Here is a 57671-nt window from a genome sequence, read left to right on the forward strand (position 1 = left end):
GATCCCCTTTCTATGTCGACACCAACCTCCACGCCAATTAGCTGTAACGGAGGAAATGATGGAACTGCCACCGCAGGAGATGTTTCAGGCGGCAACAGTGGGTACCTGTATAAACTAGATGCAGGTACTTATGGAACATCAAATACTTTTAGTGGATTAACTTCGGGAACTTATACCATTACAGTAAAAGACTCAAAAAATTGTGAGACTTTCCAAACTGTAACTGTTACTCAACCAGATCCCCTTACATCCACCAGTCCTTCATCAACGCCCGTTAGCTGTAACGGCGGAAACGACGGAACTATTACCGCAGGAACACCCTCTGGAGGAAACGGGGATTATCAATACAAACTGAATGGAGGCACCTACGGAACATCAAATTCCTTAAGTGGATTAGCGGCTGGAACATATACCATTATGGTTAGAGATTCCAAAGGATGTGAAATTTCCCAGTCTGTAACTGTTGCACAACCAGATGCACTTACTATGGTAACGCCCACCTCTACTCCTGTAAGCTGTAATGGAGGAAATGACGGAACAGTTACTGCCGGAACCGTAACCGGAGGAAACGGCGATTACTTATATTCTATTGACAACGTAACTTATGGAATAGGAACCACTTTTTCCGGATTAACCGCAGGGACCCACACCATTTTTGTAAAGGACAGCAAAGGCTGTGCCCTTCAAAAAAGCGTTACAGTAAGCGAACCTGCAGTGCTTAGTGCCACGGTAGACCACACTAATATCAGCTGCTTTGAAGGCAATGACGGAACTATTTCTCTCAGCAGTCCTGGCGGTGGAAGTGGCAGTTACGAATACAGCATAGACGCAATCAACTGGCAAACCGGTCAAACTTTCAGCGGTTTAAAAAGCGGTTCGTACAAAGTATATATCAGAGATGCGGCACAAACTGCTTGTGTTATCATACTTAAAGACAATCTGCAACTTACTCAGCCGGAAGCTGCTCTTACTGCAGATTTAACCACTACCAGAACCACAACCTATGGAACTTCCACGGGATCGGCTACGGTCAATGCTTCCGGAGGAACCCCAGGTTATACCTACGAATGGAGAAAGGCTGGAGAAACTGCTATTTTACAATCTACAAAAACTGTTAATAATTTTGCAGCTGGAAATTATACACTCACTGTCATAGATTCAAAGGGATGTCGTGACGAAAAAGATTTCACTATAATTGATGGCCTTGAAGCCTTTATTGTTTCTAGAAGTATTTGCGAAAGTATTGAAGGAGCCACTGACATGCGAACGTCATATTTTGAAGTTGAAAACCTAACTGCTTTTGGCGGAGTGGCGCCGTATGAGTACTCCTGGGATTTTGGGGCAGATGCTGCTAATCCATTGAGAAAAGGTGTAGGGGAACATCAGGTATTTTTTTCTGAAATAGGGAATAAAATCATAACATTAACTATAACGGATTCAACCGGTATTGAATTAATTGTTACTCAATCATTGTATGTAGGGAAATGTTATGAGCCTTGTGGAAAATCTGAAAACATAGTTTTTGATCCTAATAATTTTTATGTTGGAGATAGCAACGGAACAGCTATAGATCTTCAGAATAATTGTAATGATCAACAAAATAAATACATTTATTTAAAAGTAGATAAAAGTGCAAACGCCTACAACCCTTACGTAGAATTGGTATATATTGTTCGAAATGACATCAATGAAATAATTGATACTAATTTCATAAAAGGTTGTAGGAATGGAGATGACATCGACGATGACCCCAATGATAGCAAAGATAATAAGATTGGTGAGTACATACGCTTTACGAAAAATCCAATAGATTTTAAATGCGGTGACAATCTGGACATTGATAACTTTTATATAACCTGGACGAATGTATCCAAGAAGGATTGTGGACAAAACAATAATGCATTTTGTTATTCTATAGATGATCCATTAGTACTACCTACAGCCTTAGATGCTAAGGCTACTGCTAATGAAATCTTATGTAAAGGCGAGGCTTCGGGGATTATTAATGTGAAAGTTTCAGGCGGGTTTGCACCTTATACCTATAGCCTAACAGAGGACAACCCCGAATATCAAACAAATAGCCAATTTATTAATAATGAAGCCGGAGATTATATTATTTACATTAAAGACGCAAGAGGAAATACAACTACAGCCAGCGTTAGTATTATTGAGCCTACTTATGCAATTTCTGCTGAAGTAGTCACCACTCCGCCACTCTGTTTCGGAGAAACCGGAGAAGCTACTGTCACAGCCACAGGAGGCACTCCTTTTACTACCGGTGTTGCATACCAATATCTATGGAATGACGCCGGCCAGCAAACTACTGCAACAGCTACAGGATTAACTGCAGGTAATTATACCGTAACGGTAATTGATGCCAATGGTTGCCAGATTCTTAAAGAAGTTACAATTATTGAGCCGGTACAACCAAGCCCTGCAGAGGCAGGCATAAACCAATCTTTCAGTTGCGGATTTAACAGCACTCTTCTTGAGGCAAATACTCCGGTAACAGGAACTGGCACCTGGTCCATCATTTCGGGAACGGGAGGAACAATTGCAAATGTTAATGATCCAAATTCTGGGTTTACCGCTACTGCCGGCACCCATATTCTAAGATGGACAATTGCCCATGCCGATGGTTCTTGTGCAAACTATGATGAAGTCCAAATCACCTTTGTTGGAGATTGCAGCACCCTGGATTTTGACGGGGTTGATGATCACATTATCTTCGGCAATAAATACGGGCTTACCTCCGGCACCTTCAGTATGGAGGCCTGGGTTAAATTAAAATCTATCAATGGAGTTAAGACCATCCTTTCCAAGAGAAATATGAGGAATCCCGGGGAGGGAGGTTATGACCTGGTCATCAACCAGGGAGCACCAACCTTTAGATGGGGAAACAGTTCTGTTTCATCATCCTCACAGTTAGGTACTCAAAGATGGTATCATATTGCGGTAATATTTAAAGATTCAAGAGCTCACTTATATGTTGATGGAATAAGAGTGGGAAATGCCGCTGCCACTAATCCCGCAATAAATTCATCCCCTTTCCTAATTGGCGCCGAATTCGATAAGAACAACCCGGAAATTCCCCAAAACTATTTCCACGGTTGGATCGAGGAAGTGCGTGTCTGGAATACTGCTCTAACAGAGGAACAATTAAGGTTTATGATGAACCAGAGGCTTGAAGTAAATGTAACCCCGGTTAAAGGGGAAGTCTTACCTATGAGCGTTCCCGGCAACCTTGCCTGGACCAGCCTTGAAGGTTACTACCAGTTACTTGTAAATGAAATAGCCAATGGAATAACCAAGGATAAGGCTGCCAATAAAGTTGAAGGGCTTCTAAAAAATATTACAACTCCACAGGATAACACCGCCCCCCTGCCTTATATTGCAGCAATCAATGGCTCCTGGTGGGACACAAATACCTGGAAGGAACCCTTAGTTTGGGATCCGCCCAGCAGCCCTGGAATAACCGGAGATACCATCGCCTGGAATATCGTCAGATTAGACAATAAACTGATCCATAATCCTGCCAGCACCAATAATTCTAAAAGCATAGACCTGCTTGCCCTTCTGGATGAAGGAGGTACATTGGATATGCAGGGAGCGAATAACGTTTCCGGAAATGGACTAACCATTACCCGCTATTTCAAGTTAGATGGGGTGCTGGACCTCAATGGGGAATCACAGCTGATTCAGTCGAAAGGCAGTGAAGTCTTAGGTTCCGGGCATATTGAACGAGACCAGCAGGGTACCGCCAGTAGCTTTAATTACAATTACTGGAGCTCTCCGGTTTTACCTTCAAGTTCTTCAACTTACACTGTTGCAGAAGTTATGTTTGATGGTACTATACCGGGCACTGATACATATGAAGTTATCAACTTTGGAGATCGCTATGCCCATGCCGATGGACCATTAAGTTCTCCGATTAAGATCAGTAATTTCTGGATTAATGTCTTTAGAAAAAAAGAAGCGAACCAATACAGCCAGTGGGAAAGAATTGGCAGCAACCCAACAGATCCACAATACTTCCTCAAACCTGGAGAAGGCTACACCATGAAAGGAACACATTGGGTTTCGGTTAAACAGAATAAACTTCAGAATTACACCTTTAAAGGCTTCCCAAATAACGGAGATATCGAATTGACCGGAATTACTGCAGATCAGAATTATTTGATCGGAAACCCCTACCCATCCGCTGTAAATGCTATTAAATTTATCGAAGGACATCTTCAAAACAGCAATCCTTCCCTTAGCGGAAATGTTTTCAACGGAACCATTTATTACTGGGATCATTACTCTGGCCAAACCCACTATCTCGAGAAATATGTTGGAGGTTATGCCGCTTTTAATCTTTCAGGTGGGCTTAAGGCAATTTCCAACGACGACCGGATAAATGATGATACAAACGAAACGGGAACAAAAACACCTGGACCATATATTCCAGTTGGACAGGGATTCTTCATCAATACCGCCTCGGGGGATTCAGGTGCAGAAACCAATACCAATATTTCCGGTGGAACCATAAAATTCAAAAATGAATACAGGGTTTTTGCTTCCGAAGCCAATAAAGCTCAAAGTCTTTTCTTGAGTCATGAAAGTCCCTCAAAGCAAAAAGTTACAGTGCAGGCTAATAAAATGCAAAAAGATACCCGATACAAAATACGTCTTCAGTTTAATTCTCCGAAGGGATATCTTCGGGAAATCCTGGTTACAGCAGACCGGAATGCCACTAATGGCATAGATTTGGGTTATGATGCCCCACTCCTTGATAATTCTGAAGAAGATATGTACTGGATGATTAATGATAATGAATTTGTAATCCAGGGAGTACCAAATTTTTATCTGGACCAGGTCCTGCCAATTGGGTTGAAAATCGCAGAAGAAAGTGAGTTTGGTATAAAGATAAGTAAACTGGAAAATCTTCCTGAACACGTAAATATCTACCTCCACGATAAAATTGATGACTCCTATTTTGATCTAACCAAAGCTGATTTCAAAGCTAGTCTTAGCCCGGAAATTTATAACAACAGGTACGAGATTGTTTTTTACAATGGAGAGGAACCGGAGGAAGATGTGGATGATGAAGATTTGGCTCTGCTGGAAATGGGATACTCCTACAACAGCCGGGAATTACATATCAAAAACCCGGAAATGCTTGAAATAAACAAACTGGTTATTTATAGTATTTCTGGTCAGGAGGTACATAGCTTTCTCGAAGTTCCAAAAGCGAAACTAATAACCCTGGAACTGGACAAACCGCTTAGTTCTGCTGTTTATGTAGTAAGAGCTTACACCAACAAAGGGGAAATAGCCACCCAAGTGATCATAAAACAGTAGCTTATTTTTTATATTTCAAAGGAAGGTGAACTACTTTTTTGGTGAGGAAAAATTCCTCCTCGAAATAATCGGGGAGTTCGTAGATGGTGGCTTTTGGAAATTCGCGAAGTTCAACGGTGAGATCTCCGCCTTTCAGGTAGAGAATTCCGTTCTTTAACTCGTGATTGCTCTTTTTGGCTATTTTTCCTTTCACCCAATGAACAAAAGTAGGCATAGCAGCAACAGCTCTACTTACAATAAAATCGTATTCCCCTGAAATTTCCTCTACTCTCGCATTAGTAACCTTCACATTTTTGAGATCGAGACCGGCCACTACCTCCTCCACTACTTTTATCTTTTTTCCGATAGAATCTACCAGGTGGAACTGGGTTTCTGGAAATAATATTGCTAACGGAATTCCGGGAAAACCACCACCTGTTCCTACATCCAGAATTTTTGAACCGGGTTTAAAGCTTTGTACTTTTGCAATACTCAGCGAATGTAAAACGTGCCGCAAGTAAAGCTCGTCTATATCTTTTCGGGAAACAACGTTTATTTTCAGGTTCCAGTCCTTGTATAGTTCCTCTATTTTCTCGAATTTTAAAAGCTGGTCTTCGGTTAAATTGGGGAAGTATTTCTTTATTAATTCCAAAGTTTTCAAATTTGCCACAAAAATACATAATTTGGTGCTGAAATTGCAGCGTATATTAATACGGTATTGATTATAGATTAACTATATAAAAATTTTACCTTTACCGTTTACAAAAAATTACATGGAAAACGTTCAAAATCAAATAAAATTCTCCCGGGTAGATTCTGCAAAATTCTTCAGAATTCTAAACAAAAGGGTGAATAATTATTTCAAAGAAAATAATCTAAAAAAAACCGGGAACTGGAAGCTTCATCTGAAGGCCATAGCTATGTTCTCCTTGTTTTTAACGCCTTACTTTTTAATCCTTACTTTAGATATATCCCAGTGGTGGATGCTATTACTAACCGTAGTAATGGGTGCCGGAATGGCCGGTGTGGGCATGAATATTATGCACGACGGAAATCACGGTTCATATTCAACTAAGAAATGGGTAAATCAATTCATGGGAGGCACTATTTATGTGCTTGCCGGAAACGTTTACAACTGGCAGGTACAACATAATGTGCTTCACCATACTTACACCAACATACACGGCCATGATGAAGACCTTGATGCAGGACGTATCATCCGTTTTTCTGAGCATGCCGAGTGGCGATGGTTTCATAAATTTCAGCATTATTATTCCATATTTCTTTATGGATTATTAACCTTCAACTGGGCTCTCACCACCGATTTTAAACAAACGAAAAACTACCTGAAAAGGAAACTTTCCTACGGGAAAATGCCAAATCCGGTTACCCAATGGAGCATAGTGGCAATAACAAAAATTATCTACGTTGCTATCTGGATTGTTATTCCAATGCTCATTCTTTCTATTTCCTGGTGGAAAATTCTAATTGGATTCTTCGTCATGCATTATACCGCCGGATTGATCTTAAGCATAGTTTTTCAGCTGGCCCATGTGGTCAAAGAAACTCAAATGCCACTGCCTGATAAAACCGGAACTATGAAAAATACCTGGGCCATTCATCAGCTCTTTACCACGGTGAATTTTTCTACAAAAAACAAGGTAGTGAACTGGTTCACAGGTGGCCTTAACCACCAGGTGGAGCACCACATTTTTCCGAATATAAGTCATATTCACTATTCAAAAATTTCTAAAATAGTACAAGAAACCGCTAAGGAGTGTAACCTTCCTTACAACGAATACAAAACCACACGCGCAGCAATAATTGCCCATTTCAAACATCTTAAAGAAATGGGAGCAAAACCTGCAATTTCATAAGTATAATTAATTTTTAACCTTTTAAAAATGCAAGAACAACTTTCTGACAGGATTAATAACCTGGCAACCTCTCAAACTTTGGCTATGGCTGCAAAAGCGCGTGAACTTAAGGCCGAAGGAAAAGACATCATTGGACTAAGCCTGGGGGAACCAGATTTCAACACCCCCGATTTCATTAAAGAAGCGGCCATTCAGGCTATTAACGATAATTACAACAGCTACACGCCGGTAGATGGTTATGTAGAACTGAAGGATGCAATTATCAATAAATTTAAAAGGGATAACGATCTTACTTATGACAGGTCTCAGATCGTGGTTTCAACCGGTGCAAAACAATCGCTAGCCAATGCAGCGATGGTGATCCTTAATCCCGGAGATGAAGTTATTCTGCCCTGCCCTTATTGGGTGAGCTATGCGGAAATAGTAAAATTGGCTGAAGGAGTACCGGTAGAAGTTCCTACTACCGTAGACACCGATTTCAAAATGACCCCGGAACAACTTGAGGCAGCTATTACTCCTAAAACAAAAATGATCTGGTACAGCTCCCCTTGTAATCCAAGTGGGATGGTGTACAGTAAAGAAGAATTAAGAGCTCTTGCCGATGTTCTAGTGAAATATCCTAACATAATTGTGGTTAGTGATGAAATATACGAGCACATTAATTTTGTAGGAGACCACGCCTCAATGGCACAATTCGAAGATATGTATGATCGCGTGATCACTGTTAACGGAGTGTCCAAAGCCTTCGCTATGACTGGTTGGAGAATTGGTTACATAGGTGCTCCGGCCTGGATAGCCCGTGCCTGTAATAAAATGCAGGGCCAGATAACCAGCGGCGCAAACTGTATTGCTCAACGTGCGGTAATCACTGCGCTGGAAGCTCCAGTGAGCAAAATTGATTATATGGTAGACACCTTTAAGAAAAGAAGGAAACTCATCATCGATTTGCTAAATGAGATAGAAGGTTTTAAAACCACCGAACCGGAAGGAGCTTTTTATGTCTTCCCAAATGTTTCTTATTTCTTCGGAAAAACAATCAAAGGACATAAAATTGAAAATGCCACAGATTTTTCCTTGTTCTTACTGGAAGAAGCCCTGGTAGCTACTGTAACCGGTGATGCTTTTGGAAATCCTGATTGTATAAGAATTTCTTACGCAGCCAGCGAAGCTCAGATCGAAGAAGCTTTAAAACGCATCAAAAAAGTTTTAGCAGAAGCATAAATTACTGCTGATTAAAATTTTCAGAATAGATTAAAACCGGTTTGAAATTTCAGATCGGTTTTTTATTAGTGGTTCCTCCAGAAATACGGGGTTAAGATTATTAGAACTGTAAAGAGTTCCAATCGCCCAATCAACATCAAAAAGGCACTCCAGTACTTTCCAAAGACCGGTAGGATATCATAATTATTAACAGGGCCGAGGGCCCCCAATGCTGGTCCAATATTCCCAAGGGAAGAAGCTGCACCGCCAATGGCAGTCTCAAAATCCAGGCCCATCCCTCCAAAAACAACCGACCCTATAATAAACGCCAGCATATAAAGAATAAAGAAGCCCAGAATATTAAAAACGATATCATGGCTAACGGATTTTCCATTGAAGCGTACAGGCAAGATGGCATTGGGATGCAGGCTGCGTCTAAATTCTGTCATCCCATTTCTAATCATAATGATGTGACGCATAACTTTTACCCCTCCCGAAGTAGAACCTGCTGAACCTCCGAGAAAGAACAAGCCAAAAAAGACTAGTGTTAAAAACGGAGTCCACATCGTATAATCGGCAGTAACAAAACCTGTGGTAGTAATTATCGATATCACCTGAAACAGGGCATGCCTAAAAGCACTTTCGGCTTCTCCCCATACCATTGGATGGTCTATTTGAGAAAGAGTTATATCGGCTTCAAAATATATTAAAACAGAAGCTAGGACCGTAAATACTGCAATAAACAGGATATACCATTTAAACTCGTCATCATGCAGAACCTTTTGAATTCGACCTTTGAAACTAAAATAGCTGAGTACAAAATTACTACCCGCCAGGACCATGAATAAAATTATAATATACTGAATTAGCGGTTGATCATTCCAATAAGCAACGCTAATGTTCTTGGTTGAAAACCCTCCGGTAGACAGCGTACTTAAAGAATGATTAATCGCATCAAAGAAACTCATCCCGGCAATTCTAAGCAGGATAGTTTCAGCTACGGTATAAGATACATAGATTAACCAGAGGCGTTTGGCTGTATCGGTAATTCGGGGTTTAAGCTTATCGGCATTTGGACCGGGAGCTTCAGCAGCAAAAAGCTGCATGCCTCCAATTCCTAAAAGAGGAAGGATGGCGATAGCCAGAACAATAATTCCCATCCCGCCTATCCAATGTGTTAAACTCCTCCAGAATAAAATCCCATCGGGGATAGATTCAATGTCATTCAAAATGGAGGCTCCGGTTGTGGTGTAACCAGACATGGTCTCAAAAAAAGCATTATGAAACTGAGGAATTGATTCACTTATAATATAAGGCAGGGTTCCACTAAGGGCCATAAAGATCCATCCGAAGGTTACAATTATATAACCCTCACGTTTTTTGACTTCCTTACGGTGTCCTCTTGTACTAAACATTAAAAGAATCCCGATAAACAAGGTGATTAAAGCTGCTGAAGAAATTTCGAGGGTAACGCCATCCTGGTAAAACCAACTTATTAAAACGGCTAATAACATAAAGGCTCCGTTACACAAAAGCAACAGCCCCATCACGTGAAAGATGATCTGGTAGTTAAGCCTTGGCATTACAAAAAGAGTTTTTCAACTTTTTTAATAGATCGTGGAAGACAGCACACAACAATCCGGTCTCCGGCCTTGATCATAAAATCACCCAAAGCGATAATCCCTTCACCATTTCTAATAATCCCTCCAATAATCGCTGAACGTGGAAAGTCGAGGTTTTTAATTCTTTTATCGCAAACCTGGGAATTAGGCTTAACAATGAACTCGAGCAACTCGGCGTTCATGTTGTTTATTTTAGTCATAGCAACCACTTCCCCTTTTCTTATATAACGGAAAATATTATTAGCGGCCAGGAGTTTTTTATTGATAAGGGTATCGATACCTATGGAGTGGCTTAACTGGTAGTAATCCATGTTTTCCACCAGTGATATCGTTTTCTTAACCATTTTGGATTTCGCTACCAGGCAGGACATAATATTGGTTTCAGAATTACCGGTTACGGCGATAAAAGCATCCATATCATGAATATTTTCTTCCTCCAGTAATTCTACATTGCGACCGTCTCCGTAGATAACAAGGGCTTTCGGGAGTTCGTCGGCCAGGTCATAAGCCTTGGTTTTGTTTTGTTCAATCAGCTTAACATTAAAATTGTGACTGCAGAGGTCACGGGCAGTCTTCATCCCGATCCTACTCCCTCCAAGGATCATCACATTTTTGATATCCTGTTTTACCTTTCCTGCTAACTTATAAAGGTTCTCCACCCCTTCTTTTAGCGTGATAAAATTCACCTGGTCTCCCTCTCTAAACTCTGTATCTCCACGAGGAATCAAGGTGTATTGAGTACCTAAGCGCTGGATGGCGATAGGCACAAAATTTAATTCGGGAAATATGGCCGCCGCTTCCTTTACAGTTTTACCTACAAAAAGCGCCTGGCGTGACAGGCTAAGCCCAATCATGGTAAGCAAACCACCTTCAAATTCATAGCTATCGTTAAAAGCAGACTGGTTTAAGAGTAATTCAATCTCTCGTGCTGCAATGGCTTCAGGAGAAATGAGTTCATCTATTCCCAGTTTAGCAAAACCTATCTCCTCTTTATTATGAAGGAATTCTGTATTAGAAATACGGGCTATAGTTCGTTTTGCACCTAACTGTTTTGCCAGAACACAAGCCGTTATATTAGTTGCTTCACTGGAGGTAACCCCAATTAACATATCTACATGCTTAACATGAGCCTCTTTTAAAATAGCAATAGAAGTTGCATCCCCTTTTATGGTTCTAATATCAAGATGAGTATCAGCATAAATTAAATTATCCCGGTTGGTATCAATTAATGTAATATCCTGGGATTCAAAGGAAAGTAATTTTGCCAAATGAAAGCCTACTTCTCCCGCTCCGGCGATAATTATCTTCATATAACTGCTTGAAATTGTAAGGAAAAGCAAATGTACGTTATTTTCCACAATCCAAAAATCTCTACCGCTTCAACAAATTAAGAATCTGTGAGACGCAGTTTGCCGATAAGACTTATCTTTGGAAAAAATTATTTGCATGGGCAAAAAGGTTACTCCATACCACGATTCAAAACTCAACAAGAAAAAGCAGGTTGAACAGATGTTCGACAATATCTCCGGAAATTACGATGATCTAAACCGAGTGATCTCGTTTGGAACCGATGTAAAGTGGAGAAAGAAGGTAATAGCCCTTGTTGCAGCTCAAAACCCTAAAGCCATTCTGGATATTGCCACCGGAACGGGAGATCTCGCTATACAAATGGCCCCAATAAAAGCTGAAAGAATTATAGGATTAGACATCTCTGAAGGAATGCTGAATGTGGGCAGAAAGAAAATTGCAGCAAAAAACCTGGATAAAAGAGTAGAAATGATCCAGGGAGATTCTGAAGCTCTTCCCTTCGATGACAATTCTTTTGATGCTATTACAGTCGCTTTTGGAGTAAGAAATTTTGAAACCCTTGAAAAAGGTCTGGCCGAAATATACAGAGTCTTAAAGCCGGGAGGTATTTTTATAGTACTTGAAACCTCTGTACCCACAAAATTTCCATTTAAACAAGGCTACAAATTTTATTCAGGTTACGTTCTTCCATTAATAGGAAAAGCCTTTTCTAAAGACAAAGATGCCTATTCCTATCTAAGCGAAAGCGCCGCATCTTTCCCATATGGAGAAAACTTCAACAATATTTTGAAGAAAACAGGGTTTACTAATGTAGAACACCAACCTCAAACTTTTGGGGTGGCAACCATTTATAAGGGTTCAAAATAAAACTATGAGAAGATTTTTTCTGCTAGCCTTTTTCATGCTGTCTTTTTCATTTTCCCACGCACAGTTGTTTTCCGGGGAAAAGATTATGAACAATGAAAATTTCGACCGGCAACGTTGGTCCTGGGGCTATTTCCTGGGCCTGAATTCCTACGATTTCAAATTTAAATATGAAGAATACGATCCCAGTCCCACTACCGGTAAAGACAGAATCGTTGAAACCAATATGGGCTTTAACGTAGGTTTGGTTGGAAATCTTAGACTTTCCAACAACCTCGACCTACGGCTCGAACCGGGAGTTAGTTTTAACACCAGGGGTTTTCAGGTTACTAAGGCCGATCCCGACACCTACCGTGAAATCAATTCAACTTACGTTCACATTCCCCTTCTGCTTAAATTTTCTACCGACAGGCTTAACAATTTTAAACCCTTTGTGGTAGGAGGAGTCTCTACTTCAATTAATCTTTCGAGTAACGAAAACAACCCTGATGATAATTATGCAGGGCAATTCAGGATGACAACAAATTCCTATTATTATGAAATAGGATTTGGGGTAGACCTGTACCTGTATTACTTTAAGTTTTCACCGTCCATTAGAGGGGTATTTGCTATTAATGACGAACTGATAAGAGATAATACCTCCAACAGTCTTTACACAGGCAATATCGAAAAAATGTCTACCAGGGCAGTTTTTCTAAACTTTACTTTTCAGTAGATCATCTGCGCTTAAACTCACTTAAAAGGATGGCAGTTGCGGTAGCCACATTAAGACTTTCTGTTTGGTTAGTATCGCCAAACCGGGGAATTCCTATTTTCTGGGTGATTAGCTTCTCTATCTTTTCTGAAATTCCGTTGGCTTCATTACCCATTACCAGGATCCCTTCAGCCGGGAGGGTTTTGGTATAAATATTTTCTCCTTCCATAAATGCCCCAAAAACCGGAAGCTTATCAGTATTTTTAATAAATTCAGCCAGATCGCTGTAAACCACTTCCACCCGGGTTAACGAGCCCATACTTGCCTGCACTACTTTTGGGTTAAAAATATCGGCAGTATCTGAAGAACAGATCAGATTTTGAATTCCGAACCAATCACATAACCGAATTATCGTTCCCAGGTTACCGGGATCTCTCACTCCATCCAGGGCAACTACCAGGCCTTGGGGCCGGAAAGATTCCTGCTTCGGAATTTTAAAAACCGCCAGTGCGATTTGAGGGGTTTTAAGTTGACTTATTTTCTTCAGGTCTGCTTCAGAAATAATTTCAATTTTGGATGCAGCGATCTCAAAACAATCTTCAGTAGTATAAAGTTTTTCCAGTACAAACCGGGAAGACAGAAACTCACGTATACTTTTTTCACCTTCAACAATAAACATCGCATTTTTAAGACGATACTTTTTTTGACCAAGACTTCTTATTAACTTAATTTGGCTTTTACTAACCATACAAAAAATGTATTTTTGATTTCTTAAAAACGACTGTTTGAACCGGTTTCTCGCAAAAATATCATTATTTTTCTTATTCCTGTCTTTATTAATTTCCTGTAACGCTGTTAAACACGTAGAGAGTGACCAGGCATTGTTAACAGAAAATACAGTGTTCCTCGATGGAGAAAAAATCAATGATAATCAAATCTATAATCAGCTCTATCAGGAACCTAACACCAGGTTGTTGAGAGTCCCAATACGACTTCATTTTTATAACCTCGCACGACCGGATATAGATTCAATTCTTACCCAAAAATATCTGGACAACCCCAAAAAGAAAAAATTTTTAGTAGATATTCTTTCCTACAAACAATTTGAAAAATTTCTGCATTCCCGAAAGAAATTTAATGAATGGATAAAGAATACCGGAGAAGCCCCGGTAATAGTAAGCAAAGAAGAAACCGAAAAATCGGTTAGACGTTTAAATTCCTGGTATTGGAATCACGGGTGGTTTAATGTCGAGACAGATTATAAAATAATTCCTTCAGAAGATAAAAAGAAACGGGCAAGTGTAGAATATTATGTTCAGACCCATACTCCTTATATCGTAGATTCTATAAGCAAAAGAATAGCTTCTCAAGTAATAGATTCTCTTTACGATGCTAACGCCCAGGATTCCCACATAAAGGAAGAGGTACAATACAAAACCCTTGATTACAACGATGAAAGAGACAGGCTCACCCGTCTTTTCAGAAATAGTGGAGTTTACAATTTTGACCAGGAGTTTATTAGTTTTGAAGCCGATACTGTAGGCACTAATTATAAAGTAAATACGGCGGTAATCATTAAGAACAGGCCTGCAAGCGAAGGTGACACCACCTCAACGCTACCATTTAAAATTCATGATGTAACCAAGGTGAATGTCTTTACCGATTATGCTTATGCTAATAGATCAAAACCCGTTACAGATAGCGTTCAGCACGAAGGATATAATATTTACAGTTTTGAAAAGCAACGCTACAAACCCGAAGCCATTACTGATGCTATTTTTATACGACCGGGAAATACCTACAGCGATATCGCACGTACGCGTACCTACAACAGGCTTAATTCGCTTAGGAATTTTAAATACCCTACCATTAGATACACCCCGGATCCTGAAGACAGCACCCGCACCGACCTGGTAGCAAATATATTTCTTACCCCACAACAGAAGTATTCCTTAGGCTTCGATTTTGAAATCTCACAAAGCAACATCCAGGAATTTGGGATTGGCTTTGGTGGTTCCCTTTTAATAAGAAACGTCTTTCGGGGCGCTGAGAACCTGGAAATATCAGGTAGGGGAAGTGTTGGCTCATCTACCGATGCGGCAGCAAGCAGTGATAAAGACCGTTTTTTTGATATTTCTGAAATTGGAGCCGATCTCAAACTCAGCTTCCCTAGAATATTTCTTCCCATTGATACCGAAAAAATTATCCCTAAGTATATGTCGCCCTTCACCACCCTGAGTTTGGGAGTGAGCACGCAATCCAATATAGGATTAGACAAAAGGAATCTTTCGGGAGCAATGGAGTATCGCTGGACGCCTTCGCGTCAATTATCAAATAGACTGGACCTGCTTAATATTCAATATGTAAGAAATTTAAATACCGATAATTATTTTAATGTTTACAGAAATTCCTATAATGAATTAAATGAGATCGTTCAGTCACCCAATGTGGTTACCAGTCCCGATTATCTTGACGAAGAGGGCCAATTGACCATACCCCAGGGCGCCGAAAATTTCCTTGAAGATATAGATGCAGATGATGGGCCTACCACAGGATTAAATTCAGCGCAACTCCAGATAGCGAATTATGTAAAAGAGCGAAAAAACCGCCTGACAGAAAACAACCTCATCTTCGCTACTAATTATACTTATTTATGGAATACCAAAGAAAATCTGTACGACCAGGAGTTTACCAGGTTCAGGTTTAAAGTGGAGACTGCTGGTAATCTTTTATCAGCCATTTCCAGTGTGGCCGGCCTGGAGAAAAATGACAATGGAAATTACAAAATTCTGGGAGTAAACTTCTCCCAATATGCCAAAACCGAAATAGACTTTATAAAACACTGGGATCTTGGCCAGGAAAATATTTTTGCAATACGAGCATTTGGCGGCATTGCAATTCCCTATGGAAATGCAAACAGCATTCCCTTTGCGCGTAGCTTTTTTGCAGGAGGTCCTAACGACAACCGTGCCTGGCAAGCCTATGACCTGGGCCCCGGAAGCACAGGTGGACGCAACGAATTTAACGAGGCGAATATGAAGCTAGCTTTTAACATGGAATACCGGTATAATCTCTTCGGATCTTTGCACTCGGCGGTTTTTATTGATGTAGGGAATATCTGGAATGTTCTCGATATTGTTGAAAATGAAGAGGCCACATTCACCTCCTTTTCCGATCTTAAAAATATAGCCGTTGGCTCCGGTTTTGGATTGAGATATGATTTTAACTTTTTTGTTTTGAGATTCGATATAGGTTTCAAAACCTACGACCCTGCCCGCGAAGAAGGAAACCGCTGGTTTAAAGATTACAACTTCAACCACGCGGTTTATAATGTGGGTATCAATTATCCTTTCTAAGCCATTTAATTTTCTTATTTTTGTAAGCCAAATTCAATTAAATTATGAGTCACAATATTAAACCAGGCGTAGCCACAGGAAAAGAAGTTCAGGAAATATTTAAACTTGCCAAGGAAAAAGGTTTCGCCCTTCCCGCGGTAAATGTTATAGGTTCCAGCAGTATCAATGCTGTATTGGAAACTGCTGCAGAATTAAACTCACCCGTTATCATTCAATTTTCAAACGGAGGAGCTCAGTTCAATGCAGGAAAAGGACTATCTAACGAAAATGAAAAGGCCGCCATTGCAGGTGGTGTAGCAGGTGCAAAACATGTTCACGAACTTGCCGAATTATACGGAGTACCGGTTATTATGCATACCGATCATTGTGCCAAGAAATTACTTCCCTGGATAGATGGGCTTCTTGATGCCAGTGAAAAACACTACGAACAATTCGGAAAACCTTTATATAGCTCACATATGATAGATCTTTCAGAAGAATCTCTGGAAGAAAATATGGAGATTAGCAAGAAGTACCTTGAAAGAATGAGCAAAATGGGGATGACCCTGGAAATAGAATTAGGAATTACCGGTGGTGAGGAAGACGGAGTTGACAACACCGATGTGGATTCTTCAAAATTATATACTCAGCCTGAAGAAGTAGCGTATGCTTTTGAGGAACTAAGCAAAGTTAGTGACCAGTTTACCGTTGCTGCTGCTTTTGGAAATGTACACGGAGTTTATAAACCAGGAAACGTAAAACTTACTCCTAAGATCCTTAAAAACTCACAGGAATATATAACCAAAAAGTACTCCCTGGGAGAAAATCACATCGATTTCGTATTCCACGGCGGGAGTGGTTCTACGGTAGAAGAAATTAGAGAAGCAATTGGTTACGGAGTGATCAAGATGAATATTGACACCGATCTTCAATATGCCTATCTGGAAGGAATACGTGATTATATGGGTAAAAACAAAGATTTTCTTGCTGCTCAAATAGGTAATCCAGAAGGAGATGATGTTCCTAACAAAAAATATTACGATCCGAGAAAATGGGTTCGTGAAGGTGAACTCACTTTCAAAGCCCGTCTAAAAAAGGCATTCGAAGACCTTAATAACGTAAATACCTTATAGATTAAATTGCAAAAAACAGCTGGAGTTTTATACTTCAGCTGTTTTTATTTAAAATAAACCCTCAGTCTCCGGAGTAGTTCCGGAAGAGTTCAATCCCTGAAACCTGAAACAAATGGCTTGGTTTAAAAGAACACAAAAAGGAATTCAAACCCCTACCGAGGACAAAAAAGATGTCCCCAAAGGTTTATGGTATAAATCTCCAACAGGAAAGATCGTAGATGCCGAACAATTGGAAAGTAATTTCTATGTTAGTCCGGAAGATGGCTACCATGTTAGGATAGGAAGCAAGGAATACTTCAAGATCCTTTTTGATGATAATGAGTTTAAGGAACTCGATAAAAATATGACCTCTAAAGACCCACTGGGTTTTAAGGACACCAAGAAATATACCGACAGATTAAAAGCTGCCGAAGATAAAACCGGCCTGAAAGACGCCGTTCGTACTGCCGTAGGAAAATCTAAAGGAAAAGAACTGGTAATAGCTTGTATGGACTTTAGTTTTATTGGTGGTTCAATGGGTTCTGTAGTAGGAGAAAAAATTGCCCGGGGAGCCGACTATTCGCTGAAGAACAACATCCCTTTTATGATCATTTCAAAATCGGGAGGCGCCCGAATGATGGAGGCGGCATTATCCTTAATGCAACTGGCAAAGACTTCGGTTAAACTGGCACAACTGGCAGAGGCAAAAATACCGTACATTTCTTTATGTACCGATCCAACTACGGGAGGAACAACTGCATCCTTTGCAATGCTTGGCGATATTAATATATCTGAGCCGGGTGCACTTATAGGTTTTGCGGGTCCGCGCGTGGTGAAAGACACCACAGGAAAAGATCTTCCCGATGATTTTCAAACTGCAGAGTTCGTTAAAGAACATGGTTTCCTGGATTTCATCGTAAAACGATCGGAACTTAAAAACAAAGTGAACTTATATCTGGATCTTATTCAGAATCAACCAGTAAGAAAATAAAACAGAGTTTTAAAGAACTTTATCTTAGGAAAATAGTATATTTGCCGCTTGACAGAAAAACTGTCAATACATAAAAATCATTTAAATAAATATTGGAATGTATCTAGCAAAAGAAAAAAAGCAGGAGATCTTCGAAAAGTACGGAAAAGGTAAGAACGACACCGGTTCCACTGAAGGTCAGATCGCATTGTTTACTTACAGAATTTCTCACCTTTCTGAACACCTCAAGAAAAATCGTCAGGACTACAACACCGAGCGTTCTCTTGTAATGTTGGTAGGTAAGAGAAGAAGCCTGCTTGATTACCTGATGAAGAAAGATATTATGAGATATCGTGCTATCGTTAAGGAATTAGGATTAAGAAAATAAATTTCAAGGGGGCTATATGCCCCCTTTTTTTATATAGAAGCAATTTGTAAATTGCCTTAAATTGTCACCCTGTAGTTCCAACATTGTCCGGAGCGAAAGGTAGTTTTTCATTGGTCTGCAACAACTACACACACAACAACACAACCAGACCGTCCTGAAAGACGGAGACCATTGTTTAACACAGGCCCTAACACTACGGCCTGATTTGAAATTTTTATTATGATTCCACAAACATTTAAAGAGGTTATCGATCTTGGAGATGGAAGAGAGATCTCGATCGAAACCGGAAAATTAGCAAAACAAGCCCACGGGTCGGTTGTTGTGCAAATGGGCAAAGCCATGCTGCTGTGTACCGTTGTTTCTTCTTACAAAGAAAGCACTTTGGATTTCTTCCCTTTAACCGTAGATTACCGTGAAAAATTTGCTGCTGCCGGGCGTTATCCCGGAGGTTTTTTCAAAAGAGAAGCAAGACCAAGTGATGGTGAAGTTTTAACAATGAGAATTGTAGACCGTGTATTACGTCCGTTATTCCCATCAGATTATAGAACTGAGACTCAGGTGATGATCCAGTTAATGTCTCACGACGAAGAAGTTATGCCAGATGCATTGGCAGGACTTGCCGCTTCTGCAGCAATCCAGCTTTCAGACATTCCTTTCGAAACCGCAATTTCTGAAGCCCGTGTGGGTAGAATAAACGGCGAGTTCGTGATTAACCCAAGCCGTAGCCAATTACTAGAATCAGACATCGATATGATTATTGGTGCTTCTGCAGATTCTGTAATGATGGTGGAAGGTGAGATGAAAGAAATTTCAGAAGAAGAAATGGCAGAAGCCATTCAATTTGCTCACGAGCACATCAAAAAACAAATAGACGCGCAGTTGCGTTTAGCTGAAGCTTTTGGCAAAAAACCGGTAAGGGAATATGCCTCGGCTGAAGAAAAAGAAGATATCGAGAAGAAAGTTCACGATGCTGCTTACCAAAAAATATATGATATTGCCAAAGGCGGTCACAGCAAAAAAGACCGTAGTGAAGCATTTTCAGCAGTAAAAGAAGATGTTTTAGCTTTGTTTTCTGAAGAAGAATTAGAAGAAAACGAAAAGTTAATCAAAAAATATTTCAGTAAAACCGAGAAGGAAGCGGTAAGAGAGCTTACCCTTGCTGAAGGCGTGAGATTGGATGGCAGAAAAACCGACGAGATCAGACCTATCTGGTGTGAAATCGATTATTTACCATCGGTACACGGTTCGGCTATCTTCACCCGTGGGGAAACTCAGGCATTGGCAACCGTAACTTTGGGAACTTCCAGAGAAGCGAACACTATTGATATGCCAACTCACCAGGGAGAAGAAAAATTCTACCTGCATTATAATTTCCCTCCTTTCTGTACCGGAGAAGCTTACCCAATTAGAGGTACTTCAAGACGTGAGATTGGACACGGAAACCTGGCACAACGTGCCTTGAAAGGAATGATTCCTGAAAGCAATCCATATACAGTAAGAATTGTTTCAGAAGTTTTGGAATCTAACGGTTCATCTTCTATGGCAACTGTTTGTGCCGGAACTATGGCAATGATGGATGCTGGTATCCAAATGAAAAAACCGGTGTCGGGTATCGCAATGGGATTGATCTCCGATGGTGAGCGTCACGCTGTACTTTCAGATATTCTTGGAGATGAAGATCACCTGGGAGATATGGACTTTAAAGTAACCGGAACCGCTGACGGGATTACCGCCTGCCAAATGGATATTAAAGTAAAAGGACTTCCTTACGAGATTTTAGTAAAAGCGCTGAAACAAGCTCGTGCAGGCAGACTTCATATTCTAGAGAAACTTACAGAAACTATATCTGCTCCTAGTGAAAATGTTAAAGCTCACGCTCCAAAAATTATCACCAGAAGAATTCCTAATGAATTTATTGGTGCATTGATTGGACCCGGAGGAAAAGTTATTCAGGAACTTCAGAAAACTACAGGAACCGAGATCGTGATCAATGAAGATCCTGAGACCGAAGAAGGAATTGTAGAAATTCTGGGTACCGATCCGGAAGGCATCGAAAAAGTTCTTGCTAAAATAGAGTCTATCACCTTTAAGCCTGAAAAAGGAGCTACTTATAAGGTAAAAGTGATCAAAGTTCTTGATTTTGGAGCTGTGGTAGAATATCTTGATGCTCCAGGCAACGAGGTTTTACTTCATATTTCTGAACTAGCCTGGGACCGCACCGATAACGTAACCGATATTGTAAATATGGGTGATGTTATAGATGTGAAATACTTTGGTGTAGACCCAAAAACCAGAAAAGAAAAGGTTTCCCGTAAAGCTTTACTCGAAAAGCCGGAAGGCTACCAGCCTCGCCCACCAAGAGACAACGATCGTAACGACAGAGGTCGCGACAATCGTGGTTCCCGGGACAATCGTGGCCGTGATGACCGCAGAGGCAGAGACAACAGAGACCGTAAAGACAACAACTAAAAAAGTCTTTAGCTTATAAATTGAAATCCCCGGGAATTAATTTTCCGGGGATTTTTTTGTGTTTTTTTCATTCTTATCTGGTAAACATATTTAATTAAATCTTGAATCTTTTCCACGTTAGGGACCTGCCTCGCCGGCAGGCAGGTTGCAGTGGAAAGCCCACAGCGATTGGAGCGAGCGAGGACTTGCAACGAAAAGCCCGGCCCGGAGGGAAACGCCCAGAAAAAATTTATTAAGGATCTTTGTAACATTTCGACTACTCTTTGCGTATAAACTAATACAAGAGCTATTCACAATTAAAATCCAAGGAGACGATAGATGAGACAACTTAAGATTACGAAGCAGGTAACGAACCGTGAAACTGCTTCGCTGGATAAGTATTTGCAAGAAATTGGTAAGGTTGATTTGATTACTGCCGATGAAGAGGTAGAATTAGCACAACGAATTAAAGCGGGTGATGACCGTGCCTTGGAGAAATTAACAAAAGCGAATCTTCGTTTTGTTGTATCTGTGGCAAAACAATATCAAAATCAGGGCTTAACTCTACCTGACCTTATTAATGAGGGAAATTTAGGATTGATTAAAGCTGCGAAACGTTTTGACGAAACCCGTGGTTTTAAATTTATTTCATACGCGGTGTGGTGGATTCGCCAATCCATTCTTCAGGCACTGGCCGAGCAATCGCGTATTGTACGTTTACCATTGAACAAAATTGGATCTATAAACAAGATCAACAAAACTTTTGCTTTCCTTGAACAATCTCACGAGCGCCCACCAAGTGCTGAGGAAATCGCGAAGGAACTGGACATGACGATTAATGACGTTAAGGAATCTATGAAGAATTCTGGCCGTCACGTATCTATGGATGCTCCTTTGGTAGAAGGTGAAGATTCTAACCTTTACGATGTATTGCGTTCTGGCGAATCTCCAAATCCTGATAAAGAACTTCTTCACGAGTCTTTAAGAACAGAGATCGAGCGCGCCTTAGAAACTTTAACTCCGCGGGAAGCTGATGTTATTCGTTTGTACTTTGGCTTAGGAGATCAACATCCAATGACCCTTGAGGAAATTGGCGAGACTTTTGATCTTACACGCGAAAGAGTTAGACAGATTAAAGAGAAAGCTATTAGAAGGTTGAAACATACCTCAAGAAGTAAGATCCTGAAAACTTATTTAGGATAAGAAATTTAAGATGACAACAGTTAATACCGGCTGATTACCGGTTACCAAAATAACTGTTCGTTTTTTGATTGATGAATGACCCCGGCCTGATGAACCGGGGTTTTTTCATGATTTTATTCTGAGATTAATCCCGTTTACTATCGGGGGCCTGACTGCGCCGAATAAAATAGTCTTTGAAAATTTTCCAATCAAAGTTCAGAAAAGTCCATCCTAAATAAATTTTCAGAAGGCATCAATTAAGTATAATCTTATTATTTTTGTGACACACTTACAGCACAACATTTATGACAACAAAACTTATTGCTCCATCTATTCTGGCTGCCGATTTTGCCAATCTTCAGCGGGATATTGAAATGGTAAACCAAAGTGATGCCGACTGGTTTCACATAGATATAATGGACGGTGTTTTTGTTCCGAATATTTCCTACGGAATGCCGGTTTTAAAGGCCATCAATAAACATGCTCAAAAAACCATCGATGTTCATCTCATGATCGTAGATCCGGATCGATACATCAGTGAATTCGCTGAACTGGGAGCAGATAACCTAACGGTACATTATGAAGCCTGCACACATCTTCACCGCACGCTCCAGGCGATTAAAGCCGAAGGAATGAAAGCAGGAGTGGCCATTAATCCGCACACCAGTGTTGATTTATTACAGGACGTTATTCAGGACATAGACCTGGTTTGTTTGATGAGTGTTAATCCGGGATTTGGCGGACAAAGTTTTATTGAAAACACTTACAAAAAAGTACAGCGCCTAAAAGAAATAATTATCACCCACAATGCCACCACGCTTATCGAAATTGATGGAGGGGTCACCGATGAAAATGCTGCCCGATTAATTGAAGCCGGAGCCGATGTTTTGGTTGCCGGGAGCTTTGTTTTTAAGGCTAAAGATCAAATTAAAACTATTAAAAACCTGAAACTACTTGCAAACTCCTGAGGATATTTTTGATGTTATTATAATTGGCGGTGGTCCCATAGGAATTGCCTGCGGACTGGAAGCCCAAAAAAAACAACTTTCATACCTGATTCTGGAAAAGGGATGCCTGGTAAATTCGCTATACCACTACCCTACCAAAATGACATTTTTTTCCACCTCCGAAAAACTGGAGTTGGACAATATACCCTTTATCAGCAATAACCCTAAACCGGTAAAAGCGGAAGCCCTGGAATATTACCGGCGAATTAGCACTTCAAATAAACTCAACATAAAATTATTTGAAAAAGTGAATTCGGTAGAAACTCCGAAGGATAATTTACATCAGGTTAATACCGAAAAACAGACTTACGCAGCCAGAAATGTGGTCGTTGCAACCGGTTTTTACGACATTCCCAATTACCTGAACATTCCCGGAGAAGATCTTCCAAAAGTTGCTCATTATTACGGCGATCCTCATTATTACGCTACTCAGAAAACTATTGTAGTAGGTGCAAGTAACTCGGCTGTTGATGCCGCATTGGAAATTTATCGCAAAGGTGGAGAGGTTAGTATGATAGTTCGCAAAGAAGATATTGGGGAACGGGTAAAATACTGGGTTCGTCCTGATATCATTAACCGAATTAAGGAGGGTAGCATCAAGGCATTTTATAATTCCACCCTCAAGGAAATCAGAGAAAATGATGTGGTGATTAGCACCCCGGATGGCGAAAGAACTCTTGAAAATGATTTTGTATTACTGTTAACAGGATATAGGCCAAATTTTGAATTCCTGAAGGGTATGGGAATTAAGCTTTCTGATGACGGAAGAAAAATTCCTCATTACAATGAGAAAACAATGGAGACCAATGTTAAAGGAATTTACCTGGCTGGTGTAATTTGCGGTGGGGTAGAAACCCATAAATGGTTTATAGAAAATTCAAGGGTTCACGCAAAAATGATAATGGAAGACCTGGCCAATAAGGAAGAAGCTTAGTCTATAAATTTTCAAGAAAATCTTTTAGTAAAATAGCGTGATTTCTGTCTTCATTTTTAGCACCATATAGGAGTAAAAAGGTTTTCCGTTTATCTAATTCCTCGAGATCTTCAAGAATTTTCTCTTTTTTATTTGATAATTCCCTTTGATATTTTTTCCTGAATTCGGCCCAGGTTATTTGTTCCTGGTGAAATTCTTTGCGTAAATCATTACTTGGCGCCCACTCTTTAAACCAAAAATCCAGATTAGCATTTTCTTTAGAAATCCCTCTGGGCCAAAGCCTGTCTACCAATATCCTAATAGCTGCTGAAGCTTCTTTATTTTCGTAAATTCTCGCTATTTCTATATTCATTTCATAAAAATTACTATTGCCCGATTAAAATAGACCGCGTCCCGAAAAATATGGACAAGCTCTATGGGACTTAGAAAAACGCAAACCCCTATTTTCTACCGACATTTCGCTCCTAACGGAGCTGTTTTTAGTCCCATCGGGACGATATATTGGTAGAAAAGTTTGTCATCGAAAAGAGAAGCCCCATCGGGGCGAAATAATATAAGTCAGGTGATTGCAAGGATTCAGACAATGGTTTTAATTTTTACCGGACAACAATGAAAAATAAAAAAGCGATTTCAAAGTAGGTCTCAAAATCGCTTTTAATTTGGGGCAGAACAGTACTTATCTACTCATCAGGACAACCTCCGATGAACTTAAAATTTCATTGCGGTTTAAAAGTTTTCCGTAGAATTCCATATCGCCCCTGGAATTCTTAAATGACTTATCCAGCCATTCTGAGGCTTTTTTAACCGGAAATTTATAAACTTTTATTTCAGGATAAGTTTCCGGGGAATAGGATTCATCGATCCCAATTTCAATATGTTTTTTCTCTTTATTATAGTAAACGTATTTCGCTAGGAAGTTATGTTTAATAAGGCTAATAAACTCCTCGGGAAGGCTGCCGCAATTTTCACACTCTTCAACATATTGCTTTACGAGTTGCCTCATGGAAGCTTTGATTTCATTTTCATTCAAATAAGAAGCCATAATTATATTAGTTTAGATGTTAGATTCTGGAGTAAAATTATGGGTTCAATGTCAAGCTAAAAACAATTTATGCCGAGTTTAACGCACATTTCTAAAAATTTCTAAATTATTCCTCATATATTCTAAGGATTATACAATCATATAACCTGAGCTTTATGCCTTTAACGGGCCAAAAAGAGGAACTTCTACTTTAGGCCTTAACCTTATATTAAGGAGAGATGCATTCAGAAAGCACAATGTTATCTTCCAAAACCACGATACTCCGTAGGCACTATTCTCCCCGATTCACTCACAGTTTAAGGGAGGGAAAATCTTAATTAAATGAACACCATTCAAAATTAAAACCAACTTTCATTGTTTATTTTTATATTAATCGTAATATTGCAATTATATATTATAACACATATACTATGAAACTTTCAGAAATAAAACAACAGCTAAACAACCTGGAAGAGATTGCTTTCCAGTTGCCAAACGGCGAATTAGTACCAAATCACTTCCACGTTACTGAAATAGGGAAGATCACCAAACATTTTATTGATTGCGGGGGTACGGTTCGAAAAGAAGAAGTGGTGAATTTTCAACTCTGGAATGCCAATGATTACGACCACAGGCTCCATCCTGAGAAATTGCTCCACATTATTGAACTTTCTCAAAATACTTTAGGAATAGGAGATCTTGAAATTGAGGTAGAATATCAGGGACAAACTATTGAAAAATTTGGTTTGGACTTCAATGGCACCAATTTTTTGCTTAGCACTAAGCAAACCGATTGCCTCGCCAAAGATAATTGTGGAATCCCTGTTGAAGAGCCTGCAATTGCCACTACTGAGACCGCATCTTCTAATTGCTGCTCCCCTGAGAGTGGTTGTTGCTAATCATTTAATAAGTAAATCATGGGAGTTACCAAATCCGATTTATTCAGCACCACTCAAAATGAGTTGGCTACCTATGCCAAGGTATTTGCACATCCTGCCCGAATAGCAATCCTGCAGTATTTATTAAGGGCTAATACCTGTTGCAATACGCACCTGGTAGAAGAATTAGGCCTGGCACAGGCCACTATCAGTCAGCACCTGAAAGAGTTAAAAACTCTTGGAATAATAAAGGGAACTGTGGAAGGCGTATCCGTAAACTATTGTATCAATGCCGAAAAATGGCAGCTTATCAAAGATCGATTTTCTGAATTCTTTGACAGTTATGATCCCAACAGTTTTTCCTCTTGTTAGTATGGATAATATGATTTTCAAAAAAATTAAAGACAACATTGAATCGCTGGATGTTCAATCGATTCCAGGTTCAAGAAAAGCGGTCTTAGCTCCCCTCATTGAATACATAGGAGAGAAATTCAAAAACAAAGAGGAGATTCGCCTTAACTTTATTTGCACTCATAACTCGAGAAGAAGTCATCTCTCACAAATTTGGGCACAGGTTATGGGTGATTATTTCAACATTGAAAACCTAAGGTGTTATTCCGGCGGTACCGAAGCTACAGCTATGTTTCCGTTGATTGGCACAACCCTGGAGGAGCAAGGATTTGAAATTTCCCCGATTTCCCAGGGAAAGAATCCGGTCTATGCTATTAAATATGCCCCAAATACCCATCCGATAATTGGTTTTTCAAAAACCTATGATCATGACTTTAATCCTGTTTCCGGTTTTGCGGCAATTATGACCTGTTCCCAGGCCGATGCAGGCTGTCCTTTTATTGCCGGAGCAGAAAAGCGGATCCCGATAACCTATGATGATCCCAAAGCTTATGACGGTACCCCCCAACAAAAAGAAAAATATCGGGAACGCAGCCTCCAGATTGCTACTGAATTATGTTATGTCTTTTCAAAAATCAACCAGGATGCCACAAACTAAAAAACAAATACCGTTTTTCGAACGCTACCTCAGCCTATGGGTCGCGCTTTGTATTGCAGCAGGAATCTTAATTGGCCATTTCCTGGGAGACAATATGCAGGTTTTGGCCGATGCACAGATCTATAACGTTAATATTCCGGTCGCAATCCTCATCTGGCTCATGATCTACCCGATGATGCTGCAAATCGACTTCGGCAGTATCAAAGGTGTAGGTAAAGCTCCAAAAGGCCTTATCCTTACGCTCATAGTTAATTGGTTGATTAAACCTTTTACTATGGCCTTTTTTGCCTGGATATTCTTTGAGCATCTGTATTCTGCCTGGATCGATCCCGAAATGGCCGGCGAATATATTGCCGGAGCGATCCTCCTTGGGGTTGCGCCATGTACAGCCATGGTTTTTGTATGGTCTTATTTAACCGATGGAGATCCGAATTACACTTTGGTACAGGTTTCCATTAACGATTTGATTATCCTGGTAGCATTTGTGCCCCTGGTAGGTTTGTTATTAGGTATTACAGATATTACTATCCCTTATAACACCCTAGTAGCCTCAGTGCTGATCTTTGTGGTAATTCCGCTGATTGCCGGGGTGATCACCAATAAAATACTCGTCAGAAAACATGGAGAAGATTGGTTTAAAAATCAATTTTTACCAGGATTGAAGCCTTTGAGTATTTTAGCGCTGTTGCTTACTTTGGTGTTGCTGTTTGCCTTCCAGGGCCCTAATATCCTGGATAATCCATTAATCATACTGTTGATTGCGGTGCCACTTATCATTCAATCCTATTTTATCTTTTTCCTAACCTGGTTTGCTGGCAGAAAACTAAAATTGAAACACGCAGTTTGTGCTCCCGCAGCGATGATAGGAACGAGTAACTTCTTCGAACTGGCAGTTGCAGTGGCCATCGCCTTATTCGGACTCCAAAGTCCGGCAGCTTTGGTAACCGTCGTGGGTGTATTGGTAGAAGTGCCTGTTATGCTAAGTTTGGTTGCTTTAGCCAATAAATGGAGATATTAGATTTCTGAAGATACCAGGATATTATTCAGTACCACCCATCCCCATTTAGGAATCGTCATCCGGTTCTATATGGTCTTGATTGGGAATCCGTCTTTTCAGAAATGGAAAGGCGGTTTTTTAATGGAAATAAATAGTATAAAAATGTATAAAACTTAAAATTTGCTGGCTAACTGGTGGCTAAAACCACAAAATATAATTCTTTAAAAAACAGAACCCCTTGATTTCTCAAGGGGTTCGGGTTCCAGCGTTATGGAAGCTATCCAGTGTGACCCCGGCAGGATTCAAACCTGCAACCCTCAGAGCCGAAATCTGATGCGCTATTCAGTTGCGCCACGGGGCCGTTTCCCAGACCTCACAGGTTTTAATTCCGCATAGTTATCGGGACCTGTAAGATTTCGAAAATTATTTATTCAATTTACTTTTTACAATTGTAGAAATAGTTTTGCCATCAGCCTTACCGGCTAATTCACTACTAGCCATTCCCATCACTTTACCCATATCCTGCATTCCACTGGCTCCGGTTTTAGCGATGATCTCGTCTACTTTGGCTTCAATTTCAGCTTCGCTTAATTGCTCAGGTAAAAAAGATTCGATTACAGCAGCCTGTTTTTCTTCAGGTTCAGCTAAATCTGCTCTGTTTTGCTCCCTGTAAATAGCAGCGCTTTCCTTGCGTTGCTTTACCAGTTTTTGCAAAATTTTAAGCTCTTCATCTTCAGTCAAACCGTCTTTTGCAGCGCTTTCCGTATTAGCCAGTAAAATAGCACTTTTAACCGATCGTAAAGCTTCCAGCTTTTCACTGTCTTTAGCTTTCATAGCAGCTTTCATCTCTGCCATTACTTTATCCTGTAAACTCATAACTTATCTTTGTCATTTCCGTGTAGGCGGAAATCTCAGCAGCGAAGATAAAATATTAAAATTAAAATCCCCACTTATTCTCCCTGCAAAATTAAGAGACATGCGAATTTACAACAAGCATTTGGAAATTAGAATTTTACTATTCATCGGCCAGATTTTATTATGTTTTTCAGTGTAGTTAAGAAATGAATTTTGAATGGAATTTATTAGGTGGGGGATAAAGGTTCTCTAGGTCAATCTAATTCTTTGAGTGGGAGAACAACCATGGCAATAAGAATGGTTCAGCAAAGGCAGTATCCCAACTGTTATGATTAGCTTCCGGATATAATGATAGTTTTGCATTTCCTCCAAAATGATTGATCATTCTGGCCATTTTCTTTGAATATTCAACGGGCACCACATTATCTTTCTCCCCATGAAAAATCCAGATATTAAAGCCTGGCCTGTAATATTCAGCTACCTTAGGATTTGCACCACCACATATAGCAAAGGCCGCGGCAAACATTTCAGGTTTTCTGTAAATCATCTCAAATGTTCCCATTCCCCCCATAGACAAACCTCCCACATAAATTCGGGATTCATCTATAAAAACTTCGGCTTGCATTTTATCCATTAATTTCATTACCAGTTCAAGAGATTTGGTAGCCGATTTCTCAAACCCGAAATCAAATTGATAAGGCAGGCTGTCCCTTTTTACTTCTACCCGGGCCCAATAACCATCTTTTGGTGCCTGGGGAAAAATAACTATAGCTGGGAATTCTTCCTGATTTTTCAGAAATAATTCGCTTCCATGCGTTAATTGTGACTCATTATTCCCGCCTCTTTCGCCCGCGCCGTGAAGAAATAAAACCACGGGATATTCTTTTTCTTCCGAAAAGTCCTTCGGAAATAAAATTCGGTAATTTAAACTATCTCCTTCTACCACAAAAACTTCAGAATCATACTTATTTATATTTTGAGATTCCACAGTTAAAGAAAGGAGAAAGAAATTTACCAGAAGAAAACTGATCTTATGTGGTATGTTGTATTTCATGAGGAATATAGTTTTTAAAGTATGTCCTGAAACCGGTTTAAAGTTTCGGCTAGATATTTCTATAACCAAATATAGCTATTATCCTGCTTAATTCTGAAAGCTAAGTTCCTTAACTACTGTTCGTAAAATCCTCGTCCAGATACTATCTTCCAGGGCGGGGATTTCAGGAAAACTGAATTCGCTTCTACAAAAATAAAAGGCCTGATGCTTCAGAATTCAAAGGGAAATTCAGGAAGGAAATCGGAACTCAGTTAAGCCTGTTTTAAATGAATACAGTTCAGCTCAATTATGATGGAGTTTCGACGGACTGCTCTGTTGTATTTATGCAAACTTTCAACAACTATGGAAGAATTATTTTCAATCTGCAAATATTAAACCGTGGGCAAACCAGAAATTACCCTTACAACACGTCCCCGAAACTTATTGGAAATATTTGAGTAAAAAGATTCCATTGATAAATTAAAAATTAGCTTAAATTTGTTTCTTCAACTAACTAAACATTATCTAAAAATGAAAAAATTATTCTTATTATTTGCTGTTGCAACTATGTCCCTTTCGATCTACTCTTGTAGAGAGACTACTGAAGAAAAAACCGAAGACGCTATAGAGTCTGCAGGTGAAGATATAGAAGACGCTGCTGAAGAAGCTGCTGATGAAACTGAAGAAGCTGTTGAAGAAGCTAAGCAGGAAATTGACGAAGAAATGAATGAGGACGATAATATGTAAAATCGTACTTAAAATTATTTTCTAAAGCTGCTTTCTTCATCGAAAGTGGCTTTTTTTTATTAACCCTATAAAATGAGCATAACGGAAACGCGATACAAACACTCATGAACCTGGCCGGTAGGCAGGGGTATGCGAATTACATATGACCATTAAAAAACAATAAATATCCTACATATGAAAAAGTTAATTTTATTTTTAGTTGCCATCCTGGCGTTTTCACTAAATGCTTGTAGAGAAACCACCCAGGAGAAAACCCAGGACGCTATTGAAGCTATAGGCGAAGACATTGAAGATAATGCCAAAAAAGCAGGAGAAAAAATAGAAGAAGGTGCCGAGAAGGTAAAAAAGGAGATCGATGAAGAAATTCACGAAACCGATGATATAAATGGGCAAGAGGCAAATGACGATTATTAATTCTGCCTGACACCTTAAATCAAAAAACCGTGTAATCACAATTATGCGGTTTTTTAATTTTCAATCAATTCCATGAATTACGGAATAACTTCATCGTTAACATTGCCAAAATTATAGTAGTATAGCTCCTCTCCCTTTGGGCGAGGCGAGAGCGAGGGCTTATTTTTTTCGTTCGATTACATAATTCACCATTAACTCCAGCGAATCTTTATAAGTCGAATCGGGGTAATCTTCCAGAATAGAAAGAGCCTCTCGCTGGAATTCCATCATTTTATTTTCCGCGTAATCAAGCCCGCCTTTCAGTTTCACAAATTCTATAACTTCCTTTACCCGCTTTTTATCCTTATTATGATTCTTAACCGAATTTATAAGCCAGGATTTTTCCTTTTTCGTAGAATTATTCAGGGCGTAGATCAGCGGAAGCGTCATTTTTTGTTCCTTGATGTCTATTCCTGTAGGCTTCCCAATTTTGTCATCTCCGTAGTCAAAAAGGTCATCTTTGATCTGAAACGCCATCCCAATAAGTTCTCCAAAGCGTCTCATTTTGGCGATCTCGTTGGATTCAGGTTTAACCGAAGCTGCTCCCAGGCTGCAACAAGCAGCGATAAGAGTAGCTGTTTTCTGGCGGATGATATCATAATAAACCGCCTCGGTGATATCCAGGCGACGCGCTTTTTCAATCTGCAGCAATTCCCCTTCACTCATCTCTCTTACTGCAACCGAAATGATCTTCAGCAAATCAAAATCATTATTATCAATAGATAAGAGCAAACCTTTAGAAAGCAGGTAATCGCCAACCAAAACAGCGATCTTATTTTTCCATAAAGCATTAATGCTGAAAAAGCCACGACGGCGGTTTGAATCATCAACCACATCATCGTGTACTAGCGTGGCGGTATGGATCAGTTCAATGACTGAAGCTCCCCTGTAGGTTCGCTCGTTCACGCTCCCGTCTGAAACCATTTTGGCAACCAGAAACACGAACATTGGCCGCATCTGCTTACCTTTTCTGTTAACAATATAATGGGTAATACGATTAAGTAGCGCTACCTGAGAAGACATGGACTCGAAGAACTTTTTTTCAAAAAGTTCCATTTCTTTCTCTACCGGGAGTTTTATTTGGGAAATTACTTTCATTAAGCCACCAAATATAATTATTTAAAGAGAATTTTGAGTGGTGACTTCATTTCCAAATTAAGCCGATTTATTTGCCAATTGACCGCAGGCAGCATCTATATCTTTTCCGCGGGAGCGACGTACCGTAACCGTAATATTATTCCTTTCCAGGATTTGCTGGTACATATCGGTTGCCTGGGAAGAAGCCTGTTGGAAATTGCCGTCATCTATAGGATTGTATTCGATAAGATTCACCTTGCAGGGAACATACTTGCAGAATCTCACCAGGGCTTCAGCATCTTTTCTGGTATCGTTAATATCCTTCCACACAATATATTCGTAGGTAATGCGGCTTTTGGTTTTTGAATACCAATACTCCAGGGCTTCTCTTAGATCATTTAGAGGAAAGGTCTCATTAAACGGCATTATTTTCGTGCGAATTTTATCTACAGCCGAATGCAGAGAAACCGCAAGCTTGATTTTGGCTTCATCATCAGCCAGCTTTTTAATCATCTTAGGCACTCCTGAAGTTGAAATGGTGATGCGCTTCGGCGACATGCCCAGACCTTCCGGTGAGGTTATCTTCTCGACCGCCTTCATCACATTATTGTAATTCATTAGCGGCTCCCCCATTCCCATAAAAACAATATTACTCAGGGGCCGATCAAAATATAGCCTGCTTTCGTTATCGATAGCGACAACCTGATCGTAGATCTCATCAGGATTCAGGTTACGCATTCTTTTTAATTTTGCAGTGGCACAGAACTGGCAATCCAAACTGCATCCCACCTGTGAGGAAACACAAGCCGTAGTTCGAGTAGCCGTAGGAATCAAAACCGATTCAACTGTTAATTGATCATGTAACTTTACCGCATTTTTGATCGTTCCATCACTGCTGCGTTGCATCTGGTCTACCCGAATATGGTTGATCACAAAATTTTCGTTCAGCATTTCACGGGTCTCCTTGGAAATGTTGGTCATCGCCTCAAAGCTGTGTGCTCCCTTATTCCAAAGCCATTCATATACCTGACTTCCGCGGAAGGATTTATCGCGTTCTGCAACAAAAAAGTCCTGCAATTGCTTCTTGGTAAGTGCCCGTATGTCTTTCTTCTTATTTTTCACGCTGCAAAAGTATGAAGAATTAAAGGATTTTATTACTAATTGAATCTTAAGTGTTTAGCTTCTTCGAAAACAAAAAAAGCCACAAACTTGAAATTTGTGGCTTTAATACTATTTTTTGCGATTTTAGATGATCAACATAGCATCTCCGTAAGTGTAAAAACGGTATTTCTCCTTCACGGCTTCCTCATAGGCTTTCTTCATAAAATCGTGCCCGGCAAATGCTGAAACCATCATAAGTAAGGTTGATTTTGGCGTATGAAAATTAGTCACCATACAATTGGCGATACTGAAATCGTAGGGAGGAAAGATAAATTTATTAGTCCAACCTCCATATTCATTTAAAGTTTGATTTGAAGAAACCGCACTCTCCAGAACACGCATAACAGTAGTACCCACCGCACAAACTCTACGGTTTTCCAGCTTGGCCTTATTGATAGTATCCGTGGCTTTTTTCGTAATAAAAGCTTCTTCGCTATCCATTTTATGTTTGCTAAGGTCTTCTACCTCGACGGGGCTAAAAGTTCCCAAACCTACGTGAAGGGTAACTTCAGCAAAGTCCACTCCTTTAATTTCCAATCTTTTCAACAAATGTTTGGAAAAGTGTAACCCGGCTGTAGGAGCGGCAACTGCCCCTTCTTCTTTAGCATAAATCGTTTGGTAACGCTCCTGATCTTCAGGCTGTACTTCCCTTTTTATATACTTTGGAAGCGGGGTTTCCCCAAGTTCCTGTAGTTTTTTTCTGAAATCTTCGTAAGAACCATCGTATAAAAATCTAAGGGTTCGCCCACGGGAAGTCGTATTATCAATAACCTCGGCTACCAGACTTTCATCTTCCCCGAAGTAAAGTTTATTCCCAATTCTTATTTTTCTTGCAGGATCTACCAACACATCCCAAAGTTTGGTTTCAGGGTTTAGTTCCCTGAGTAAAAAAACTTCAATTCTTGCACCGGTTTTTTCCTTATTTCCGTAGAGACGAGCCGGAAAAACCTTGGTGTTATTAAGAACCATAACATCTTCAGGATCAAAATAATCCAGGATGTCTTTAAATTGTTTATGCTCAATAGTTTGTTCTTTCCTGTTAAGAACCATTAGTCTTGCCTCATCCCTGTTCTCAGCAGGATACTCAGCCAATAGTTCCGGTGGAAGTTCAAAATTGAATTGTGAAAGTTTCATTCCCATAAGTGTGCTTTTAAAAGCTGCAAATATACAACCTCAAAACAGGCGTTGTCAAGTAAATAAGACTTTATTTGTCTTTGCCGGTGTTTAGGCCCTGCCTATGTTAAAGCCCAGCTTTTCAAGATCCTTCCAGAAATCGGGATAAGACTTCGAAACTACCATGGCATCTTCAATTTCAAAAGGCACTTTGAGACCAAGAGGCGCAAAGGCCATCGCCATTCGGTGATCGTTATAGGTGGCTACGGAAACATTTTTAGTGAAATCTTTCTGCGGAATCAATTCCAGGCTATCCTTTGAAATTTTTACACTGCTTCCAAATTTCTCAATTTCAGTTTTTAACGCGGCAAGCCGATCGGTTTCCTTTATTTTAAGGGTATGCAGTCCTTTTAAAGTGCAATTTACGCCAAGCGCAAGGCAGGTTACCGCAATAGTCTGAGCGATATCGGGCGAGTCAATCAAATTTTCTGCAAGATGCCTTGGTTTCTTTTGAGAGGTTTTTTTAAGCACTATCGCATCATCCTCATAATGGGTTTCCACCCCAAACTGCCGGTAAATTTCAGAAATACAGCAGTCGCCCTGCAGACTCTTTTCCCGGTAAATACCCAGTCTTAAATGCGCAGTTTCACTAATGGCCGCGAGACTATAAAAATAAGAAGCCGAACTCCAGTCTGATTCCACAGCGATGGTTTTGCTCTCCAGTTTTTCGGCAGGTCCTATTATTATTTTGTTTTTGGTGAATTCTCCCGTCACCCCGGCATTTTTCATCATTTCGAGGGTCATATTGATGTATGGTGCTGAAGTCACCTGACCCACAAGATCTATTTGTAACCCATTAAGTAATGAAGGCGCGATAAGCATTAAAGCCGAAATATACTGGCTGCTGATATTAGCCTGTACTTTCACTTCGTTTTCGGTAAGCGTTTTCCCTTTTATTCTCAACGGCGGATAACCTTCTTCCTTTTCATAACTTATATCGGCGCCCAGAGTTTTTAAGGCATCCACCAATAGTTTGACAGGCCGTTCCTGCATACGTGGGCTGCCGGTTAAGACCACCTCTCTGCCCTCTCTGGTCGCAAAATATGCCGTAAGAAAACGCATAGCCGTACCCGCGTGATGAATATCAATTAACTCTTCTTCGGAAGCTAAAGCTTTTTTCAGATATTGGGTATCATCACTATTGGATAGGTTCTCGACCTTTAGAGAAGGATATAGAGCCTGTAGAATAAGTAAGCGATTCGATTCACTCTTTGAACCGGTAATTTTCAGGTCTCCCGAAAGCTGCTTTTTATCGTTAAAAAGTTTAATCTTCATCTCCTTCTGATTTTTATTTATTCCGGGAATCTTCCTTTTCCTTCATCTTAAACTGGCCAAAAGCAATGATAAACCCGTAGGCCAGAGCCGCTACAAATTGCCCCAGAATAAACCGGAATAATTTCCCGTCTTCGGTACGCTCCCTGAAAAAAGTGGCTATTTCAATCCCACCATATTCAAATAACATACTCACAAAATTATAAATTACAAGAAAGGAAACCCCCAGTAATATTACTGATTTCCAGAAGCTTTTTTGTGAAACTATACTCTTAAAACCCATTATTGAAGTTTTTCATTATTCTTATGGCGGTCTTTATCCCTTTTGGTTTTAATGTCCAGCTTTTTATCGAATGCCTCTTGCAAATTAACTCCGGTTTGGTTGGCAAGACATAGCACCACAAACATCACATCTGCCAGTTCTTCTCCCAGGTCTTTGTCCTTATCGCTATCCTTTTCGCTTTGTTCTCCATAGCGACGTGCAATTATTCGGGCAACTTCCCCTACTTCTTCAGTGAGTTGCGCCATATTGGTGAGCTCGTTAAAATAACGAACTCCATGCTCCTTTATCCAATCGTCTACCGCTTTTTGAGCGTTATCTATATTCATTCCTTATACTTTAGTGAGCACAATGGCTTCGGATTGTTTTTCCACCATTTGTGCGAAAAATTCTTTCAACATTTCATAGTCGGCCGAAGTATACACAATATTATTTAAATCCATTATGGTTTCAACCCTTAAAAATTTACCTGCAACAGTGGTTTTAAAGATAAATTGTCCTGCACCTTCCCCTAACATGGTATCAAAATTCTCCGGGATTGAGCTTATTTCATAACCATCGGGGATCATAAGGTTTACTGTGTTCTTTTCCACACTTGGAAAATCGAAGATCACAGGGTAATTCCTCTCATTTTCTTTAAAGGGATTTTCAGTCATTCCACCGAATATTAAGGGCTTTATATAAATATTACTATTTATAACCTCTATCCCATTTTTAAGGTCAAACTCATAGGTTTGCCGCACATTTTCACCTTTGTCTTCGCGATTATGAATTTCTACGTTCGAAATTACAATATTACCTTTATCTTTTTCCAGCATTTCCACATAATTGTCAGTATTGGTCTTCCCATGTTTATCTCTGAAAGTTTTGGCATGTAACCCATAATAAGAATTCAAAACACGGCCGTGGATGCTAAAATCATCCTTCAGCTGTAGGTCCAAACGATTGGTATTAACAGATTTGATTTGTGGCAAAAGAGGTAACCATCCCGAACTGCCATCTTCCCTTATTATTCTACCCTGCCAGTTCCTTGCTCTCTTAGGCAATTCCCCTACTCCTGCATTTTGATCGGTTGCATCCATTAACACTACTCCATTGGGTAATTCCAGACCCACAACTACATAGTTGAAACCTTCACGGGTAGGGTATAAAGGAATACCGTGAGAGCGGGTACTCACCAAAACCGGGTTGGTTTTAAAACCGGCATACCTAAGCATACTAATCAACATAAGGTTAATATCACCTGTATTGCCCAGGCCTTCCTTATAGGCCTTGCGTGTTCCCACCTCGGCCCGGAACCCTACATAATCATTCCACTTAATATTATCACGCACATAATTGTAGATAAGGTCAACTTTTTCTTCCTGTTTTTTTCCATTAAGAAGCACATCAAGATCATCTTTATAATAATTGGTAATTCCTATTTCCTTTTTGAGATCGGAATCATTAAAGATGCTTTTAGCCACCCCCTCCCAGGACTGAGAATAATTTTCGATGGGGGAATTTGGGTATTTGGTATATTGTAGCTCCAGCCTTATGTAAGCAGCATAATTTTTAAGGTAGTCTATATAATTTTCATTTTTTAGAGGAGGGATAGCATCCTGTTCGAGGCTGTATTCATTCAGCAAATACTCTACTTTCTTTCTTTCAAATTTGGTTTCCCCCATTCCTAGATTTGCTCTTTTTGATTGGGTATAGTTATAAGTGAAACTACCCTGACTTTGTTCTATTGGGATGATAAGAGGGGATCTGGGGTTATAATGAATCTTAAAACCAAAAAATTCAGGGATTTTCAAACTTACTTCCAACCTGTCAATAGGGATCACATCCTGAAGCGGCACTGCATCTAAAGAAGTAATAAAAGGTGAACGTATGGTGTATTCTATTTCTATAACACTACTCTCGGTTACTGCCGGCATAGTGAATTTGGTAGTTTTACGGTACCTGGAAGTTTCCTCCTCAAAAATATCTCTCTTATCTAATTTCTCTTCCCGTAATTTCCCATCTACCAGGTTATAGGTATAAGCTTTAACCGAAGTCACCTTCTCTCCTGTTGAAGAATTTTTGTGAACCTTTATTTCTTTATTAGCCCAATCAAAGCCCTCCTTATTATAGATTTTTATACGTTCGTGTATTTGAGTTATTAAGGTTAGTCCGGTTTGTTTATGTAGTTCATAATAAACCTCCTGCTTTCTGTAAAGCACTGCTGCATTGGCTTCCTTATGCTCAGGGTGCTCGGTTTGAGCTACCTCTTCTTCAGAGACCTTTCCGAATTTATAATTTTGAGCATTTATGGGGAGGCTCAGCAAAAGGATTAGAATTAATAAAATTGAATTTTTCATAATTTAGGTTTTAGCCTGCCGTGAGTATTACGGCTTTTTGGTTATTATAGGACTTAATCTGGTTTAAGAATTTATAGTAGGCTTCGTACTTCTCAGGTTCCCAAAGCCCCTGGTTAATAATTAACTTTCTTTCTACTTCCAGGACAGGGCCGTCTTCGGCTTCAATTAAACTGGTTTGAATGAATAAACTCCCAAATTCATTTTCGAGATGGACTTTTTCAGGAATAGATTCAATTTCAAATCCCTGCGGAAAATAGTATCGAAAAGTATCGGCGTAGCTTTCGCCTCGGGTAATTTCAATGGGCATTTTTCGGGTCTCGTCCCGCGGAAGACTATACACTGTTGGGCGTAAGAAATTCACCGGCAACAGCAATCTATTCCCTGCCTTCCTAGAAAAATTCTTCCCTTTTATTTCCAGTTTTTCAAGAAATTTCACTGAATCCCGATCATTACTAAAAGAAAGATTTTGAATCTCAAAATGGCCCAAATATCCCCATAGCTCCTTATAATATTCCTTTTGATTCCTTTCTTTAATAATTTGGATCCCGTAGATTTTATCATAGGCAATCCCACTTTTATGACGCGTGATATCAGCGGTAAAACTCTCTTCATCTAAGCGGATCTCTGCCTCAGTTCGGGTAAGATTATGCTTGGCTCCATAGGCAGGGGTTTTTACCAATTCCCCACCTTCGGGGGTAAGTTTCAGCACATAACGGTCGTCTGTGAATCTACCCAGAAAATCAAAGGGAATACTTTGGCTGGTGCATTCCAACCAGATATCCTGATCTTCCTGCGGTATGTTAAGTATCACGTGATTTCCCTGCATGGATGGGAATTCCGGATCCAGATGCTTACGGTCTCCGCCATATACGACGGTATAATAAGAAGGAATATTTTGTGTTTCCAGTAAAACCCTGGTATAATTGGTTAGTGCCTTACAATCACCATAACCCAACTCATCAACCTTTGCTGCAGGCATTGGGATCCAGCCTCCAATACCCAGTTGAACGCTGATATAACGCGTATTATCCTGCACATACTGATAAATGATCTTGGCTTTCTCCCGGTCACTTTCGGCATTGGCAGTAAGCTTTTCGATCTTTTCTATGGTTGCCTGCGGAAGCTGAGCATCATGTTCCAGCAAATGCTCATACTGCCATTTTCCGAAATCCTTCCAGTTATTTCCCGAACCCTCTACTCCAACAAGGGAAAACTCATCAAGAGCCACCAGTAATCGTGGCTGGAATTCGCTTTTATCGGGACTATGCTTTTCTGAAGTGAATGCAGGCACATTGCTAATATTATATTCTAACCCGGTAGCCATTATTTCCCGCTCAACTTCAAGACCATCCATATTTCTTTCTTCAAATCTAAATGGTATTGCCTGGGGATTTTTAAAAATATACCTCGCCTTTTCAATACTTAAATTATAAGTGTCTAACGGAATCCAGGAGGTTCGGAACACCGTGGAGTTGGTCTCATATTCCTCCTCAAAAACTACGGTATAAGGATAGCCAACAGGGGTATAATTCATATAACTTATACGGGAATCCCCATACATCTCACTACTGCTAAGGTAGCTTCGGTCTTCAAAATGCCGTTTTTTAAATTTTTTGATCTCTTCTCCCGAGGAGTTATAGACCCGGGCCTGTTGGTCAAGGATCTTTATATTGTCTTTGTGAAAGGTATAGGCCTGAACGTGATAATCCCCATTTTCATTTAACACGGTCACCGTGCGCCGGTTCTTCACCCGCATTTTATCTACCGAAAGAATATTGATTTCCGTGATTTCTTCCCGCAAAATAGCATTAGCATTCGCCAGAAGTTCAATTTTAAAAGTATTTGCAGGGATTTCCTGTGCGTGGAGTGGGGTTGCGAGGCCAATAAAAATCAGCTGCAAGGCTATTAAAATCTTGCGCATTTCAGATAAAAGGATTACTTAGAAACAGCAAGATAATAAAATTTTAACTTATTTTAACTTTTGTTTTTAGAATCCATTAAGATTGTAACCGGACCATCATTAATCAGTTCAACTTTCATATCGGCGCCAAATTCACCTGTTCCTACCGGTTTTCCTAAACTTTCTTCAAGGGTTTTTATGAATTTTTCGTAAAGCGGAATAGCCACTCCAGGTTTTGCAGCCTGAATATAACTGGGCCTGTTTCCTTTTTTGGTACTGGCATGCAGGGTAAACTGACTCACTACAATGGCATCTCCATCCACATCCAGAAGAGAATTATTCATAACCCCTTCCCTATCATTAAAAATACGCATCTTAACGATCTTGTTGCAAAGCCACTTAATATCCTCTTCGGTATCGGCATTCTCAATTCCAAGTAGTATCACAATGCCATTTTTAATTACCGCATTAATTTCGCGGTTTGTGCTTACCGAGGCTTTTGAAACCCGTTGAAGTACTACTCTCATTCTTTTTTATAAATATCGGTTCGGTAATTATCTTCTTCTCCTTCCAGGATCTGCAAATAACTTTTATACCGGCTCCAGGCTATCTTCCCTTCCTCCAGAGCTTCTTTAACAGCACATTGTGGTTCCTCGAGATGCATACAGTTGTGAAACTTACAGTTTTGCTTTACTTTGAAAAACTCAGGGAAATAATTGCCCAGTTCTTCCCGCTCAATATCTACTACCCCAAAACCTTTAATTCCCGGGGTATCTATTATTCTGGCGTCAAAACTAAGGTCAAACATTTCAGCAAAAGTAGTAGTATGCTGCCCTTGTTTATGCTGCCCGGAAATTTCCGAAGTTTTTAAATTCAGTCCTGGTTCAAGGGCATTTATCAAAGTAGACTTTCCGGTACCACTATGGCCGGAAAACATACTGGTTTTCCCCAGCATCATCTCTTTTACTTTTTCTACATTCTTTCCGGTTTTTGCTGAAATGCCAATACATTCATAACCAACCTCGCGATAAATTGCTGCCAGGTATTTTATTTCTACCAATTCATCTTCATTATAGGTATCTATTTTATTGAACAGCAGCACTGCTTTTATTCCATAGGCTTCCGCGGTAACCAGAAAGCGGTCTATAAAAGTTGTGAACGTAGGCGGGTTGTTTAAGGTGATCAGCAAAAACACCTGATCTATATTCGAAGCGATAATATGGATTTGCTTGGAAAGATTAACCGATTTACGAATAATATAGTTTTCTCGTTTATCAATTTTCTTGATCACTCCCTGCTCCGCACCTTCCTTGTCTTCAATATCAAATTCCACCTTGTCACCAACAGCCACGGGGTTTGTACTCTTAATTCCTTTTATTCGGAATTTCCCCTTGATACGGCAGTCGTAATACTTGCCATCTTCGCCTTTGACATAATACCAGCTACCGGTAGATTTATAAACAGTTCCTTTCATTCACGTAATGCTTTTTAACCTCATAGGCGTTAGAAACCTTTGCGGTCTGCTAAAATAGCAATTACTGCTTGCTTTTTAACCAAAAAATCATTGAAAACCAAAGCGGTTATCCTTTCATGATCTTCTCCTGGTGATTGATAGATTCCTGGTGAACCGCCTTGAACAACCTAAGGATAAATTCCTCGCTTAAACCATGCTGCTCCCCTTCCAGTACCATATTGCCAAGAATTTCATTCCATCGTTTGGTTTGAAGTACCGATACATTCTGGGCCTTTTTCACTTTTCCGATTTCATCGGAAACTTTCATTCTTCTTGAAAGCAACTCGATCAATTGGTTATCGGCTATATCGATCTGGGCTCTAAGGTTGCTGAGTTTATTCTGAAACTCTTCACTTTCTGAAATTTCTTTCCTGATCTTCAAATCTTTCATTATTTGAACCAGAGTTGCAGGAGTAATTTGTTGGGCGGCGTCACTCCAGGCATCATCTGGTGTGTGATGGGTTTCTACCATAAGACCATCATAGTTCAGGTCCAGGGCGGTCTGGCAAAGATCAAAGATAATATCCCTTCTTCCCGCAATATGTGACGGATCGAGGATTAAAGGCAGATCTGGAAATTTATTCTGAAGTTCAATTGCGATCTGCCATTCCGGATTATTCCGGTATTTTGTTTTTTCATAGGCTGAAAATCCACGATGGATTACCCCAAGATTTTTAATGTCGGCTGTATGCAACCTTTCTACTGCACCCAACCACAGTGAAAGATCAGGATTAACCGGATTTTTCACCAAAACAGTTTTATCGGTACCCTTTAAGGCATCGGCGATTTCCTGAACTATAAAAGGTGAAACCGTGGTACGGGCTCCAATCCAAAGAATATCTACATCATACTCCAGGGCCAGGTCTACGTGCGCAGGATTAGCAACCTCTGTGGTGGTAAGCATCCCTGTTTCTTCCTTGGCTTTTTTCAGCCATTTTAATCCAAGAGAACCAACTCCCTCAAAATTTCCTGGTCTGGTACGCGGTTTCCAGATTCCAGCACGCAGCACAGTAGCATCGGTATCTTTTAATTGATGCGCGATCTTCAAAACCTGTTCCTCAGTTTCGGCGCTACAAGGCCCGGCAATCACTAGCGGATGATCTAACCCGAAATCATCCAGCCATTTTCTCATTTCCTTCTTGTTTTCCATAATTGTAAAATTAATCTTTGAGTATTAGTCTATTCCGTTTAAAATTGATTTTATATGATTTGTACGTTGCATTTCCCTGTATACCCCCTGAAAATCGTCATCTTCTATAAGATCCTTGAAGCGATTAAGATTAGCGATATATTCATTTAGGGTCTCCAGCACATTTTCTTTGTTTTGTTGAAAAATTGGTGTCCACATTTCCGGTGAACTCTTAGCTAATCTCACCGTAGAAGCAAACCCACTTCCGGCCAGGTCAAAAATATCCCGTTCGTTCTTCTCCTTTTCCAATACGGTTTTGCCAAGCATAAAAGAGCTGATATGCGAAAGATGCGAAACATAGGCAATATGTTTATCGTGCGATTTTGGATCCATATACCTTATGCGCATCCCCAGCCTTTGGAAGATTTCCAGTGCTCGTTCCTGCAGTTTAAAGGCTGTTTTTTCCACTTCACAAATTATATTGGTTTTATTCCTGTACAAATTAGAAATCGCCGCTTCCGGCCCCGAAAATTCGGTCCCTGCGATAGGATGTGCTGCCAGGTAATTTCTTCTTCCAGGGTGATTTGTTACAGTTTTACAAATCCCTTCTTTGGTGGAACCAGCATCAAAAACCAGCGTATTTTCATTCACTAGGTCCAGAACCTTTTCCAATACTCCGGGTGCAACATCTACCGGCACGGCAAGGATAACCACATCTACCTGCTGAACATTTTCCAGTTCGGCCTGGTGATCTATGAACCCGAGAGCTTTGGCTTTGGTTAAATGCTCGCTATTGGCATCACAACCATAAATTTCAGCCTCAGAAAAAGCCGATTTAATATCCAGCGCAAATGATCCGCCTATGAGCCCTACTCCAATAATCTGTACTTTCATTATTTTACCCGTTTAATAGCTCTTTCTATATTTTCTTCGGAAGCACATAGCGAAAACCTTACATAGCCCTCTCCCATGGCTCCAAAGATGAATCCCGGTGCGCTAAAAATATTATGTTTCTGAAGCAGGAATTCAACAAAAGCTTCAGAAGTCGTTCCGCTGGGAACCCGGGCCCAAACAAACATCCCGGTTTGGTCTTTTGCCGGTTCGCATTGCAAGGCTTCGGCAAGTTCCAGCACTTTTTCTTTCCGACTTTGATAAATTTCATTCTGCTCACTAAACCAGTTTCCGTTGAGTCGCAAAGCCGCGGCTGCACCTACCTGTAGCGGATAAAACATCCCGCTATCCATATTGGTTTTTACCTTGAGTACCGTATTGAGGTTCTGTTCGCTTCCGCAGAGCATCCCAATTCGCCATCCGGCCATATTAAAAGATTTGCTTAGGGAATTAAGTTCCAGGACAACTTCCTTTGCACCTTCGGTCTGTAGAATGCTTTTAGGCTCATTATTCAGAATAAAACTATAGGGATTATCATTAACAATGAGAATATTGTGAGTTTTACCGAATTCTACAAGATCTCTGAAAACCTGATCTGTAGCGGAAGCCCCGGTTGGCATATGAGGATAATTAACCCACATAAGTTTTACCTTGCTAAGGTCTTTTCTGGCCAGACTTTCCAGATCCGGTAGCCAGTTTCCTTCCTCATTAAGTGGATAATAAACCGCTTTTGCTCCCACCAGATTGGTCACCGAAGTATAAGTGGGGTACCCCGGATCGGGGATAAGTACCTCATCCCCATCATTCAAAAAGGCCATGGAAATATGAGTGATCCCCTCTTTGCTCCCCATTAGTGGTAAGATTTCGGTTTCCTGATCGAGCGCTACTTTATATTTATTTTTATAAAATTCTGCGATAGCCTTTCTAAAATCGACCGTGCCTTTATATGGCTGATATTGGTGCGCCGCCGAATTCACCAAGGCCTCGTTTAGAGCCGTGATAACCTGTGGCGGTGGGGGTAGATCAGGACTTCCAATCCCCAGATTTATAATATCCTTTCCCGATTCCTGCATAGCACGCACCTCTTTTAACTTGGTAGAGAAGTAGTACTCTTTTACGTGGTTTAACCTGTTGGCCTGCGCTATCATATCAAGCTGTTTTTATAAGTTCCTAATATTGTAAGTTGTTCGGTCATCACTTCCAGAATGCCTACCGCTTTTAAAAATTCCTCATAATTGTCAAAAGTAACATCGATAAAAAATGAATACTTCCACGGGCTTTCGATAATAGGCATACTCTGTATTTTGGTCATATCCAGATTAAAATCCCTTAGAATATTCAATACAGATACCAGGCTCCCCCGCTTGCTTTCCAATTCAAATTTCAGGGAAGCCTTATCTATTATATCACCATTGGGTTCTTTCTTTTTAGTACTGATAATTAGAAACCTGGTGGCATTGCTTTTTTTGGTATGAATACTTTCTGCCAGGATATCTAACCCAAAGAGTTTTGCCGCCGCTTTGCTTGCTACAGCTGCAATTTTATGGGATTCTTTTTCTGCAATCCTTCTGGCAACTTCAGCAGTATCGGCATCTTCAATAAGTTTTATATGCGGGTATTGCTTGAAGAATTCTTTACACTGCAATAAGGCCATTGGGTGTGAATACACCTTTTTAATATCCTCCAGCTTCTGACCGGGAAGCACCATTAAATTCATATCTATAGGAATGTAATGCTCGCCCACCACCTGTAACTTATTCTCATCAATAAGCGCGTAGTTGGGTAGTATAGAACCAGCAATGCTATTCTCTATAGCCATCACCCCTTCTGATGCATTGCCATTCACAAGGCTTTTTGTTAGCTCGGCAAAAGACATACATTCCAGCACCGGCACATCTTCCCTGTAATATTGTTGGGCCACCAAGTGGTGAAATGAACCCTGAATGCCTTGTATTGCTATTTTTCTTTCCATTCAAATTTTGCATAAAAAAAAGTCCCGATTTGTATCGGGACTTTTCTATATAATTTCTTGACTTAATTACATAACATTCCCGTTCCTATCTCTGAAATAGAAATAAAAATAAAAGAATGTGTTCCAGCGAATTAAGTTGATCATTGTTCCTTCGTTATGGGGCTAAAGTAGAATATAAATTCAGAATGAAAAACATTTTCAGGGAAATTTTTATGCTTTTTATGGGGTTGCTCTAATATTGCAGGGTTTGTCTTCAAATTATAAAAACCTGGCTAATTCTGCACTTCTAAATTCCGAATTATGCAATCCCTACCCATACTTTTAAGCAGAGAAATTTCGTTTATAATTACCTATTTTTGAAAAAAAGAAGAGCTATGTCTATTTCGGTAGAAGGGATTTCTAAATTTTACGGGGAACAAAAGGCCCTGGACGAGGTTTCGTTTTCGGTCACACGAGGAGAAATCGTGGGTTTTTTAGGCCCAAACGGTGCCGGTAAATCCACCCTGATGAAAATCCTCACCGGATATCTTCCCCCTTCTAAAGGCGAGGCCACGGTGAATAGTATATCCCTGAAAGAGAACCTGCACAAGATTCAACAGAACATCGGTTATTTACCGGAGCATAATCCGCTTTATACTGAAATGTACGTTCGGGAATATTTGGAATTTAATGCAAAGATTTATAAGACCGATAAATCCCGGATTGAAGAAGTGATAACACTCACCGGACTAAAACCTGAAGCTAATAAAAAGATAGAACAGCTCTCTAAAGGTTATCGCCAACGCGTTGGACTTGCTACTGCCCTGCTCCACGATCCCGAAGTTCTGATTCTTGACGAACCCACTACCGGGCTCGATCCCAATCAGCTGGTTGAAATACGCAGCCTCATCCGGAATATTGGCAAAGACAAAACCGTTTTCCTTTCCACCCATATTATGCAGGAGGTGGAAGCCGTTTGCGACCGGGTGATAATTATAAATAAGGGAAAGATTGTAGCCGATAAAAAACTTAATGACCTGCGGGTAGAGAAAGAACAGGTGATCCATGTAGAATTTGATTACCTGTTAGAACCGGTGGCCATCCAAAAAATCCCACATTTGATGTCTGCCAGAAATATTGGTGGATTTGCCTGGGAACTGACCTTCGATACCAAAAAAGACATGCGTCCTGCAGTCTTTGACTTCGCCCACGATAACGGCCTAAAAACCCTTCAGCTAAACCAAAAAACAAAAAATCTGGAAAGTCTTTTCAGTGAACTCACTAGATAAACTCACTAGATAAAAATCTCATTTTATCAAATTTATTGGATGGAAATCCGATAATTCCAGAAGGAAAAGACCTGAATAAATTTTCAAAAACTAAACTCCCCCTTCGGGGGGGCCGGGGGGCTTTATTCAAATATAAGTCGGCCGGTGTAATGCTCATTCACACTTACTTCCGGCGGGCGGTTTATGGCTATCACATCGCCAAAACCAAAAATATCTCCCTTTATCGATTCCTTCGGATTTACTATAAGTTTATTGGTACCCCGGTGCATCAGGTCTACATGAGCGGCTTCCAGGCCTCCCGCCTCCAGCCTGCCATCTCCCGCTGCAAAGAAAAGATCTAACCTGCCAACCTTTCCGGAGAGAAAATAATTAGAAACATTATCATTCGTGATACGCAGGGAATTTACCTCCAAATTCAGAATAAAATCACCATTGGTATAAACCTCAGGGTCCCTTTCCTGGTTTAGCGATCGCAGCCAGATTTCAGGGAAATTTAATATTCCTATACTTTCAATGGGTTGATGACTGCTATTTTGCAACCAACTCAAAGTTGGTGTTGTAACCGTCACTTTTATAATTCCGTAATCCCTCAGGAAATTACAGGGTTTTTCATTTCTGATATGAAGCCGGTTGTCCAGCACTTCTACTGAAACACCACTCAAAAGATTTTTTCCGGTTTCTACAACCACTTTATGTTCAGATCCCTTCTGGATAAAAAGCTTTACATCGTCAAAGACATTGATTTCCTCAAATGCAGCAACTTCAATCTCTTCTGAAACGATCTCCCCGGCAGTCTGGATACAACCCGGGGCATCTTCAGAATCACAACTGAAAAGTGCGAAAACCAGCATTAATATTAAAAGGTATCTTTTCATAACCTGTATCCAATTGAGAGTTCCACAGCTTCTGCATTTGCCCAATGTGAGCGCACGGTAACAGATGCCCATAATTTTTCAGTGAGTTTTCGCTGAAGACCGATCCTGTTATAAAGCTGCCCTACATAATGTTCGTAAGGAAAATATACATAATACCCCAACTGAGTGATCACCGATAATTTATCGAAAACCAATTGGTGACCTACAAAAACTCCAACCCGTTTGGAGTCTTCATCTCCACTTGTGTCCCCGGAAGGAAATGCGATAGATTGATACCTGATGCGTTCTGCCATCGCCTTCGAGAGAAATAATTCGGCCCCGGCCTGTAACGTGCTCTTATGATTGATTACCTTATCTGCAAATGCAGAAAAAGTGAGGAATGGGTACTGTTTGGATCCAATCACGCCCATCGTATTCACCCCACCGCGAAGAACAAGATTCAGATGAATAGGCTCAGTATATTTTTCTCCGGGTATTTTTGGAGAATAAGCCGGTAGATTTTCGTGATCCAGAACATAATTTAACCCCAGGTTCAATCCAATAGTATTTGTACTTGTATTGGGAGATTTAAAATCGGCATTGGAATAATGAATAACGGAGAGCCCTGCTTGAAGCCCAAAACCATTAATGATATTTTCCTTTTTGAGGTTAGCCATCAGATAAGTGGTGCTCAACAGCCGTGAACCGTAAGCATTATTCCTGAAGTTCTCATCGGGATGATAGGGATTCCCTGCGTAAGCCAGGCCTTGCCCTATTCTGAACATCAAACTGCGCTTCAACAGATAAAAATTCATATGAACATAGAGCCCGTAATTCTCACCCAAAGCGGGTTCTTTCATATCCTGATAGGTAAAGGACGCCCCTACATCGGGATAATTATATCGCTTTTCCCAGTCTTTAAATCCGAAACTCTTTTTATTGAACCCGAGAATTAAAGCCTGGGGATGACCTGTGATTAAATGGGCAATATCAGTATTGTGCTCGGCAATAGTTCCGTAGAAATAACTGGCATCAAATGAGTAATGATTTCTCCCGGAACCCTGAGCAACGAGGCTCAGACCTGCAAAAAGAAAAATAAGAGCAGTAAATTTCTTCATTACCGGCAAATGTAGGCCAATATTTTAAAAAACTGCCTTAGCTATTTTCTGAATATTTGTGCTTTTACCCATCGAGTAATAATGTAGCACCGGCACCCCGGCCGCGATAAGCTCCTTGCTCTGATAAATTCCCCACTCTACCCCCACTTCTCTCACCTCTTTATTGTCCTTACATTTTTCAACCTCATGGATTAAATCTTCAGGCATATCAACATGAAAACGATGGGGGATAATGCTAAGCTGGCGCTTGGTGGCTATAGGTTTTAAACCCGGAATAATCGGTACAGTAATTCCGTGCACCCGACATTTTTCCACAAATTCGAAATATTTCTGATTGTCGAAGAACATTTGGGTAACCACGTATTCTGCACCGGCATCAACTTTTTCTTTAAGGCGTTTAATATCCTTATCCAAGCTTGGGGCTTCCATGTGTTTTTCGGGGTAACCTGCTACACCAACACAAAAATCGGTGTTATGTCCTTTTTCTATAACCTTATCAAGATATTTTCCCTGGTTCATATCTCCAATCTGTTCAACCAGTTCTTTGGCAAAATGGTTTCCTTCTTTTTCGGGGGTGAAGTAAGTCTCGCTTTTTACCGCATCTCCTCTTAAGGCCATCACATTCTGAATTCCCAGGAAATCAAGATCAATCAAAAAATTCTCGGTATCTTCTTTGCTAAAGCCGCCGCAAAGTATATGCGGCACCGCATCTACCCCATATTTGCTCTGAATGGCAGCACAGATCCCTACCGTACCCGGTCTTTTTCGTACTATCTTCTTCTGTAAAAGTCCGTTCCCCTGGTCATTAAACACATATTCCTCCCTGTGATAGGTCACATCTATAAACGGAGGCTTGAACTCCATCAGGGGATCTATACCATCATAAATAGACTGGATATTCTGGCCCTTTAAGGGCGGTAATATTTCAAAGGAAAATAAGCTTCTGCCTTTCGCGGCTTTTATATGTTCGGTTATCTTCATTGTACCTTCTAGGTTCGTGAGAAATCCCAATGTTTTTAAGGGATTTTGAGTTAAACAAAAGTTTTATGGTCCGTTTTCCTCCCCTTTGGGGAGGTTAGGAGGGCCTTTAATCTGCAATGTTCGGGTTGAGCCATTTTTCGGCTTTTTCTACCGAAACTCCCTTCCGCATGGCGTAATCTTTTACCTGGTCTTCCTTTATCTTTCCAAGACCAAAATATCTTGCTTCAGGATTGCCGAAATAATATCCGCTAACGCTGGCTGCAGGCCACATGGCCAGGCTTTCAGTAAGTTTAACCCCAATTTTTTCTTCTACTTTTAAAACCTCCCAGATGCTCAGTTTTTCCAAATGATCTGGGCAGGCAGGATAACCCGGTGCAGGGCGAATTCCTTTGTAACTTTCTTTTATAAGCTGCTCATTGCTCAGGTCTTCTTCAGGTTCATAACCCCAATGCTTAGTCCTTACCTGTTTATGAAGATATTCGGCAAATGCTTCTGCCAACCTATCGGAAAGGGCTTTGATCATTATCGAATTATAATCGTCATGGTCTTTTTCAAATTTATTTGCCATTTCCTGAGTTCCAAAACCGGTAGTGACACAAAAACAGCCCATATAATCCTCTACTCCCGATTCTTTCGGCGCGATAAAATCGGCCAGGGCAAAATTAGGCTGTTCGCCGTGCTTTTTTAATTGCTGGCGGAGCGTTCTGAAAAGCATGGTTTTTTCTTCAGAATTCTCTTCGTGCCGAATTTCTATATCATCCTCATTTACGGTATTCCCAGGAAATAAACCAAACACAGCTTTAGCCTTCAGTAACTTTTCATCGAAGATTCGGTCCAGTAAATTTCGGGCATCAGAAAACAAAGATCTGGCCTGCTCCCCTACTTTCACATCATCCAGGATCGCCGGATATTTCCCGTGCAGGTCCCAGCTCCTGAAAAATGGACTCCAGTCTATATAATGCTCCAGCTTTTTAAGATCAAAATCTTCAATAACCTGAATGCCTGGTTCTTTTGGCTTAGAAATTTCAGAGGATCCCCAGTCTATTTTAAACTTATTCTGCCTGGCTTCCTCTATACTCAGGAATGATTTCACTTTACTGCGTTTCTTGAAATTTTTTCTGAATTTATCGTATTCCTCCTTAAGATCGCTCATATATCTCACGCGGGTACTATCCTTAAGCAAATCGCCCACCACCGTTACCGCACGGGAAGCATCATTAACATGAGCCACAGCATTTCCATATTGCGGATCGATTTTTACAGCCGTATGCGCCTTAGAGGTTGTTGCTCCACCAATGAGTAATGGCACCTGAAAATTCTGCCGTTGCATTTCTTTCGCCAGAAAAACCATCTCGTCCAGAGAGGGGGTTATAAGTCCGCTAAGACCTATCACGTCGACATTTTCGGCCTTTGCCGTTTCGATGATCTTCTCCGACGGCACCATCACCCCCAGGTCTATAATTTCATAATTATTGCAACCCAGCACCACGCTTACGATATTTTTTCCAATATCGTGCACGTCGCCTTTTACTGTAGCCATAAGAATTTTTCCAGCCGACTTGCGTTTGGTGGACGTATCAGCTTCAATATATGGTAAAAGATATGCCACAGCTTTTTTCATCACCCTGGCCGATTTCACCACCTGCGGCAGGAACATTTTCCCGCTTCCGAAAAGATCGCCAACCACATTCATCCCAATCATCAAATGACCTTCGATAACTTCAATGGGTTGATCGGCTTGTATTCTCGCCTCCTCAATATCCTTGAGGATATAGGCATCTATCCCTTTCACCAGGGCGTGAGTAATTCGCTCCTGAAGAGGATTTTCTCTCCAGGAAAGATCGATCCTGTTCTCCTTTTTAGAACCTACCACACTTTCAGCAAAATTGAGTAAACGTTCGGTGGCATCGTCCCGCCGATCCAGGATTACATCTTCCACGTGCTCGAGCAGGTCTTTGGGAATTTCATCGTAAACCTCCAAAAGGGAAGGATTCACAATTCCCATATTCATCCCGGCCTTGATGGCGTGATAAAGAAAAACCGAATGCATCGCCTCACGCACCGGATTATTTCCGCGGAAGGAGAACGAAACATTGCTCACTCCCCCGCTCAAACTCACGTGGGGTAGATTCTCCTTTACCCACCGCGTGGCTTCAATATAATCTATCGCATTTCTTTTATGCTCATCCATCCCCGTTCCCACCGGGAAAATATTAAGATCGAAAATGATATCTTCCGGAGGGAATTTCACTTTATCAACCAGAATATCATAAGAACGTTTCGAAATTTCAAGACGGCGGACATAATTATCGGCCTGGCCAATTTCATCAAAGGCCATTACGATCACCGCAGCCCCGTATCGTTTAATTTTTTTGGCGTGCTCAATAAATTCTGCTTCCCCTTCTTTTAAACTGATGGAATTTACCACGCATTTCCCCTGCACCACCTGCAAACCGGCCTCTATAATTTCCCATTTCGAGCTGTCAATCATTATGGGTACCCGGGCAATATCGGGTTCAGCAACTATTAGATTGAGGAATTTCACCATTGCCTCTTTACCTTCAATAAGGCCATCGTCCATATTGATATCGATGATTTGGGCTCCGTTCTCCACCTGTTCCCGTGCAACTACCAAAGCCTCCTCAAATTTTTCTTCTTTGATTAGTCGTAAGAATTTCTTGGATCCGGCCACATTGGTGCGTTCCCCTACATTTATAAAATTACTTTCGGGAGTGATGATCAAAGGTTCCAACCCGGATAAGCGTAATGCTCTTTTTTCTGTCATAATTTATACGATTTCCGGATTTTTCAGTTTTTCTATAGGTCTGGGCTTGTAGTCTTTAGCGATTTTGGCGATTGCCCTGATATGATCTGGCGTGGTACCACAGCAACCTCCTAAAATATTTACAAGACCTTTTTCTAAATATTCCTTTATCTGGCTTGCCATTTCTTCTGAATCCTGATCATATTCCCCAAAAGCATTCGGTAAGCCGGCATTGGGATAAGCCGAAACTCCAGAGTCTGTATAACGGTTTAACACTTCCAGATGTGGGGTAAGCTGTTTTGCTCCGAGAGCACAGTTAAATCCTATACTTAAAAGAGGGATATGTGAAACAGAGATCAAAAAAGCCTCTGCCGTTTGACCTGAAAGGGTTCTCCCGGAAGCATCGGTAATCGTGCCGCTAACCATCACAGGGACATCTACCCCGAGTTCCTCCTTTAACTCATCTATGGCAAAAAGCGCAGCCTTGGCATTCAGGGTATCAAAAACCGTTTCTATCAGCAGAATATCAACTCCTCCCTCAATTAGAGCTCTTGCCTGTTGCTTATAAGCTACCCGAAGTTCTTCAAAAGAAATAGCTCTGAACCCAGGATCATTAACATCTGGCGACATGCTGGCGGTCTTGTTGGTAGGTCCCATTGCTCCGGCTACAAAACGCGGTTGTCCCGGTTGTTCAGCAGTCATTTCTTCAGCAACCTTTTTGGCAATTCTGGCAGATTCGTAATTCATCTCATAAACCAGATCTTCCATCTGATAATCGGCCATCGCTATAGTAGTACCGGAAAAAGTGTTGGTTTCCACGATATCGGCACCGGCTTCAAAATATTTTCGGTGTATTGTAGCAATGGCTTCAGGCTGCGTTAAAGATAAAAGGTCGTTATTACCCTGCAGGGATACCGGCCACTGGGCAAAACGATTTCGGCGGAAATCTTCTTCCGTGAATTTATATTCCTGAAGCATAGTGCCCATAGCACCATCCAGGATCAATATTTTACGTTTGAGTTGTTCTTCTAATTTTGACATAGTATCGTAATAAATCACTATCAAAAAAAGAAGCAGGAAAAGAGTCTTTTGTTATCTATCTGCGCTTAAGCGAAGTAGAAGGTAGCACCTTCTCCCATTACAGGAGGGTTGCTAAGGTTTCATCGGGTCTATTCCCTCAACCTTTCTTGATAACGATGTAAATTAATGAACTTGAATCGCCAAATATCGGTCATACTTAATCCAATTCCAAAGAATTAAAATCTTTTTAAGCTTATTTTAATTTTTCCCCATTTAAGGTAATAGAATAGGTTATTTCAGCCGCTTTTTCCAGCATTTTAGAAACTGAACAATATTTATCCATGGAGAGTTCTACCGCCCTGATGGCCTTGGCTGCAGGTGCATCTCCCTGTAGAATAAAGTGCAGGTGGATACCTTTAAAAACATTTGGAATAGCACCATCTTCCCTGAAACCTTCTACCTCAACTTCAAGATCGTCGAGCTCTATCTTTTGTTTCTTAAGGATCATCACCACATCAATACTGCTGCAGCCGGCAAGACCACGCAATAAAAGATCCATCGGGCTCGCACCCTGCGGATTTTCTACCGATTTATTATCGAGGTAAACCACATCCCCGCGCTCGTTGGTGGTTTCAAAGCGGTATTCTTTGTTTATGCGTTTCAGATGAATTTTCATAGCGGTCAATTTTCCAGCAAATGTAGAAAAAGCTCCTGAAATCAGGAGCTTTTAATTTTTGTAAATACCAGAGAAGACCTCAGTATTATTTCAACTTAGCTGGTTTTAATTGATTTTAGGCATGTAAACCGCACTCGCGGTTAGACAGCACCTTAGTGGGATCAGAATATTTAAATTCATTAGGCAAATTATGTTCTGCCAAATAAGTATCAAGTTTCTCGTCACTCCAATGATAAAATGGACTCACTTTTAAAATCCCATCCTTGCTGTAGCTCAAAATACCAATGCTGTCGCGAAAAGTGGTTTGCCCTTTCCGTAAATTAGTAAACCATAGGTCTGGATTTTGTTCCTTCATCGCACGCTGGAAAGGTTCGAGCTTCACCTGTTTCGTGAATTCATCATGTTGAGATGAATTTACTTCAGGGATACCACCAAAAAATGCATCTCTGTATGCTGCTGTTTGTTTTGGTATGTAAAGTTTTATATTCAAATTCAACTGCTCAGCTACCTGGGTAGCATGTTTATAGGTTTGAGGAGTGTTATACCCTGTGTCACACCAAATTACCTTAAGATTGGGTTCCACCCGGGTTACCGAATGCAAGATAGCGGCTTCATAGGGTCGGAAATTTGTAGTAACCACAGGATTTTCAGCTTTTGTAATTATCCACTCTATGATTTCGAAAGGACTAAATGCCTTGAACTTTTCGTTAAGTTCTTCTAACTGAGATTGAGTAAATTTTTTCATATTATCCCTTTAAATATTATAATATTCCAGGAATTGATAATGCTCTTTCGCCGAGGCCTTTTATCGAACCGGGAATCATTTTTATAAACCCTATCGGATTAGTAGGTTATTAAAGCAAAAATAAACTTAAACCTGCGGTTATGCCAACTAATTCATAATTAATTTAATCAGATTGTGCTTTTTTCTTCACCCTGGCCAAATCGTAAAGTGTATTCCCGCCTAAAACATTCAGGGTGCTATCTCTAACCTGTATCATCAGGGCATGTACCGAGCAGGTTGCTTCATCGGGACAGTCGTCGCATTTTTCGTAATAATTCAGGCTTACGCAAGGCACCATAGCTATGGGGCCTTCGAGTACCCGAACTACAGAGGTCATTTTGATCTTCTCAGGTTCCTGTATGAGATAATAACCGCCACCTTTGCCTTTCTTCGAGCCCAGGAAGCCGGATTTCCGTAGACTTAGCAAAATACTTTCCAGAAACTTCAAAGAGATATTCTCGCTTTTAGCGATCTCGGAGGTTTGCACCGGTTTTTTATCCTCGCGTGACGCGATAAAGGCCAGCGCCTTAATCCCGTATTTAGTCTTTTTTGAAAGCATAGCACGAAGATACTTAAATAAAATTTTTACTCCGTTTGCTATCTATCTTCCTGTAATTTTGCACTACTCATTTTACACCCTGGCTAGAGCCTGTTCTAAATCTGCAATCACATCATCTGGATGTTCAAGTCCAACCGAAATTCGCACCAATCCAACTGAAATTCCTGCTTCCAGCCTGTCTTCCTCACTTAGTTTACTATGCGTTGTCGAGGCCGGGTGGGTTACGATACTGCGGGTATCCCCCAAATTGGCCGATCTCGAACAAAGTTCTATGGCATTTATGAAATTTCGCCCCGCTTCCAGGCCGCCTTTAATTTCGAAAGAAATAATATTCCCACCTGCCTTCATCTGCTTTTTTGCTATCTCATATTGCGGATGCGATTTTAAAAAGGGGTATTTTACCTTTTCAGCATTCGGCTGCTTTTCTAAAAATTCGGCGATCTTCAGTGCGTTTTCACAATGCCTGTCCAGTCGCACCGGAAGGGTCTCCAAACTTTTAGACAACACCCAGGCATTAAACGGCGACAAAGCCGGTCCGGTATTTCTTGAAAACAAATAGATCTCCCTGATCAAATTTGCATTTCCCACAGTTACTCCTCCTAAAACACGCCCCTGCCCGTCAATCAATTTGGTAGCCGAATGAATCACCAGTTGTGCGCCAAATTTTATTGGATTTTGCAAATATGGGGTCGCGAAACAATTATCGATTATCAGGATTAGATTGTGCTTTTCGGCAATTTTACCCAATACTTCCAGGTCCAGAAGCTCCACCCCGGGATTGGTAGGACTTTCAGCAAAAATGATCTTTGTTTCAGGCCTGATAAGGCTTTCGATCTTATCTACATCGTTCACATTAAAATAGCTGTGTGAGATATTCCACTTCGGAAAAAATTTGGTGAACAAGCTGTGGGTGGAACCAAAAACCGCCCTGGCTGAAATGATATGATCCCCACTGTCGAGCAAGGCCGCCAGCGTGGAAAACACCGCGCTCATTCCCGTCGCGAAGGCAGAACCCGCTTCAGCTCCTTCCATTTTTGTGATTTTCTCAACAAATTCTGAAGTATTTGGGTTGGTAAACCTGCTGTAAATATTGCGCTCTTTTTCTTCAGCGAAAGAAGCCCGCATATCTTCGGCATCCTCAAAGACATAACTTGACGTTAAGTAAAGTGGTGTGGAATGTTCCTGGAACTGCGTTCTCTCTGTTTGGGTTCTTATAGCTTCGGTTTCAAAATGCATCTGCTTTGTTTTTCTTATTATTAATTAAGCCTTTGTGAGAGCTTAAGCACATCACACACTACACCCCGGGCAGTCACTGCTGCTCCGGCCCCTGCTCCCTGGATCACCAGGGGTTGCTCGCCGTAAGATTCGGTATAAATCTCAAAAATATTATCGGCTCCCTTAATCTGTCCCAACGCACTCTCCCTGGGTGCTGAAATAAGTTTGGCCTCCAGACTGCCCCTCCCAACTTTAAGCTCGCCAACATAGCGCAATACGTGATTCTTCTTTTGATTTTTTTTTCGTTTTTCGAAGATCTCATCCAATTCGGAAATTCTATTCTGAAAATCTTCCGTGGAGGTTTTTCCATTTAATTTTTCAGGAATAAGCGACTGAATTTTCACTTCTTTAAACTCCTTCTTCAGCTGAAGTTCCCGTGCCAGAATAAGAAGTTTTCTCCCCACAT

53 protein-coding genes, 1 tRNA gene and 1 riboswitch (1 of these 55 running past the window's edge) are annotated in these 57671 nt (G+C 40.5%); of the genes, 21 read left to right on the forward strand and 33 right to left on the reverse strand.

All coding sequences use genetic code 11. The features are described from left to right. Positions 1-12 precede the first annotated feature (12 nt). Complete coding sequence (locus BM266_RS04745; RefSeq protein WP_139220595.1) at positions 13-5343, forward strand: LamG-like jellyroll fold domain-containing protein; 5331 nt, start codon at positions 13-15, stop codon at positions 5341-5343. A 1-nt stretch (position 5344) separates the two neighbouring features. On the opposite strand, the gene rsmG is transcribed toward BM266_RS04745, so the two are convergent. After that, positions 5345-5974 carry a 16S rRNA (guanine(527)-N(7))-methyltransferase RsmG gene (gene rsmG / locus BM266_RS04750; RefSeq protein ID WP_093406826.1) on the reverse strand — a complete coding sequence of 210 codons (630 nt, stop codon included), beginning with the start codon at positions 5972-5974 and terminating at the stop codon, positions 5345-5347. A 121-nt stretch (positions 5975-6095) separates the two neighbouring features. Between rsmG and BM266_RS04755 the strand changes: the two genes are divergently transcribed. Both BM266_RS04755 and BM266_RS04760 read left to right on the forward strand, forming a co-directional pair. Beyond that, the gene (locus BM266_RS04755; protein WP_093406552.1) at positions 6096-7199 is read left to right on the forward strand and encodes a fatty acid desaturase family protein; all 1104 of its coding nucleotides are present in this window, start codon (positions 6096-6098) and stop codon (positions 7197-7199) included. A 27-nt stretch (positions 7200-7226) separates the two neighbouring features. Then, positions 7227-8420, forward strand: a complete 1194-nt coding sequence (locus BM266_RS04760; protein WP_093406554.1) for a pyridoxal phosphate-dependent aminotransferase — start codon at positions 7227-7229, stop codon at positions 8418-8420. Positions 8421-8485: 65 nt separating this feature from the next. Here the strand turns inward: BM266_RS04760 and BM266_RS04765 are convergent, their stop codons facing one another. Further along, on the reverse strand, positions 8486-9982 hold the full coding sequence (locus BM266_RS04765) for a TrkH family potassium uptake protein (protein WP_093406557.1): 1497 nt from the start codon (positions 9980-9982) through the stop codon (positions 8486-8488). After that, complete coding sequence (gene trkA, locus BM266_RS04770) at positions 9982-11331, reverse strand: Trk system potassium transporter TrkA (protein ID WP_093406559.1); 1350 nt, start codon at positions 11329-11331, stop codon at positions 9982-9984. Before trkA ends, BM266_RS04765 begins: the two co-directional genes overlap by 1 nt. 136 nt (positions 11332-11467) lie before the next feature. Between trkA and ubiE the strand changes: the two genes are divergently transcribed. Next, positions 11468-12196 (forward strand): bifunctional demethylmenaquinone methyltransferase/2-methoxy-6-polyprenyl-1,4-benzoquinol methylase UbiE, encoded by a 729-nt coding sequence (gene ubiE / locus BM266_RS04775; protein ID WP_093406562.1) that lies wholly within the window; start codon positions 11468-11470, stop codon positions 12194-12196. 4 nt (positions 12197-12200) lie between these two features. Further along, positions 12201-12908, forward strand: coding sequence for a type IX secretion/gliding motility protein PorT/SprT (porT, locus tag BM266_RS04780; RefSeq protein ID WP_093406564.1), 708 nt, complete (start codon positions 12201-12203; stop codon positions 12906-12908). A 1-nt stretch (position 12909) separates the two neighbouring features. Here the strand turns inward: porT and BM266_RS04785 are convergent, their stop codons facing one another. Then, the gene (locus BM266_RS04785; protein WP_093406567.1) at positions 12910-13635 is read right to left on the reverse strand and encodes a TrmH family RNA methyltransferase; all 726 of its coding nucleotides are present in this window, start codon (positions 13633-13635) and stop codon (positions 12910-12912) included. 37 nt (positions 13636-13672) lie between these two features. On the opposite strand from BM266_RS04785, the gene tamL reads away from it, so the two are divergent. The 8 genes from tamL (at position 13673) to BM266_RS04825 (ending at position 24263) form a co-directional block, all read left to right on the forward strand. Beyond that, positions 13673-16243, forward strand: coding sequence for a translocation and assembly module lipoprotein TamL (tamL, locus tag BM266_RS04790; protein ID WP_093406570.1), 2571 nt, complete (start codon positions 13673-13675; stop codon positions 16241-16243). A 44-nt stretch (positions 16244-16287) separates the two neighbouring features. After that, positions 16288-17355, forward strand: a complete 1068-nt coding sequence (fbaA, locus tag BM266_RS04795) for a class II fructose-bisphosphate aldolase (protein WP_093406572.1) — start codon at positions 16288-16290, stop codon at positions 17353-17355. Between the two features lie 112 nt (positions 17356-17467). Continuing rightward, on the forward strand, positions 17468-18325 hold the full coding sequence (gene accD / locus BM266_RS04800) for an acetyl-CoA carboxylase, carboxyltransferase subunit beta (protein WP_093406575.1): 858 nt from the start codon (positions 17468-17470) through the stop codon (positions 18323-18325). 97 nt (positions 18326-18422) lie between these two features. Then, positions 18423-18692 carry a 30S ribosomal protein S15 gene (gene rpsO / locus BM266_RS04805; RefSeq protein ID WP_093406577.1) on the forward strand — a complete coding sequence of 90 codons (270 nt, stop codon included), beginning with the start codon at positions 18423-18425 and terminating at the stop codon, positions 18690-18692. Positions 18693-18911: 219 nt separating this feature from the next. Further along, entirely contained in the window at positions 18912-21161 is a 2250-nt protein-coding gene (locus BM266_RS04810; RefSeq protein ID WP_093406580.1) for a polyribonucleotide nucleotidyltransferase, read from the forward strand. A gap of 318 nt (positions 21162-21479) precedes the next feature. Beyond that, positions 21480-22343: a sigma-70 family RNA polymerase sigma factor gene (locus BM266_RS04815; RefSeq protein WP_011708302.1), complete on the forward strand. Its 864-nt coding sequence runs from the start codon at positions 21480-21482 to the stop codon at positions 22341-22343. 284 nt (positions 22344-22627) lie between these two features. Beyond that, entirely contained in the window at positions 22628-23290 is a 663-nt protein-coding gene (gene rpe / locus BM266_RS04820) for a ribulose-phosphate 3-epimerase (protein ID WP_093406582.1), read from the forward strand. Beyond that, positions 23277-24263: a YpdA family putative bacillithiol disulfide reductase gene (locus tag BM266_RS04825; protein ID WP_093406585.1), complete on the forward strand. Its 987-nt coding sequence runs from the start codon at positions 23277-23279 to the stop codon at positions 24261-24263. Before rpe ends, BM266_RS04825 begins: the two co-directional genes overlap by 14 nt. A 1-nt stretch (position 24264) precedes the next feature. On the opposite strand, the gene BM266_RS04830 is transcribed toward BM266_RS04825, so the two are convergent. Together BM266_RS04830 and BM266_RS04835 are read right to left on the reverse strand one after the other, a co-directional pair. After that, the gene (locus BM266_RS04830) at positions 24265-24615 is read right to left on the reverse strand and encodes a DUF488 domain-containing protein (protein WP_093406587.1); all 351 of its coding nucleotides are present in this window, start codon (positions 24613-24615) and stop codon (positions 24265-24267) included. A gap of 324 nt (positions 24616-24939) precedes the next feature. Next, positions 24940-25305: a hypothetical protein gene (locus BM266_RS04835; RefSeq protein ID WP_093406590.1), complete on the reverse strand. Its 366-nt coding sequence runs from the start codon at positions 25303-25305 to the stop codon at positions 24940-24942. 410 nt (positions 25306-25715) lie between these two features. Between BM266_RS04835 and BM266_RS04840 the strand changes: the two genes are divergently transcribed. The 4 genes from BM266_RS04840 to arsB are packed head-to-tail and all read left to right on the forward strand — an operon-like array spanning position 25716 to position 28189. Continuing rightward, a complete protein-coding gene (locus tag BM266_RS04840) occupies positions 25716-26183 on the forward strand; it encodes a DUF6428 family protein (protein WP_093406592.1) in 468 nt (155 codons plus the stop codon). A gap of 18 nt (positions 26184-26201) precedes the next feature. After that, positions 26202-26534: an ArsR/SmtB family transcription factor gene (locus BM266_RS04845; protein WP_093406595.1), complete on the forward strand. Its 333-nt coding sequence runs from the start codon at positions 26202-26204 to the stop codon at positions 26532-26534. 1 nt (position 26535) lies between these two features. Beyond that, complete coding sequence (locus BM266_RS04850) at positions 26536-27171, forward strand: arsenate-mycothiol transferase ArsC (protein ID WP_093406597.1); 636 nt, start codon at positions 26536-26538, stop codon at positions 27169-27171. Then, positions 27158-28189: an ACR3 family arsenite efflux transporter gene (gene arsB, locus BM266_RS04855; protein ID WP_093406600.1), complete on the forward strand. Its 1032-nt coding sequence runs from the start codon at positions 27158-27160 to the stop codon at positions 28187-28189. The genes BM266_RS04850 and arsB overlap by 14 nt, the downstream gene beginning before the upstream one ends. A gap of 266 nt (positions 28190-28455) precedes the next feature. Here the strand turns inward: arsB and BM266_RS04860 are convergent. The 3 genes from BM266_RS04860 to BM266_RS04870 form a co-directional block, all read right to left on the reverse strand. Continuing rightward, positions 28456-28529, reverse strand: a tRNA-Arg gene (locus BM266_RS04860). Between the two features lie 62 nt (positions 28530-28591). Beyond that, positions 28592-29044, reverse strand: coding sequence for a GatB/YqeY domain-containing protein (locus BM266_RS04865; protein ID WP_093406602.1), 453 nt, complete (start codon positions 29042-29044; stop codon positions 28592-28594). 238 nt (positions 29045-29282) lie between these two features. After that, positions 29283-30077: a carboxylesterase family protein gene (locus tag BM266_RS04870; RefSeq protein ID WP_093406605.1), complete on the reverse strand. Its 795-nt coding sequence runs from the start codon at positions 30075-30077 to the stop codon at positions 29283-29285. Positions 30078-30396: 319 nt separating this feature from the next. Here BM266_RS04870 and BM266_RS04875 point away from each other — a divergent pair, with 319 nt between their 5' ends. The 3 genes from BM266_RS04875 (at position 30397) to BM266_RS04885 (ending at position 31217) form a co-directional block, all read left to right on the forward strand. Next, positions 30397-30540 (forward strand): DUF4130 domain-containing protein, encoded by a 144-nt coding sequence (locus BM266_RS04875; protein WP_317040952.1) that lies wholly within the window; start codon positions 30397-30399, stop codon positions 30538-30540. A 47-nt stretch (positions 30541-30587) separates the two neighbouring features. Then, complete coding sequence (locus BM266_RS04880; protein WP_093406608.1) at positions 30588-30803, forward strand: hypothetical protein; 216 nt, start codon at positions 30588-30590, stop codon at positions 30801-30803. Positions 30804-30977: 174 nt separating this feature from the next. Then, positions 30978-31217, forward strand: a complete 240-nt coding sequence (locus BM266_RS04885; RefSeq protein ID WP_093406610.1) for a hypothetical protein — start codon at positions 30978-30980, stop codon at positions 31215-31217. 159 nt (positions 31218-31376) lie between these two features. Here the strand turns inward: BM266_RS04885 and BM266_RS04890 are convergent, their stop codons facing one another. From BM266_RS04890 to BM266_RS04955, 14 genes are all read right to left on the reverse strand, one after another. Then, positions 31377-32354, reverse strand: a complete 978-nt coding sequence (locus BM266_RS04890) for a polyprenyl synthetase family protein (RefSeq protein ID WP_093406613.1) — start codon at positions 32352-32354, stop codon at positions 31377-31379. 57 nt (positions 32355-32411) lie between these two features. Then, positions 32412-33455, reverse strand: coding sequence for a dual-specificity RNA methyltransferase RlmN (gene rlmN, locus BM266_RS04895; protein ID WP_093406616.1), 1044 nt, complete (start codon positions 33453-33455; stop codon positions 32412-32414). Positions 33456-33578: 123 nt separating this feature from the next. Continuing rightward, positions 33579-34634 carry a tRNA preQ1(34) S-adenosylmethionine ribosyltransferase-isomerase QueA gene (queA, locus tag BM266_RS04900; RefSeq protein WP_175494755.1) on the reverse strand — a complete coding sequence of 352 codons (1056 nt, stop codon included), beginning with the start codon at positions 34632-34634 and terminating at the stop codon, positions 33579-33581. 84 nt (positions 34635-34718) lie between these two features. After that, complete coding sequence (aroA, locus tag BM266_RS04905) at positions 34719-35942, reverse strand: 3-phosphoshikimate 1-carboxyvinyltransferase (RefSeq protein ID WP_093406618.1); 1224 nt, start codon at positions 35940-35942, stop codon at positions 34719-34721. A gap of 13 nt (positions 35943-35955) precedes the next feature. Then, the gene (locus tag BM266_RS04910; protein ID WP_093406621.1) at positions 35956-36222 is read right to left on the reverse strand and encodes a hypothetical protein; all 267 of its coding nucleotides are present in this window, start codon (positions 36220-36222) and stop codon (positions 35956-35958) included. Further along, on the reverse strand, positions 36222-36548 hold the full coding sequence (locus BM266_RS04915; protein WP_093406623.1) for a nucleotide pyrophosphohydrolase: 327 nt from the start codon (positions 36546-36548) through the stop codon (positions 36222-36224). Before BM266_RS04915 ends, BM266_RS04910 begins: the two co-directional genes overlap by 1 nt. Before the next feature lie 3 nt (positions 36549-36551). Next, positions 36552-38561: a transglutaminase family protein gene (locus BM266_RS04920; protein ID WP_093406626.1), complete on the reverse strand. Its 2010-nt coding sequence runs from the start codon at positions 38559-38561 to the stop codon at positions 36552-36554. Positions 38562-38571: 10 nt separating this feature from the next. Beyond that, entirely contained in the window at positions 38572-40482 is a 1911-nt protein-coding gene (locus BM266_RS04925) for a DUF3857 domain-containing protein (RefSeq protein ID WP_093406629.1), read from the reverse strand. A 53-nt stretch (positions 40483-40535) separates the two neighbouring features. Continuing rightward, positions 40536-40988 carry a D-aminoacyl-tRNA deacylase gene (dtd, locus tag BM266_RS04930; protein ID WP_093406631.1) on the reverse strand — a complete coding sequence of 151 codons (453 nt, stop codon included), beginning with the start codon at positions 40986-40988 and terminating at the stop codon, positions 40536-40538. Continuing rightward, the gene (gene rsgA / locus BM266_RS04935) at positions 40985-41935 is read right to left on the reverse strand and encodes a ribosome small subunit-dependent GTPase A (protein ID WP_093406634.1); all 951 of its coding nucleotides are present in this window, start codon (positions 41933-41935) and stop codon (positions 40985-40987) included. The genes dtd and rsgA overlap by 4 nt, the downstream gene beginning before the upstream one ends. 106 nt (positions 41936-42041) lie before the next feature. After that, positions 42042-43124, reverse strand: coding sequence for a bifunctional 3-deoxy-7-phosphoheptulonate synthase/chorismate mutase type II (locus tag BM266_RS04940; RefSeq protein ID WP_093406636.1), 1083 nt, complete (start codon positions 43122-43124; stop codon positions 42042-42044). Between the two features lie 24 nt (positions 43125-43148). Then, on the reverse strand, positions 43149-43997 hold the full coding sequence (locus BM266_RS04945) for a prephenate dehydrogenase (protein ID WP_093406639.1): 849 nt from the start codon (positions 43995-43997) through the stop codon (positions 43149-43151). Beyond that, a complete protein-coding gene (locus BM266_RS04950; RefSeq protein WP_093406641.1) occupies positions 43997-45142 on the reverse strand; it encodes a pyridoxal phosphate-dependent aminotransferase in 1146 nt (381 codons plus the stop codon). The genes BM266_RS04945 and BM266_RS04950 overlap by 1 nt, the downstream gene beginning before the upstream one ends. After that, positions 45139-45966, reverse strand: coding sequence for a prephenate dehydratase (locus BM266_RS04955; protein ID WP_093406643.1), 828 nt, complete (start codon positions 45964-45966; stop codon positions 45139-45141). Before BM266_RS04955 ends, BM266_RS04950 begins: the two co-directional genes overlap by 4 nt. A gap of 374 nt (positions 45967-46340) precedes the next feature. Here BM266_RS04955 and gldA point away from each other — a divergent pair, with 374 nt between their 5' ends. Next, positions 46341-47234, forward strand: a complete 894-nt coding sequence (gene gldA, locus BM266_RS04960) for a gliding motility-associated ABC transporter ATP-binding subunit GldA (protein ID WP_093406645.1) — start codon at positions 46341-46343, stop codon at positions 47232-47234. Between the two features lie 122 nt (positions 47235-47356). Here the strand turns inward: gldA and BM266_RS04965 are convergent, their stop codons facing one another. From BM266_RS04965 to BM266_RS05010, 10 genes are all read right to left on the reverse strand, one after another. Next, positions 47357-48109 (reverse strand): head GIN domain-containing protein, encoded by a 753-nt coding sequence (locus BM266_RS04965; protein ID WP_093406648.1) that lies wholly within the window; start codon positions 48107-48109, stop codon positions 47357-47359. Further along, positions 48106-49206 (reverse strand): acyloxyacyl hydrolase, encoded by a 1101-nt coding sequence (locus tag BM266_RS04970; protein ID WP_093406650.1) that lies wholly within the window; start codon positions 49204-49206, stop codon positions 48106-48108. The genes BM266_RS04965 and BM266_RS04970 overlap by 4 nt, the downstream gene beginning before the upstream one ends. Before the next feature lie 24 nt (positions 49207-49230). Further along, a complete protein-coding gene (metF, locus tag BM266_RS04975) occupies positions 49231-50187 on the reverse strand; it encodes a methylenetetrahydrofolate reductase [NAD(P)H] (RefSeq protein WP_093406652.1) in 957 nt (318 codons plus the stop codon). Between the two features lie 106 nt (positions 50188-50293). Continuing rightward, positions 50294-52972: a methionine synthase gene (gene metH, locus BM266_RS04980; RefSeq protein ID WP_093406655.1), complete on the reverse strand. Its 2679-nt coding sequence runs from the start codon at positions 52970-52972 to the stop codon at positions 50294-50296. Between the two features lie 3 nt (positions 52973-52975). Further along, the gene (locus BM266_RS04985) at positions 52976-53992 is read right to left on the reverse strand and encodes a homocysteine S-methyltransferase family protein (RefSeq protein WP_093406658.1); all 1017 of its coding nucleotides are present in this window, start codon (positions 53990-53992) and stop codon (positions 52976-52978) included. Between the two features lie 48 nt (positions 53993-54040). Further along, a riboswitch (SAM riboswitch) is annotated at positions 54041-54148 on the reverse strand. Between the two features lie 76 nt (positions 54149-54224). Next, a complete protein-coding gene (locus tag BM266_RS04990; protein WP_093406660.1) occupies positions 54225-54647 on the reverse strand; it encodes an OsmC family protein in 423 nt (140 codons plus the stop codon). A 115-nt stretch (positions 54648-54762) separates the two neighbouring features. Then, on the reverse strand, positions 54763-55392 hold the full coding sequence (locus BM266_RS04995) for a phosphoadenosine phosphosulfate reductase domain-containing protein (RefSeq protein WP_093406663.1): 630 nt from the start codon (positions 55390-55392) through the stop codon (positions 54763-54765). A gap of 163 nt (positions 55393-55555) precedes the next feature. After that, positions 55556-55990 (reverse strand): RrF2 family transcriptional regulator, encoded by a 435-nt coding sequence (locus BM266_RS05000; protein WP_093406665.1) that lies wholly within the window; start codon positions 55988-55990, stop codon positions 55556-55558. A 72-nt stretch (positions 55991-56062) separates the two neighbouring features. Beyond that, a complete protein-coding gene (locus BM266_RS05005) occupies positions 56063-57226 on the reverse strand; it encodes a trans-sulfuration enzyme family protein (protein ID WP_093406667.1) in 1164 nt (387 codons plus the stop codon). 20 nt (positions 57227-57246) lie between these two features. Further along, positions 57247-57671, reverse strand: the end of a protein-coding gene (locus tag BM266_RS05010) for a homoserine dehydrogenase family protein (protein WP_245760385.1). It continues 640 nt past the right edge of the window; 425 of the gene's 1065 nt are visible here — the last part of the coding sequence; its start codon lies off the right edge, out of view — the gene reads right to left on this strand; the stop codon is at positions 57247-57249.

The sequence above is a fragment of the Salegentibacter flavus genome (assembly GCF_900115145.1).
GTDB lineage: Bacteria > Bacteroidota > Bacteroidia > Flavobacteriales > Flavobacteriaceae > Salegentibacter > Salegentibacter flavus.

What these genes read in the sequence shown, in the direction of transcription:
- BM266_RS04745 (WP_139220595.1), top strand. Translation starts at nt 13, where the DNA reads ATGTCGACACCAACCTCCACGCCAATTAGCTGTAACGGAGGAAATGAT.
- BM266_RS04755 (WP_093406552.1), top strand. Translation starts at nt 6,096, where the DNA reads ATGGAAAACGTTCAAAATCAAATAAAATTCTCCCGGGTAGATTCTGCA.
- BM266_RS04760 (WP_093406554.1), top strand. Translation starts at nt 7,227, where the DNA reads ATGCAAGAACAACTTTCTGACAGGATTAATAACCTGGCAACCTCTCAA.
- BM266_RS04765 (WP_093406557.1), bottom strand. Translation starts at nt 9,982, where the DNA reads ATGCCAAGGCTTAACTACCAGATCATCTTTCACGTGATGGGGCTGTTG.
- trkA (WP_093406559.1), bottom strand. Translation starts at nt 11,331, where the DNA reads ATGAAGATAATTATCGCCGGAGCGGGAGAAGTAGGCTTTCATTTGGCA.
- ubiE (WP_093406562.1), top strand. Translation starts at nt 11,468, where the DNA reads ATGGGCAAAAAGGTTACTCCATACCACGATTCAAAACTCAACAAGAAA.
- porT (WP_093406564.1), top strand. Translation starts at nt 12,201, where the DNA reads ATGAGAAGATTTTTTCTGCTAGCCTTTTTCATGCTGTCTTTTTCATTT.
- BM266_RS04785 (WP_093406567.1), bottom strand. Translation starts at nt 13,635, where the DNA reads ATGGTTAGTAAAAGCCAAATTAAGTTAATAAGAAGTCTTGGTCAAAAA.
- fbaA (WP_093406572.1), top strand. Translation starts at nt 16,288, where the DNA reads ATGAGTCACAATATTAAACCAGGCGTAGCCACAGGAAAAGAAGTTCAG.
- accD (WP_093406575.1), top strand. Translation starts at nt 17,468, where the DNA reads ATGGCTTGGTTTAAAAGAACACAAAAAGGAATTCAAACCCCTACCGAG.
- rpsO (WP_093406577.1), top strand. Translation starts at nt 18,423, where the DNA reads ATGTATCTAGCAAAAGAAAAAAAGCAGGAGATCTTCGAAAAGTACGGA.
- BM266_RS04810 (WP_093406580.1), top strand. Translation starts at nt 18,912, where the DNA reads ATGATTCCACAAACATTTAAAGAGGTTATCGATCTTGGAGATGGAAGA.
- BM266_RS04815 (WP_011708302.1), top strand. Translation starts at nt 21,480, where the DNA reads ATGAGACAACTTAAGATTACGAAGCAGGTAACGAACCGTGAAACTGCT.
- rpe (WP_093406582.1), top strand. Translation starts at nt 22,628, where the DNA reads ATGACAACAAAACTTATTGCTCCATCTATTCTGGCTGCCGATTTTGCC.
- BM266_RS04830 (WP_093406587.1), bottom strand. Translation starts at nt 24,615, where the DNA reads ATGAATATAGAAATAGCGAGAATTTACGAAAATAAAGAAGCTTCAGCA.
- BM266_RS04835 (WP_093406590.1), bottom strand. Translation starts at nt 25,305, where the DNA reads ATGGCTTCTTATTTGAATGAAAATGAAATCAAAGCTTCCATGAGGCAA.
- BM266_RS04840 (WP_093406592.1), top strand. Translation starts at nt 25,716, where the DNA reads ATGAAACTTTCAGAAATAAAACAACAGCTAAACAACCTGGAAGAGATT.
- BM266_RS04845 (WP_093406595.1), top strand. Translation starts at nt 26,202, where the DNA reads ATGGGAGTTACCAAATCCGATTTATTCAGCACCACTCAAAATGAGTTG.
- BM266_RS04850 (WP_093406597.1), top strand. Translation starts at nt 26,536, where the DNA reads ATGGATAATATGATTTTCAAAAAAATTAAAGACAACATTGAATCGCTG.
- arsB (WP_093406600.1), top strand. Translation starts at nt 27,158, where the DNA reads ATGCCACAAACTAAAAAACAAATACCGTTTTTCGAACGCTACCTCAGC.
- BM266_RS04865 (WP_093406602.1), bottom strand. Translation starts at nt 29,044, where the DNA reads ATGAGTTTACAGGATAAAGTAATGGCAGAGATGAAAGCTGCTATGAAA.
- BM266_RS04870 (WP_093406605.1), bottom strand. Translation starts at nt 30,077, where the DNA reads ATGAAATACAACATACCACATAAGATCAGTTTTCTTCTGGTAAATTTC.
- BM266_RS04880 (WP_093406608.1), top strand. Translation starts at nt 30,588, where the DNA reads ATGAAAAAATTATTCTTATTATTTGCTGTTGCAACTATGTCCCTTTCG.
- BM266_RS04885 (WP_093406610.1), top strand. Translation starts at nt 30,978, where the DNA reads ATGAAAAAGTTAATTTTATTTTTAGTTGCCATCCTGGCGTTTTCACTA.
- BM266_RS04890 (WP_093406613.1), bottom strand. Translation starts at nt 32,354, where the DNA reads ATGAAAGTAATTTCCCAAATAAAACTCCCGGTAGAGAAAGAAATGGAA.
- queA (WP_175494755.1), bottom strand. Translation starts at nt 34,634, where the DNA reads ATGGGAATGAAACTTTCACAATTCAATTTTGAACTTCCACCGGAACTA.
- aroA (WP_093406618.1), bottom strand. Translation starts at nt 35,942, where the DNA reads ATGAAGATTAAACTTTTTAACGATAAAAAGCAGCTTTCGGGAGACCTG.
- BM266_RS04910 (WP_093406621.1), bottom strand. Translation starts at nt 36,222, where the DNA reads ATGGGTTTTAAGAGTATAGTTTCACAAAAAAGCTTCTGGAAATCAGTA.
- BM266_RS04915 (WP_093406623.1), bottom strand. Translation starts at nt 36,548, where the DNA reads ATGAATATAGATAACGCTCAAAAAGCGGTAGACGATTGGATAAAGGAG.
- BM266_RS04920 (WP_093406626.1), bottom strand. Translation starts at nt 38,561, where the DNA reads ATGAAAAATTCAATTTTATTAATTCTAATCCTTTTGCTGAGCCTCCCC.
- BM266_RS04925 (WP_093406629.1), bottom strand. Translation starts at nt 40,482, where the DNA reads ATGCGCAAGATTTTAATAGCCTTGCAGCTGATTTTTATTGGCCTCGCA.
- dtd (WP_093406631.1), bottom strand. Translation starts at nt 40,988, where the DNA reads ATGAGAGTAGTACTTCAACGGGTTTCAAAAGCCTCGGTAAGCACAAAC.
- rsgA (WP_093406634.1), bottom strand. Translation starts at nt 41,935, where the DNA reads ATGAAAGGAACTGTTTATAAATCTACCGGTAGCTGGTATTATGTCAAA.
- BM266_RS04940 (WP_093406636.1), bottom strand. Translation starts at nt 43,124, where the DNA reads ATGGAAAACAAGAAGGAAATGAGAAAATGGCTGGATGATTTCGGGTTA.
- BM266_RS04945 (WP_093406639.1), bottom strand. Translation starts at nt 43,997, where the DNA reads ATGAAAGTACAGATTATTGGAGTAGGGCTCATAGGCGGATCATTTGCG.
- BM266_RS04950 (WP_093406641.1), bottom strand. Translation starts at nt 45,142, where the DNA reads ATGATAGCGCAGGCCAACAGGTTAAACCACGTAAAAGAGTACTACTTC.
- BM266_RS04955 (WP_093406643.1), bottom strand. Translation starts at nt 45,966, where the DNA reads ATGGAAAGAAAAATAGCAATACAAGGCATTCAGGGTTCATTTCACCAC.
- gldA (WP_093406645.1), top strand. Translation starts at nt 46,341, where the DNA reads ATGTCTATTTCGGTAGAAGGGATTTCTAAATTTTACGGGGAACAAAAG.
- BM266_RS04965 (WP_093406648.1), bottom strand. Translation starts at nt 48,109, where the DNA reads ATGAAAAGATACCTTTTAATATTAATGCTGGTTTTCGCACTTTTCAGT.
- BM266_RS04970 (WP_093406650.1), bottom strand. Translation starts at nt 49,206, where the DNA reads ATGAAGAAATTTACTGCTCTTATTTTTCTTTTTGCAGGTCTGAGCCTC.
- metF (WP_093406652.1), bottom strand. Translation starts at nt 50,187, where the DNA reads ATGAAGATAACCGAACATATAAAAGCCGCGAAAGGCAGAAGCTTATTT.
- metH (WP_093406655.1), bottom strand. Translation starts at nt 52,972, where the DNA reads ATGACAGAAAAAAGAGCATTACGCTTATCCGGGTTGGAACCTTTGATC.
- BM266_RS04985 (WP_093406658.1), bottom strand. Translation starts at nt 53,992, where the DNA reads ATGTCAAAATTAGAAGAACAACTCAAACGTAAAATATTGATCCTGGAT.
- BM266_RS04990 (WP_093406660.1), bottom strand. Translation starts at nt 54,647, where the DNA reads ATGAAAATTCATCTGAAACGCATAAACAAAGAATACCGCTTTGAAACC.
- BM266_RS04995 (WP_093406663.1), bottom strand. Translation starts at nt 55,392, where the DNA reads ATGAAAAAATTTACTCAATCTCAGTTAGAAGAACTTAACGAAAAGTTC.
- BM266_RS05000 (WP_093406665.1), bottom strand. Translation starts at nt 55,990, where the DNA reads ATGCTTTCAAAAAAGACTAAATACGGGATTAAGGCGCTGGCCTTTATC.
- BM266_RS05005 (WP_093406667.1), bottom strand. Translation starts at nt 57,226, where the DNA reads ATGCATTTTGAAACCGAAGCTATAAGAACCCAAACAGAGAGAACGCAG.